Source organism: Mesorhizobium sp. M0174 (assembly GCF_040322275.1).
Classification (GTDB): Bacteria; Pseudomonadota; Alphaproteobacteria; order Rhizobiales; family Rhizobiaceae; genus Mesorhizobium.
This window is the reverse complement of sequence record NZ_JAMYTB010000026.1, coordinates 1-57,496: the sequence shown is the minus strand read 5'-3', so window position 1 is coordinate 57,496 and position 57,496 is coordinate 1. Positions and strand designations below refer to the sequence as shown.

Annotated in this window: 44 protein-coding genes and 12 pseudogenes; 22 read left to right on the top strand and 34 right to left on the bottom strand. The window is 58.4% G+C overall.

The window, feature by feature from the left end:
• Positions 1 to 407 (bottom strand): transposase (locus tag NKJ13_RS28200; protein ID WP_352778968.1); only part of this gene is annotated, 407 nt, incomplete at its 3' end.
• A 96-nt stretch (positions 408 to 503) separates the two neighbouring features.
• Between NKJ13_RS28200 and NKJ13_RS28195 the strand changes: the two genes are divergently transcribed.
• Positions 504 to 770, top strand: a complete 267-nt coding sequence (locus NKJ13_RS28195; RefSeq protein WP_352778966.1) for a DNA -binding domain-containing protein — start codon at positions 504 to 506, stop codon at positions 768 to 770.
• Positions 771 to 1,003: 233 nt separating this feature from the next.
• Here the strand turns inward: NKJ13_RS28195 and NKJ13_RS28190 are convergent, their stop codons facing one another.
• The 4 genes from NKJ13_RS28190 to NKJ13_RS28175 all read right to left on the bottom strand — a co-directional run bounded on the left by NKJ13_RS28190 (position 1,004) and on the right by NKJ13_RS28175 (position 6,000).
• Positions 1,004 to 1,729: an autoinducer binding domain-containing protein gene (locus tag NKJ13_RS28190; RefSeq protein WP_502901948.1), complete on the bottom strand. Its 726-nt coding sequence runs from the start codon at positions 1,727 to 1,729 to the stop codon at positions 1,004 to 1,006.
• 547 nt (positions 1,730 to 2,276) lie between these two features.
• Entirely contained in the window at positions 2,277 to 3,332 is a 1,056-nt protein-coding gene (locus NKJ13_RS28185) for a GlxA family transcriptional regulator (RefSeq protein ID WP_352778961.1), read from the bottom strand.
• On the bottom strand, positions 3,332 to 4,441 hold the full coding sequence (locus NKJ13_RS28180) for a mandelate racemase/muconate lactonizing enzyme family protein (RefSeq protein WP_352778959.1): 1,110 nt from the start codon (positions 4,439 to 4,441) through the stop codon (positions 3,332 to 3,334). The genes NKJ13_RS28185 and NKJ13_RS28180 overlap by 1 nt, the downstream gene beginning before the upstream one ends.
• Positions 4,442 to 4,446: 5 nt before the next feature.
• Positions 4,447 to 6,000: a trimethylamine methyltransferase family protein gene (locus NKJ13_RS28175; protein ID WP_352778975.1), complete on the bottom strand. Its 1,554-nt coding sequence runs from the start codon at positions 5,998 to 6,000 to the stop codon at positions 4,447 to 4,449.
• Between the two features lie 859 nt (positions 6,001 to 6,859).
• Here NKJ13_RS28175 and NKJ13_RS28170 point away from each other — a divergent pair.
• The 4 genes from NKJ13_RS28170 to NKJ13_RS28155 all read left to right on the top strand — a co-directional run bounded on the left by NKJ13_RS28170 (position 6,860) and on the right by NKJ13_RS28155 (position 9,724).
• Positions 6,860 to 7,453, top strand: coding sequence for a nucleotidyl cyclase domain-containing protein (locus NKJ13_RS28170; RefSeq protein ID WP_352778957.1), 594 nt, complete (start codon positions 6,860 to 6,862; stop codon positions 7,451 to 7,453).
• A gap of 231 nt (positions 7,454 to 7,684) precedes the next feature.
• The gene (locus NKJ13_RS28165) at positions 7,685 to 8,323 is read left to right on the top strand and encodes a nucleotidyl cyclase domain-containing protein (protein WP_352778955.1); all 639 of its coding nucleotides are present in this window, start codon (positions 7,685 to 7,687) and stop codon (positions 8,321 to 8,323) included.
• A gap of 40 nt (positions 8,324 to 8,363) precedes the next feature.
• Complete coding sequence (locus tag NKJ13_RS28160; RefSeq protein WP_352778952.1) at positions 8,364 to 9,122, top strand: E2 domain-containing protein; 759 nt, start codon at positions 8,364 to 8,366, stop codon at positions 9,120 to 9,122.
• Positions 9,123 to 9,139: 17 nt separating this feature from the next.
• A complete protein-coding gene (locus tag NKJ13_RS28155) occupies positions 9,140 to 9,724 on the top strand; it encodes a Pycsar system effector family protein (RefSeq protein WP_352778950.1) in 585 nt (194 codons plus the stop codon).
• Between the two features lie 220 nt (positions 9,725 to 9,944).
• Here the strand turns inward: NKJ13_RS28155 and NKJ13_RS28150 are convergent, their stop codons facing one another.
• Positions 9,945 to 10,145 carry a helix-turn-helix domain-containing protein gene (locus NKJ13_RS28150; protein ID WP_352778947.1) on the bottom strand — a complete coding sequence of 67 codons (201 nt, stop codon included), beginning with the start codon at positions 10,143 to 10,145 and terminating at the stop codon, positions 9,945 to 9,947.
• Between the two features lie 709 nt (positions 10,146 to 10,854).
• Here NKJ13_RS28150 and NKJ13_RS28145 point away from each other — a divergent pair.
• Entirely contained in the window at positions 10,855 to 11,766 is a 912-nt protein-coding gene (locus NKJ13_RS28145; protein ID WP_352691317.1) for a LysR substrate-binding domain-containing protein, read from the top strand.
• On the opposite strand, the gene NKJ13_RS28140 is transcribed toward NKJ13_RS28145, so the two are convergent.
• The 8 genes and pseudogenes from NKJ13_RS28140 to NKJ13_RS28105 form a co-directional block, all read right to left on the bottom strand.
• On the bottom strand, positions 11,763 to 13,085 hold the full coding sequence (locus tag NKJ13_RS28140; RefSeq protein WP_352778945.1) for an NAD(P)/FAD-dependent oxidoreductase: 1,323 nt from the start codon (positions 13,083 to 13,085) through the stop codon (positions 11,763 to 11,765). The two genes, NKJ13_RS28145 and NKJ13_RS28140, sit on opposite strands and share 4 nt — an antisense overlap.
• A gap of 13 nt (positions 13,086 to 13,098) precedes the next feature.
• A complete protein-coding gene (locus NKJ13_RS28135) occupies positions 13,099 to 14,625 on the bottom strand; it encodes an aldehyde dehydrogenase (RefSeq protein WP_352778942.1) in 1,527 nt (508 codons plus the stop codon).
• Positions 14,603 to 15,547, bottom strand: a complete 945-nt coding sequence (locus NKJ13_RS28130) for a dihydrodipicolinate synthase family protein (protein ID WP_352691320.1) — start codon at positions 15,545 to 15,547, stop codon at positions 14,603 to 14,605. Before NKJ13_RS28130 ends, NKJ13_RS28135 begins: the two co-directional genes overlap by 23 nt.
• Before the next feature lie 749 nt (positions 15,548 to 16,296).
• Positions 16,297 to 16,629: a LysR family transcriptional regulator gene (locus NKJ13_RS28125; RefSeq protein WP_352691322.1), complete on the bottom strand. Its 333-nt coding sequence runs from the start codon at positions 16,627 to 16,629 to the stop codon at positions 16,297 to 16,299.
• A gap of 234 nt (positions 16,630 to 16,863) precedes the next feature.
• On the bottom strand, positions 16,864 to 17,859 hold the full coding sequence (locus NKJ13_RS28120) for an isopenicillin N synthase family dioxygenase (RefSeq protein ID WP_352691325.1): 996 nt from the start codon (positions 17,857 to 17,859) through the stop codon (positions 16,864 to 16,866).
• 233 nt (positions 17,860 to 18,092) lie between these two features.
• Positions 18,093 to 18,800: a class I SAM-dependent DNA methyltransferase gene (locus NKJ13_RS28115; protein ID WP_352778940.1), complete on the bottom strand. Its 708-nt coding sequence runs from the start codon at positions 18,798 to 18,800 to the stop codon at positions 18,093 to 18,095.
• Between the two features lie 1,139 nt (positions 18,801 to 19,939).
• Positions 19,940 to 20,731, bottom strand: coding sequence for an SDR family NAD(P)-dependent oxidoreductase (locus NKJ13_RS28110; protein WP_352778938.1), 792 nt, complete (start codon positions 20,729 to 20,731; stop codon positions 19,940 to 19,942).
• A 1,019-nt stretch (positions 20,732 to 21,750) separates the two neighbouring features.
• Positions 21,751 to 22,015: pseudogene (locus NKJ13_RS28105) on the bottom strand (transposase); the annotation flags it as partial.
• Between the two features lie 77 nt (positions 22,016 to 22,092).
• On the opposite strand from NKJ13_RS28105, the pseudogene NKJ13_RS28100 reads away from it, so the two are divergent.
• Positions 22,093 to 22,297, top strand: a pseudogene (locus NKJ13_RS28100) (transposase); the annotation flags it as partial.
• Positions 22,298 to 22,466: 169 nt separating this feature from the next.
• Here the strand turns inward: NKJ13_RS28100 and NKJ13_RS28095 are convergent.
• On the bottom strand, positions 22,467 to 23,081 hold the full coding sequence (locus tag NKJ13_RS28095) for a 4'-phosphopantetheinyl transferase family protein (RefSeq protein ID WP_352778936.1): 615 nt from the start codon (positions 23,079 to 23,081) through the stop codon (positions 22,467 to 22,469).
• Positions 23,082 to 24,031: 950 nt separating this feature from the next.
• A pseudogene (locus NKJ13_RS31670) lies at positions 24,032 to 24,235 on the bottom strand (IS66 family transposase); the annotation flags it as partial.
• Positions 24,236 to 25,121: 886 nt separating this feature from the next.
• On the opposite strand from NKJ13_RS31670, the gene NKJ13_RS28085 reads away from it, so the two are divergent.
• From NKJ13_RS28085 to NKJ13_RS28070, 4 genes are all read left to right on the top strand, one after another.
• Positions 25,122 to 25,922, top strand: coding sequence for a CmcI family methyltransferase (locus NKJ13_RS28085; protein WP_352778934.1), 801 nt, complete (start codon positions 25,122 to 25,124; stop codon positions 25,920 to 25,922).
• A 727-nt stretch (positions 25,923 to 26,649) separates the two neighbouring features.
• Positions 26,650 to 28,239 carry an ABC transporter substrate-binding protein gene (locus tag NKJ13_RS28080; protein WP_352778932.1) on the top strand — a complete coding sequence of 530 codons (1,590 nt, stop codon included), beginning with the start codon at positions 26,650 to 26,652 and terminating at the stop codon, positions 28,237 to 28,239.
• 18 nt (positions 28,240 to 28,257) lie between these two features.
• On the top strand, positions 28,258 to 29,214 hold the full coding sequence (locus NKJ13_RS28075; RefSeq protein ID WP_352691337.1) for an ABC transporter permease: 957 nt from the start codon (positions 28,258 to 28,260) through the stop codon (positions 29,212 to 29,214).
• Positions 29,215 to 29,249: 35 nt separating this feature from the next.
• A complete protein-coding gene (locus tag NKJ13_RS28070) occupies positions 29,250 to 30,101 on the top strand; it encodes an ABC transporter permease (protein ID WP_352778930.1) in 852 nt (283 codons plus the stop codon).
• Between the two features lie 63 nt (positions 30,102 to 30,164).
• Here NKJ13_RS28070 and tnpC read toward each other — a convergent pair.
• Positions 30,165 to 31,095, bottom strand: a pseudogene (tnpC, locus tag NKJ13_RS28065) (IS66 family transposase); the annotation flags it as partial.
• A gap of 64 nt (positions 31,096 to 31,159) precedes the next feature.
• On the opposite strand from tnpC, the pseudogene NKJ13_RS28060 reads away from it, so the two are divergent.
• The 3 genes and pseudogenes from NKJ13_RS28060 to NKJ13_RS28050 form a co-directional block, all read left to right on the top strand.
• Positions 31,160 to 31,596 (top strand): annotated as a pseudogene (locus NKJ13_RS28060) (IS110 family transposase); the annotation flags it as partial.
• Between the two features lie 59 nt (positions 31,597 to 31,655).
• Positions 31,656 to 32,858, top strand: coding sequence for an IS256 family transposase (locus tag NKJ13_RS28055; RefSeq protein WP_352778928.1), 1,203 nt, complete (start codon positions 31,656 to 31,658; stop codon positions 32,856 to 32,858).
• A 38-nt stretch (positions 32,859 to 32,896) separates the two neighbouring features.
• A pseudogene (locus tag NKJ13_RS28050) lies at positions 32,897 to 33,634 on the top strand (IS110 family RNA-guided transposase); the annotation flags it as partial.
• Positions 33,635 to 33,918: 284 nt separating this feature from the next.
• Here NKJ13_RS28050 and NKJ13_RS28045 read toward each other — a convergent pair.
• The 3 genes and pseudogenes from NKJ13_RS28045 to NKJ13_RS28035 form a co-directional block, all read right to left on the bottom strand.
• Positions 33,919 to 34,359, bottom strand: a pseudogene (locus NKJ13_RS28045) (IS66 family transposase zinc-finger binding domain-containing protein); the annotation flags it as partial.
• Between the two features lie 178 nt (positions 34,360 to 34,537).
• On the bottom strand, positions 34,538 to 34,756 hold the full coding sequence (gene tnpB, locus NKJ13_RS28040; protein ID WP_502901947.1) for an IS66 family insertion sequence element accessory protein TnpB: 219 nt from the start codon (positions 34,754 to 34,756) through the stop codon (positions 34,538 to 34,540).
• Positions 34,753 to 35,133 (bottom strand): transposase, encoded by a 381-nt coding sequence (locus NKJ13_RS28035; RefSeq protein ID WP_245274633.1) that lies wholly within the window; start codon positions 35,131 to 35,133, stop codon positions 34,753 to 34,755. The genes tnpB and NKJ13_RS28035 overlap by 4 nt, the downstream gene beginning before the upstream one ends.
• Before the next feature lie 112 nt (positions 35,134 to 35,245).
• Here NKJ13_RS28035 and NKJ13_RS28030 point away from each other — a divergent pair.
• A pseudogene (locus NKJ13_RS28030) lies at positions 35,246 to 35,545 on the top strand (IS66 family transposase); the annotation flags it as partial.
• Positions 35,527 to 36,170, top strand: a pseudogene (locus tag NKJ13_RS28025) (transposase); the annotation flags it as partial. The pseudogenes NKJ13_RS28030 and NKJ13_RS28025, both read left to right, overlap by 19 nt.
• Before the next feature lie 511 nt (positions 36,171 to 36,681).
• Here NKJ13_RS28025 and NKJ13_RS28020 read toward each other — a convergent pair.
• The 4 genes from NKJ13_RS28020 to NKJ13_RS28005 all read right to left on the bottom strand — a co-directional run bounded on the left by NKJ13_RS28020 (position 36,682) and on the right by NKJ13_RS28005 (position 41,208).
• The gene (locus tag NKJ13_RS28020) at positions 36,682 to 38,172 is read right to left on the bottom strand and encodes a carnitine 3-dehydrogenase (protein WP_352778927.1); all 1,491 of its coding nucleotides are present in this window, start codon (positions 38,170 to 38,172) and stop codon (positions 36,682 to 36,684) included.
• Positions 38,173 to 38,257: 85 nt separating this feature from the next.
• Positions 38,258 to 39,157: a 3-dehydrocarnitine:acetyl-CoA trimethylamine transferase BcoG gene (gene bcoG / locus NKJ13_RS28015; RefSeq protein WP_352778925.1), complete on the bottom strand. Its 900-nt coding sequence runs from the start codon at positions 39,155 to 39,157 to the stop codon at positions 38,258 to 38,260.
• 126 nt (positions 39,158 to 39,283) lie between these two features.
• On the bottom strand, positions 39,284 to 40,060 hold the full coding sequence (locus NKJ13_RS28010; protein ID WP_352778923.1) for an SDR family oxidoreductase: 777 nt from the start codon (positions 40,058 to 40,060) through the stop codon (positions 39,284 to 39,286).
• A gap of 428 nt (positions 40,061 to 40,488) precedes the next feature.
• The gene (locus NKJ13_RS28005) at positions 40,489 to 41,208 is read right to left on the bottom strand and encodes a TetR family transcriptional regulator (protein ID WP_352778921.1); all 720 of its coding nucleotides are present in this window, start codon (positions 41,206 to 41,208) and stop codon (positions 40,489 to 40,491) included.
• A 411-nt stretch (positions 41,209 to 41,619) separates the two neighbouring features.
• Between NKJ13_RS28005 and NKJ13_RS28000 the strand changes: the two genes are divergently transcribed.
• Complete coding sequence (locus NKJ13_RS28000) at positions 41,620 to 42,615, top strand: ABC transporter permease (protein ID WP_352778918.1); 996 nt, start codon at positions 41,620 to 41,622, stop codon at positions 42,613 to 42,615.
• 148 nt (positions 42,616 to 42,763) lie between these two features.
• Positions 42,764 to 43,792, top strand: coding sequence for a quaternary amine ABC transporter ATP-binding protein (locus NKJ13_RS27995; RefSeq protein WP_352778916.1), 1,029 nt, complete (start codon positions 42,764 to 42,766; stop codon positions 43,790 to 43,792).
• 97 nt (positions 43,793 to 43,889) lie between these two features.
• On the opposite strand, the gene NKJ13_RS27990 is transcribed toward NKJ13_RS27995, so the two are convergent.
• On the bottom strand, positions 43,890 to 44,795 hold the full coding sequence (locus NKJ13_RS27990; protein ID WP_352778971.1) for an amidohydrolase family protein: 906 nt from the start codon (positions 44,793 to 44,795) through the stop codon (positions 43,890 to 43,892).
• A 577-nt stretch (positions 44,796 to 45,372) separates the two neighbouring features.
• On the opposite strand from NKJ13_RS27990, the gene NKJ13_RS27985 reads away from it, so the two are divergent.
• Positions 45,373 to 45,570, top strand: a complete 198-nt coding sequence (locus NKJ13_RS27985) for a hypothetical protein (protein WP_352778914.1) — start codon at positions 45,373 to 45,375, stop codon at positions 45,568 to 45,570.
• A complete protein-coding gene (locus tag NKJ13_RS27980) occupies positions 45,560 to 47,632 on the top strand; it encodes a recombinase family protein (protein ID WP_352778912.1) in 2,073 nt (690 codons plus the stop codon). The genes NKJ13_RS27985 and NKJ13_RS27980 overlap by 11 nt, the downstream gene beginning before the upstream one ends.
• Positions 47,633 to 47,655: 23 nt before the next feature.
• Here NKJ13_RS27980 and NKJ13_RS27975 read toward each other — a convergent pair.
• Positions 47,656 to 47,772, bottom strand: a pseudogene (locus NKJ13_RS27975) (integrase core domain-containing protein); the annotation flags it as partial.
• Between the two features lie 245 nt (positions 47,773 to 48,017).
• Here NKJ13_RS27975 and NKJ13_RS27970 point away from each other — a divergent pair.
• On the top strand, positions 48,018 to 49,241 hold the full coding sequence (locus NKJ13_RS27970) for an IS110 family RNA-guided transposase (RefSeq protein WP_352778910.1): 1,224 nt from the start codon (positions 48,018 to 48,020) through the stop codon (positions 49,239 to 49,241).
• A 13-nt stretch (positions 49,242 to 49,254) separates the two neighbouring features.
• Here the strand turns inward: NKJ13_RS27970 and NKJ13_RS27965 are convergent.
• The 8 genes and pseudogenes from NKJ13_RS27965 to NKJ13_RS27930 all read right to left on the bottom strand — a co-directional run.
• Positions 49,255 to 50,168: pseudogene (locus NKJ13_RS27965) on the bottom strand (IS3 family transposase); the annotation flags it as partial.
• A 47-nt stretch (positions 50,169 to 50,215) separates the two neighbouring features.
• Positions 50,216 to 50,551: a hypothetical protein gene (locus NKJ13_RS27960; protein ID WP_352778908.1), complete on the bottom strand. Its 336-nt coding sequence runs from the start codon at positions 50,549 to 50,551 to the stop codon at positions 50,216 to 50,218.
• A 128-nt stretch (positions 50,552 to 50,679) separates the two neighbouring features.
• Positions 50,680 to 51,690, bottom strand: a complete 1,011-nt coding sequence (gene proX, locus NKJ13_RS27955; RefSeq protein WP_352778906.1) for a glycine betaine/L-proline ABC transporter substrate-binding protein ProX — start codon at positions 51,688 to 51,690, stop codon at positions 50,680 to 50,682.
• Positions 51,691 to 51,986: 296 nt separating this feature from the next.
• Positions 51,987 to 53,228 (bottom strand): NAD(P)/FAD-dependent oxidoreductase, encoded by a 1,242-nt coding sequence (locus NKJ13_RS27950; RefSeq protein ID WP_352778904.1) that lies wholly within the window; start codon positions 53,226 to 53,228, stop codon positions 51,987 to 51,989.
• A 55-nt stretch (positions 53,229 to 53,283) separates the two neighbouring features.
• Complete coding sequence (locus NKJ13_RS27945) at positions 53,284 to 53,607, bottom strand: 2Fe-2S iron-sulfur cluster-binding protein (protein WP_352778902.1); 324 nt, start codon at positions 53,605 to 53,607, stop codon at positions 53,284 to 53,286.
• Between the two features lie 110 nt (positions 53,608 to 53,717).
• Entirely contained in the window at positions 53,718 to 54,731 is a 1,014-nt protein-coding gene (locus NKJ13_RS27940) for a sterol desaturase family protein (protein WP_352778899.1), read from the bottom strand.
• 1 nt (position 54,732) lies between these two features.
• The gene (locus NKJ13_RS27935) at positions 54,733 to 55,584 is read right to left on the bottom strand and encodes a 3-methyl-2-oxobutanoate hydroxymethyltransferase (protein WP_352778897.1); all 852 of its coding nucleotides are present in this window, start codon (positions 55,582 to 55,584) and stop codon (positions 54,733 to 54,735) included.
• Positions 55,585 to 55,844: 260 nt separating this feature from the next.
• Entirely contained in the window at positions 55,845 to 56,786 is a 942-nt protein-coding gene (locus tag NKJ13_RS27930; protein WP_352778895.1) for a LysR substrate-binding domain-containing protein, read from the bottom strand.
• A gap of 251 nt (positions 56,787 to 57,037) precedes the next feature.
• On the opposite strand from NKJ13_RS27930, the pseudogene NKJ13_RS27925 reads away from it, so the two are divergent.
• A pseudogene (locus NKJ13_RS27925) lies at positions 57,038 to 57,384 on the top strand (ISNCY family transposase); the annotation flags it as partial.
• Between the last annotated feature and the right edge of the window lie 112 nt (positions 57,385 to 57,496).

Sequence of the window (57,496 nt, the reverse complement as noted above, 5' to 3'; positions counted from 1 at the left end):
AGCGCTGTCGGATCGACGGTCCCGTCGATCCGCAATCGCGCGCCGTTCGGAAAGGCCACGACGATCCTGCCGGCCGGATTCGGGCAATCGGCGACGGGACGCTCGACCTCGGGCAGATCGTTCACTTCGATCCGCGCGAAAGTTGCCACCGCCCGATCGGCCTCGAGCTCGCCGCCGGCCATCTGCTTGCACCAGGCATAGAGCTGTGACGGAGCTACACCGAACGCCTCCGCGACCTCGGTCACCGACGACCCCGCCGCGCTCGCCAGATCGACCAACGCGCGCTTCTCCGTGCAACCCCACAGCCTTCGTTGCCGCACGCGCCCGGGCACCGTTGTAAGATCTTCGGCCGCCGCGGCGCCGCTTAACTCGGCGACCATATCGCCCGTTGCATGTTCCAATGTCATGGCGCGAAAACTCCATGTTCATCGGCCTCTTGCAAGGTGCCTTGGCGCACCGCTTACGGGCTTCGCGGAGGCCGTTTTCCGGAGATATAACCAGCGATGTTACAGCCTAAATCGAGCACGCCAATTGCCGACGAAGTGCACTGGTCGGACAGCCTCACGGCATACGATAAAGCGCATTTCACGACTTATATGCGGCTCCTAGACGCCTCCGCCGATGATGCGAGCGAAGAAGAGATGGCCCACCTCATCCTCGGCATCGATCCAGCACGCGAACCGGAGCGCGCCAGGAAGGCTCTTCGTAGTCATCTCGACCGTGCGAACTGGATGGTCACAACTGGCTACAAGGTATTATTCGCCGGCTGAACAATCCCGCTGTGCGCTCCGTTTCGCCTTTCAAGCAAGGAAACGCTCCTTGAAAACGCGGTCTCGCAGAGGGTGTATTGCATGTAGTTCGTTGGCAAAGTCACCGTACCAATCGGGTGCAATAAGTTGCATCATGATGGCGTCTGGGAAGGAATGGCCCTGCATTGGAGGCGAATGGCCACCCGAAACAGCCTGTGCTCATGCTCAGGACTACCAACGACGAATTCAGTTTCTCAGAGAATTGAAGATCGCGAGGAGACCAGCAGGGCTACGGCCTGATCCTTAGTGTGCACGCCGAGCTTCTTCTTCGCATTCTCGAGGTGGAAAGCGACGGTGCGCGGTTTGATGCCCAAGATGCAGCCCATAGCCCAGGCAGACTTTCCGCGCGCCGCCCATTGCAGACATTCATATTCACGAGGTGTCAACGAAACGCCGTCCACTGTTCGGTTGCCGGACAGCTTTCGACGAGCATAAATGTGAAAAAATGTCGCCATGAGTTGGAGCGCCTGTTCATGTCGCTCAGCAACGCGCAGGAATGCGGAATTGGGCTTATCAGCGGCAAACGTCATCGCTGCAACACAGCCTCTACGATCGATAATCGGGATCGTCAAACCGCAGCGGATGCTAAACTGGGCCGCCTCATCAAATAGCTTCTGTTGAGCCGGCGACATCTCAACGCCACGCAAATCCGATCCCCATGGAAACGGGCAGCCGCCACACCGCGCACGCATGATGACGGGATCGACTTTCTGATACTGGTTTTGGAGATAGTGCGCGGTCCAGGGAGGCGGATAATTCGAGATCAGCTTGGGCTCGCCACAAGATTGCAATGGCAACGCCAGATAGGCAAAGGTGAGTAGATCAAGTGCTGTGGCCGCCCCGGCCATGGCATCCCGGAAATCTGTTTCATCGACACTCTCCGACAGCTTTTCCACAAATGTCTCGAAGAGAAGCGGCATCTTCTTCGTCATTGTCCTGACTCGATCCCTCCATCCGTCTACTGCGCGCCACCCAGATCTGGAGACTCCGCCAACCCGGCCGCACAACTGCGGCCGGGTTTTGCGGGGAGTGGCGGGGCTGACCGTCGTTACAGAATGCGACGGAGCTTGCATGATCTTCGCACCGGTCGTCCCCAACCGCAGCTGCGCTGGACTGTTTGAACGACCATCACCGAGAAGCTACAGCATCTTCCCAACGCAATAGTGCAATCAGAGAGCTTCTTGGGGCGAAATGAAATCCTCGCCGCCCCCGCATCATGCAATGGTGAGAAGTCATTCTGCGCCACCATGATCGGGGCCGTATCAAAGCCGTCATTAATCCAATGGTTGCCGCGTGAACGTCGGTCGACACGGAAGAGCACAACGGATAGGCGCATCTCGCCGCTTTGAGCGCTATGATCCGGACGTATTGTTGCGCCGCTTTCTGATCGTTGGTGGGCAGATCGACTCCAAACATTTAGCATGGCTAGAGGTGCCGCTGTTCTCCGCTAATTCAAATACCAATCTATCATCTTAAGCCGGGCCCAACCCAAGCCGGCACTATCGCTCGACACTGCTGCGGCGACATTCGATTGAAGGCTCTGAAGCACTTTGCGAAGTGCGAAGCAGACGTAAACCCGCAGGCCATGGCAATGTCGATGATGGGCATCCGTGTGCCTTCGATCAGGCGCTTCGCATGGTCTGTGCGAATCCGGAGATAGTGACGCACTGGCGGAAGTCCGATATGGGAAGCGAACATGCGTTCCAGCTGGCGCCGCGATACTCCGGCCCGTCGCGCGACCTCCTCCATTGTCAGCGGGAACTCCACATTTTCTTCCATGATCCGCATTGCCATCAGGAGCTTGTCGCTCACACCGGCAAAGGCTAGACCCGACGGCCCGGTCTGGCGGTTTGATCCTGAGCGCTGACCTTGGACAGTCGCGTGGCGGCAGACCTCCTGTGCAATATACCCGCCGGCATGGCTGCCGATCAGATCGATCGCCAGGTCGAAAGCTGCCAGTTCTCCCGCGCAGGTTGAATACTGGCCGTCCTTGACAAACAAGGAATCGCTTATGCGGGGCTGGTTGAACACTTCGGCGAAAGCAGCGAGCCGCGACCAGTGTATCGTGCAGCGTGTGCCTGCCAGAAGACCCGTCCGAGCAAGCAGCCATGTCGCTGTCCCAACCGCAGTTATCGGCAGCCCGCGACGCGCCATCGTTCGCAGAAATCCGTTGAGTTCAGGCGTCAGTTGCTGTTCTACCAGCTCGCCCGTCACGATAGCGAGCTGGTTCGGTCTGCGATCGCCCGCACCGGAAACCAGCTCGTCTATCGCGACATCAACGGCAACCGAAAGGCCGTTGGCGCCCTCGATTGGCCGAGGGTCAAGCCCCGCGATTCGCCACCGGAACAGTGGCAGCCTCGATACCGTGTTGGCGATGCGAAAAGGTTCGATATAGGCGTGAAGCGCCAGGTGCGAGAACCCGGGTAACAAAAGAACCACCAAGTCAAACGGTCGATCGGCCGCCGCCGAAATATTCGGCGTGGCCAACGACGTCATTGCGATGATGTTGGCCGGCGCGTTCACTAGGATCCGTACGTGACTACCGGCTCACCGAAGATGCCGGGTTCCGGTTTGACACCGAGGCCTGGCAGCTGGGGTACGGCGATGTGACCATTTTCGATGACGATGGGATTCTTCGCGTCGAAATGTCCTTCGATATATTCCTGCGCGATCCAGGCGCCCTCGAAACGGCGCGGCTCAACAGTGGAAGCTAAATGCACGCAAGCCGCCGCGATTATGTCGCCACCCCATGCGTCATCACAGCTGTGCGGTAACGAGCGGATGGCGCAAAGATCACGCATCGTCGCCATTTTGGTGAGGCCGCCAAGACGGGTGACCTTGAAGCCGAAGCCATCTGCGATGCCGAGGGAGATCGCCCGGAGCACTGCATTCTGATCTTCGGTGTTCTCATCCAGATAGATCGGATGCGTGACCCTGCCCTTTAGAGTGGCGACCTCATCCATAGTGTTGCAGGGCTGTTCGAAAACAAAGGGGATCGCCTGGCAAAGCCGATCGAGATGGATCGCTGCAGCGACAGTGAGGCCCCTGTTGCCATCCACTGCGATACGCGCATTATGGCCGACCACCTCCCAAACCTTGTGAACCGTGGCGACATCCTTTTCGAGATTTCGGCCCGAGATTTTGACCTGCAGGCGTGGATAACCTGACTTCACCTTGTCGTTGGCAATCCTGGCCGTTTCGTCCGGTGAGCCAACAATCAGCGAGTAGTAGGACGGGACGCGATCGGTCAGGGCGCCGCCCAACAGCGTTGAAACCGGCACTCCCAGCCGTTGCCCAAGGAGATCGAGAAATGCTATGTCGAACGCTGCCTTGGCATAGTCATGCCCGCTCAAGCGCTCGTCCATGCGTTTGGCGAGAAGCCGGATCGAGGCAATCTCAGCGCCGATAAGACCCGGCGCGATTTCGGCAATCGCCGCGCGTGCGCCGAGTGCATGATGCGGCTGATAAACCGGCCCTACCGGGCAGGTTTCGCCCCAGCCAGTCAACCCGTCATTTGTCACAACCTCGACAAGGGTGCTGTCAAGCGCGTCGACGTCGGTGCTTGCCATTCGATAGGTGCCGCCTTTAACAGGCAGCTTGGTACTATAGACGTTGATCCGGTCAATGCGCATGATGCTCAGTATTCCTCGTTGAGTGCGTCGACGGCGGGGATTTCCCTTGAGCGACGATCGATATAAGCGCGCAATTCCTCGTCCTTCGCGACATCGAGCTTAGGTTCTTGATATTCGGCCAGAAGGAGGCGCGCATGATCGAGGGCACGTTGCTTGATATCCTTGGAGCCATCAGCGTACCACTGCTCGATCGAGTTATTGTCGAAGAGTTTCGGAATAAAGAAGGCCTTCTCGAAGTTCGCCTGTGTATGCGGATGGCCAAAGTAATGGCCGCCTGGGCCGACGTCGCGGACCGCGGCCAGGGCTTCATCAAAATCGTCCCACTGGATGCCTTGCGTCATGCGATAGCCCATGGCGCAGACTTCGGCGTCGACAACGAACTTTGCGATCGAGCAGTGCATGCCGGCTTCATTCCAGCCAGCCGAATGCCAGATGTAGTTTGCGCCGGACATCAGCACGGCCATCATCGTCATCGCACTTTCATAGCCAGCTTGCGCATCGAAGATCTTGGCTCCACCGAGCAGGTTCGAAGTGCGCCAGGGCACGTTATAGCGACGAGCCATCTGGCCGATCATGAAATTCATGAGCGATATCTCTGGCGTTCCCGCCATCGGCGCTCCCGATTGCATCGACACGGTCGACAGGTAATGCCCATAAATGGCAGGGCAGCCCTTGCGCGCCACCTGCGTGTAGGCGAGTGCCGAAAGCGCCTCCGCATTGAGCTGCGCCACTGCCGCCGCGGTGGAGGCTGGCGTGTTCGCGCCGCCGAGAACGAAGGGCGAGCACAAGACGGGCTGGTTGCGCCGGCAGAAAGCACGCATGCCGCCCAGCATGACCTGGTCCCATACCAGCGGCGAATTGCCATTGCAGTTTCCGGTAGTCACTGCGTGCTTCTCGAGGAAGCCCTCGCCGAAAAGGATCTCGCACATGTCGAGCACGTCCTCGGCATTTTTGGGCGAGGTGGTCATGCCCATGAAAATCTTGTCGGAGTGCTTCATTGACGAATAGGTGATGTGCAGGTGCCGATGCGCGACAACAATGTCCATTGGCTCGACGATGTGGTGCGCCGATGAATGCAACGCTGGCATCATGTGAGCCAGCTTATGGAAGGTCCCAAGGTCCGCGATCGTCGGGCCACGCCTGACGTCATCAAGGTCGCGCATGTACGGCGCGCCGGTCATCGGCACGAAGATGGATTTGTCGCCTCCGAGCTCGACATTCTTCGCTGGATCTCGCGCGAAGTACTGGACGTTGGGGGGAATGGTCTTGATCAGCTCCATGACCAGGCCGCGATCGAGATGAACGCGGTCATCCGCGCGAACGTCCGCTCCGGCTCTCTTCCAGTCCTCAATCGCGATCGGATCGCGAAACACCACGCCCACTTCTTCCAGGATGGCGAGAGAAGCCTCATGAACGCGTTCAACCTGCTCGACATCCATCGGCTCTATCACAGGCAGGCCCCGCTTCAGCGTCGGCAACATGTCGACCTTTGGCGCCGTGCGGATCGTCCGCCGCGCTTCCCGCCCTCCTCTACGAGAAAGTTGTAGTTGAGCAGTCATGCCGGCCTCCAAGAAAAACGATGCAGCCTGTGTGGGCCGGCCGGAACTATTGCCGGAGTCTGAAGGTTTGACCTACTGCAAAACTCTCACGCGTCTGTTGACTAAAGCGCCGCGGCAGACGGGCACGTCCATCAGGTTACTCGCGTCGGAGTTCAGTTTCGTGGCTAACAGTAGCGGCCGCCGACAGCACTTACTCGGCTTTATTCCAGAGCCACTAGATGGAAGAAACCAGCCAAGGCAGCGGCGCAGGTACAATCGACGAGACGCCACCGAAATAAAGTCAATCGGGAGGCTACTTTTTTGCGCAGACGAGCTTCCGCGGCTCCGTGCTAGCAGATTTTTGCTTGGTATTGGTGGGGGACCCAAAGTTGTGACTCTAGGAGCCAACTTGGGAGCTGAATTTCGCAGCATGGGATGGAAGGAATGAGATTTGCGGGATCTGCGACAGCCGCCGTAGCAGATTCGTCGCGAACTCCTGAGAAGGCCCACGCCCCGAATATCGGTGCGCGCATAGTTTGGTATGATTTGCAGCTAAACCGCCTCGAAAGACACAACAGTACCCCTCAACACGTTGTCCGGCGTTCCGAGGGGTGGATATCCGACTCTTTAGGCGAAGGACCGACCGGAAGAATCCCCATCAGAACAAACAAAAAAACGGGGAATGACCGCAATGAGGCATCTCGCCCGAGGCACGACTCCACGACGGCTCGCATTTCATGACGGAGTCGTCGGACAGAACTTGATCGAAATCGTTGGTGCACCAAGCGCCCGGAAAGACATGGAGACGAAGTTGTCGAATAACTGAAAATATCAACGCGCCAAGAACGCCATCGATGCCCGTTTCAAAGACGTCGAAACGGTGACGGTTGTCGACTACACCCGTGACACGTCATTGACGTCCATACCGACGAACAAAGCCTACCGAATGGATGCGGTTCACCTCTATGTGGACATCTTGAACCTCCGTGACATGCTCGAAAGCACCGACGTGGAGGGCGAGACCTGTCACAAGAGGACGCTCCGCTTTCTCAATCTTCACTACAGGGCCGTACGCAGAATCTTAGCGGCGTCGGATGCCCTGCGTGTCGATTTTCACAACCAGCGCCTCCACGCGGTTGTCGCCAAGCCCTACGGCGAAGATTCGGAAGGCGATCGCGTGAACCGAGCGGTGGCGATTGCACGATTGATCAGCGACGTCCTGCAGGAAACGGGCGACGACGATGAGAACATTCCCGCAGCACAGGTTCGCATCGGCATAGACAGCGGCCGCGCGCTGGTCGTCAACAACGGTCGCGGCGGCAATCGGGAACCACTATTCCTTGGCCGCCCTGCCAATATGGCTGCAAAGATCGCGTCGAACGAACCGACGTCGGAATCTCTCTCAGCTATGAGGCACGATCTGCAATCGGCCTTGAAGAGCTCGATGCCGAGGACATCCCGCTTACGCCATTGACCGAGGAAGAGATCGCCGAGTGCCAGGATGCAGCGCAGCTCGGCTTGAGCACGGACACGCTGGTGTCCGAATGGCGCGCTGACAACAAGAACAATCCGATCGGCTCCTTTGTTTTCGCGCGAGTCACGCCACCCCTGAGAGATCTCGACATCTCGCTACTGACGCCGGGCAACTCAAGGCGCATGGAGACGATTTCGGTCTACGCTGACGTCGACAATTTCACGGGTCTACGTGGATGCCCATATCGACGACGATCCGGAAGACGTTGTTCGCTGTCTCCATGTCATCCGCTCAGAGCTTGATCGAGTTCTTTCTTGCGACTTCTCGGGACGTCGTATCAGGTTCATCGGTGACTGCATCCATGGCCATTTGATGGAGGGAACCGCCTTTCAGACCTACACCGAGGACACGGTATCGACTGGAACACTCTGCGCCGGCGCCCTCAGGAGCAGCTTCGACCTGGCGCTTGAGCGGCTGCGCGCAAATGACGTGGATACGGACGATCTGGGACTGGCGATTGGTTTTGAGTTTGGACCAACTGCCATCACCCGACTTGGCATGCAGGGCAATCGTGTTCGCTGCTCCACTGGACGAGCAGTTTTGGGATCAGAGGACGAACAGAAACGCTGCACTGGCGAGCAGACGGCAATCGGCCAAACCGCATATGACGGAGGCCCGGCATCGGTGCGCACGCTCTTCGGAACGTCGAGGCGAAAGTCCGGCCTCACCTATGATGTGGTGCTCGAAGCGCTCGTTGCCGATGAAAACAAGGTGGCCAAAGCCATCCACGGTGCCGCTTACGCGGTGGTGAGTCCTTCAATAGCCAGAGCTGCCGAAGCGCCATTTCGACCTTACTTGGAGAAGCGCTAACTCCATGTCGGCCGTGCGGCTTCTGACTGAGACTGCAACCTTGAACCATGCCGTCCTCATGCGCGAGAACGGCGACAGCGCAATCTTTGCTGTCCAGCCCGCGCTTGCTTCCGGTGCCCCAGCGACTAAATTTCTTATTGAGATCACGCGGGTCGGCGAGACAGTCAAAGCTCGCGAGGTGAAGCCAGACCGCCTTCCGTCATTCTGCCCGGAACGTCACATAAACTTCGATGGAAGCTTCTGCCTTTTTTGGGCGGAGCTCGAGCGTCACACCATCGACAATCATGAGGCGGCGGCGGGATGGTGGGGGAAGTTGCTCATTTTTCTCCTTAGGCAGGGCACTGCGGCGGTGCTCCGCTCATGGCCAGGAAAGGCCGATGCTAGAGCCCATGGGCCAGAGGCAGCGAGATTTCAAGCGGTCGCAGAATTCAATGCGTCCAATCTCGGCAAAGCATTCATATCCTCTCTCCGAGAGGAGCGTTTTTCGACCGTGGAGAAGCGAGTAAACAACGAGCGTCGGGTCCGACTGCTCCTGAACGGGAAGAGGATACTGTCGGTAGTTCGAAACGATCGTCGCGTCATGACGCTTCGGCAAAGATGCAAACGCGGCGATGGGAACCGGCCGATTTCCGCCTGCTCGGACCACGCAGATGTCCTTGCCGATTTCGCGCTGGCGTTAGATGGCTGGCGTGAGGCGGAGCAGTCGTTCTTCTACAGTTTCAAAAACACAACGCTGAAATTGCTGCGGGACAATGGACAACTGCCCTCTCGCCGACTTTCTGGCCGTGCAGTTGGATGAGGCAGCATAGGATTTCAATGGCCAAGAACGACCAGCAAGATACTTACGAGAAACTGCTTTCGGCCAATCACGGCCGGATGCTGGACCTTGTAAAATTTGCAGAAACGAAGAACGCGGCTCTGCTTACGTTTTGCTCGGTTTGGATGGGATCGATCATCACGATGCTCCGATCTCCGGACGAACCAGCCATGGGCTACCGCGCAGCGTTCCTCGTCGTTCTTCCGCTCTTGGCGGTGGCGGCAGTCATATCGTTGACTTCATTCCTGCCAAAATTCCTACATCACTTTCATCGGGCCGCGGATGGCTCGACGAACCTCCTCTATTTCGGCGACATCGCAAAACTGGAAGCCGGGGAATTCGGTGAAGCCGCCAAGAAGCGATATTTTCCGGAGGAAGGGCAATCCGCAACCGATGACTATCTAGACGACATGGCTCTCCAGGTTGCGGTACAGGCCCGCATCGCAAATCGTAAATTTAAGACTTTCAACGCAGCCGGCCGACTCGTCCTTGCTTTATGTGTCTGTATGGCAACGCCACCGGTTGTCTGGGCTCTTCAAACAACATGGGCAACCGTTCAGCGTTGGGTTATTGCAAGTCGCTAGGCGGTTGTCGACGTCAGAATGTGCGGTCAGGTTCGCTGGAAAGCTCGGTATGGCCAAGGACGACGCAGGATCGGCTAACATCGCAACCGCCTGTAAGGAGTTTTTGACCAGATCGCAAAACCCGAACGCCGTACACTGCGCAGGCATGGTCGACGGCTGCGGGCACCAGTGGCAAGTCGCGGCATAAACCTCAAACGCCAGTGTCTTTCCGACGCTGCCTTCAGCCGACAACCAGACGTACTGGTTTGCCTACGCGGGCCAGCATGCTCACCAAGGCATCCATCGTGAATTTGCTGGTCTTCCTGTTCACGACATCGGAGTTGCGCGGTCTGGTCACATGAAAAATCTTGGCAGCCTCCTCCTGTTTCAAGTGGTTCTCCTTGATACAAACAGCCAGCTCTCCCATGAGCTGCTCCTTCAAGAGAGGAGCTCCTCGATATGCTTTCTGGACTCCCCGTGATAAAGCTTGGCTTCATTTTCCGAAAAGCCCAGTTCCGCGACAGATTAGCTCCCGGCTTCGTAACATGCCTGATTTCGGTGGCAATTTCACTCATTTGCTCAAACCTCTTCCGAATGACTGCCTTGTGGCGTGCAGAAGCAATCTCCTTGTCGCGTTTTGACGTGGCCTCCGTTTCTTCTAGAAGCAGTGAAGGACATCGATCGCTCGACGTCGCCGGCAACCACACGCCCCCCCGCAACGAACTCTCTGGAGATCGCTTGCCCGGTATCTCCCCCCGCGCCTGTTATCACCGCAGTCTTCGTCTTCTCAACGCCAGTCACAGGCTAGCCATCTTTAAAGGGATAGTTCGGTTCATAGTCTCTGAAAGGCTGCTGAAGACCAGTGGGGCAGCCCTGCAAAAGTCTCACCCCCTTGTTTAGTTGCCAAGCGCAGACAATTCCCCGGGCATGTTCCGCTGCAGCCGCGTCGGACATGGATTTGGCAGAGTCGCAGATCGCGAAGCATGGTTCATACAAATCTCCTATGTTCCGCCGCAAATGGGTGGGGATCGCAGCCATAGTCGGTCGAAACGCAGGCTATCGCGTCGCCTTGTAAATGGGTGTCCCAACATATTCAGCCGGCTTGCTCTATTTGTCGCGCGGCGCGATTATCGAAGTGTTTGGAGCTTGAGATGGTTCGCCGCTATTATGACCTGCCGTCCCTGACTGCTTTAGCTGTTTTCGAGGCGTCTGCCCGGCACCTGTCATTCAAATTGGCTGCTGCGGAACTGAACGTCACTCCTGGCGCCGTCAGCCGACAGATAAAAGCGATCGAGGACGAACTGGGGGTTCCGCTGTTTACCCGATTGGGAACCGGTGTGGCGCTGACAAGCGCCGGCGAAGATCTTTATGGCGTGTTGGCCAGCGGTTTTTCGCGGGCCGCAGACATCGTCCGAAATGTGAAACGCGGCGACCGTTCCAAGAACGTCACGCTGGCGTGCACGGACGCCTTCGCGTCGACGTGGCTGATCCCACGGATGCCGGACTTCTGGACACGGTACCAGGATATTGCCGTTGACCACCTTATCTCGGACAATCCTCGCGATTACCGCCGAGCCGAGGTCGAATTGCGCATTCGGTACGGGTTCGGATCGTGGTCGAATGAAGATGCTGAGCTCCTTTTCGATGAAACAATCTACCCGGTATGCGGGCCGGGATTTGCAAGCAAGCATCGCGATGCAACGGCTGAGTCGTTGGCCGACCTCCCGTTGCTGCATGTTGACTGGGTGGATCCCGACTGGGCTGGCTGGGACGAGGTCTTACGGCGCGCAGGGGTGTCGCATGGGCCGACCCGCGGTCGGCGCTTCGGCAAGTTCTTTGTGGCGCTTCAGGCTGCTCAAGCCGATCAAGGGGTGGCTGTTGGCTGGCACCGCCTTGTCAAGGCGCAGATTGACGAAGGGAAACTCGTCAGACTGACCGATCTCGAGCTCCCAGCCCCTGGCAGCTACTATCTCACCTGGTATCAAAATCGCACGCTTTCCCCTGCCGCCCAGAGCCTCCGTAGCTGGATCCGGGAAGCGGCCGCGCAAGAACGAGAAAGCTAGAGCTCTCTGCCGGCGCGCTTCTGCATCGCCCACAGCTTCAGCGGCGCGCCGATCGACATCAGCGGTTCTGGATAAAGCCGAGCCGGGGCTGGCTCTTTCAGGGCATCTGCAACCATTGGCTCGTTACTGCCAACGGCAAGATCGGCAGCCAGCATTCCGTAGAGGGTGCCTTGCACCGTTCCGAGACCATTGCAGCATCCAGCTACGAACACCCTCTCATCGACTTCGCCGAATGCAGGAGCGGAGTTGAGGGAAAGGCAAAGGTGGCCTCCCCATCGAAACTCCATAGGTATTTCACCCAGCATCGGGAAGCGCGCCTGGAATGATCGCTCGTGCACGGCGCCGATCCGACGGATCCTCTTCTCACTGGTGGACATGTCCGGATTATGGGTGAAGGTGTTGCGGACGACGATCCGATCGCTGATCCTGCGGATGGTTGACCCCATCGGGTCGGCCGGGATCAAGCCCCAATGCGGCTCACCTCCCAGCGCTGTCTGTTCGCTCTTGGAAAGCGGCGTCGTCATGCTGGCGTAAGTGAACACATGCAGCAGGCGTTTCTTGAAGAAGCCAAAGCTTTCGAGATGACCGTTAACGGTGAGGATCAACCGTGGCGCGGTGATCTCGCCCTCGGCCGTCTTGGCAGTGTGCAGTTTGCCTGTTTGCAGAGAAGTCACCGGTGAATTCTCGAATAGCTGCACACGCCTCGACAAACCTTCGGCGAGTCCACGAATGAAGCCGGCCGGCTGTGCCATTACCGTTCCAGGCGTAAACGTACCGCCGACGAAGAACTCGGTTCCGGTGATTTCCTTCAACTGCAGCGCGTCGAGCCGCTCGAATGGCTCGCCTAGCCCCGTCAGGTGTTTTTCGAATTCGCGCAGGACGGCAACACCGTGATCGGTTGCGGCTCCGTGGTACTTGCCGGCCCGAACGAAGTATTTCTGCAACGCATATTCGTCCGCGGCCGAAGCCGAAAATTCGATCGCGGCGCGGTTCATGCGGATGCGCTTGCGGTCGCGGTCCTGACTTCCGCCGTAATGCTCCCCACCGAGCTCGTGCGGCAGATCGATCATGAAGCCGGAGTTGCGTCCGGCAGCACCCCAGCCGACGCGCTGAGCATCGATCACCACTATGCGCTCGTTCGGCACCAGTTGTGAGAGGCGCCGCGCGGCCGCCAAGCCAGCAAACCCAGCTCCTACAATGAGCCAGTCCGCCTTGTGACGGCCGCGCAGCACCTCAGGTGCCTTGGGAGGCGGCAGAATACCGTACCAGCCGGGCATGGATGTGTCCGCAGGGGTGCGGGCAGCCTCATAATCGCTCATCGATGCGACCAGGCTAGTCTACCGAACGCGAGACCTTAGGATCGGAGATGTCCGCCCAGATGGTCTTGAGTTCAGTATATTGGTCGTGGGCATGCAAAGACTTGTCTCGTCCCCCGAAGCCCGAAAGCTTGAAGCCGCCGAAGGGTGTCGAGACGTCTCCTTCGCCGTAGCAATTGATGGTCACCGTCCCTGCGCGAATATCCCTTGCGATGCGATGCGCCTTGCCGAGATTGGCGGTAAAGATCGATGCTGCAAGCCCGTATTGCGTGTCGTTGGCGACTCGAAGCGCCTCGTCAGCGTTGGCGACTTTGATTACCGACAGCACTGGACCGAAAATTTCCTCTCGCGCAATCGCCATTTCGGGCGTGACATCGTCGAATACGGTAGGCTCGATGAAATAGCCTTTGCCGTACTTGTGTGCGTTGCCGCCCGTGACGATCCTGGCGCCTTCCTCCCGCCCCTTCTTGATGTAGCCCATGATGCGGTCGAACTGCTCCTTCGACACAATGGCGCCGAGCCGATTGCCCGGATCCAGTGGCTCGCCCAAAGGCCATTCCTTTAGCTTGTGGAGGACGGTTTCCACCAAGCGATCCTTGATCTTCTCGTGTACGATCAGGCGGGAATTGGACGAGCAGTTCTCGCCCATGTTCCAGAAAACAGCTTGGGTGACGTGCTGTGCAACAACGTCGAGGTTCTCGGCGTCTTCCAGCACGATGCATGGGTTCTTTCCGCCGCATTCGAGCACGACGCGCTTGAGATTGGACTTGGCGGAATATTCCAAGAATTTCCGGCCGACGTCAGTTGACCCGGTGAAGGCGACCATGTCGATATCGGGATGCACGCCGAGTGCCTTGCCGGTCACTTCGCCCGGACCGGTGACGATTTGCAGGACGCCTGACGGCAGCCCGGCCTCATGCGCCAGTTCGGCGATCCGCAACGTCGACATGTTGGTCTGCTCGGCCGGCTTGACAATGACGGAGTTCCCCGTCGCAAGTGCCGGACCGATCTTCCAGGCCAGCATGAGGATCGGGAAATTCCAGGGCAGAACGCAGGCGACCACGCCCAGCGGCTGGCGCACGATCATCGACACGACATCGTCGCCCGAAGGTGACGTCTGGCCGTAGAGCTTATCGGTGGCTTCCGCATGCCATTCCAGGCAATGCAGAGCCTCGGGGATGTCTATGGTTTCGACGTCGAAGATCGGCTTGCCGCTTTCGAGCGTCTCAAGTACTGCAAGCTCATGGGCGTTTCGCTTCATCAGTTTCACGAGCCGCCGCAGGACGCGCTTGCGCTCGCTCGGATGCGCACGCGACCAGGCGCCCGATTCAAACGCCAGTCGCGCCTTCTCGACAGCGAGATCGACATCGGCCTGGCCGCAGGAAGCGATCTTGGCGATGACCTGCCCTGTCGCGGGATTGATGGTCTCGAAAGTATCCCCAGATTGTGCAGCCCGCGCCTTGCCATCTATTACTGCGCTGGTCGGCAGTGGCAGGCTGTCCGCTAAGTTCTGGTACTCATCACGCGTTAATAGCGATGACATTCTCGGAAGCCCTCTTCTGGGATTTTACAGTGATTGATGCGATGACTGCCTTAAGAGTGCGGATCGTCGACTCGAGTTCCCGCTTCTGTTCGTCGCCGAGTGCCCGCATCGGCAGGCGCACGGGCCCAGCCGGCAATCCAGCCAATTCGCACCCGAACTTGATGCTCTGGACGAATTTGCCGCCCTGTTCGAGAAGCCTCATCAGAGGCAGAAGCGCCGACATGATCTGCCGGCCCTTGGTGAAGTCCTTCTCGATCACGCAGGCTTCGTATAGCGCGAGGTGCTCTGTCGGCAGGCAGTTGCCGGCGCCGCAGACCCATCCTTTTGCGCCCCAGGCGAAGAATTCAAGCGCCTGATCATCCATGCCGCAGAACAGATCGATGTGCGGGTAGTCACGAGCCAAGGCGTGCAGCTGGTTCATGCTGCCGCTGGATTCCTTGATGGCACAGAAATTGGAGCTGCGACCGACCCGGTCCAGGAACTCGACGTCCATCATCGTGCCGGTGCGTCCGGGATAGTTGTAGAGCATCGCCGGTAGATTGGCGGCCTTGTCGATCGCAAGTGCATGATTGGCAAGTTCGAGCTGCGTGGGAACAGCGTAGTACGGCGAGCCGATCAGGATGCCGTCGTACTTGAGGTCCTTTGCAATTAGCGCGTATTCAATGCAGTCGTCGGTGCGAATGGCGCCGACGCCGGCGATTAGGGGCATCTTCCCCTTCACCACGTTCCTGGCAAGCTTAAGAAGGCTGACACGCTCGTCGCGTGACTGGGCGTAGTACTCTCCTGTCGTGCCACCGACAATGATACCGTGGACGCCAGTCGAGACTAGGTGCTCGACCATGACGCAGAAACCGTCACGGTCGATCGACCCGTCCGCGTGAAAGGGCGTTGTGACGGGCGGAATAACGCCTTTGAACGACATCTGCCTCGCTCCAGTTTGGGGCTACAGGTCAGTGTTATATGCAAGCTGAGGAGTGGGAGCAGCCGAAATAAAATCATCTGGCAGGCAACTTTTTTGCGGTTCTGGCCGTATCGAGCCTGCCTATGAGAACCGGCGTGTCGGGCTACTAACTGTTCGCTCATCGGGCAAAGGCGTTCAAAGGCACACGCCGGGCGCGAGCTCTACCTTCAGGCGTTCCGCTCTTCGGTCTAAATCTTCCGAACCACTCGCTCACCCGCTCCGCCCCCGCGACAGGCGCCGGCTGTCGTTCCACGTCAGTTGGTATCCTCCCGATGGCGTCCAGTTCGAGGTCGGTGATCTTGTTGAGCTTGCCCTCTTGGACAATGTTCGCGCGGGTTGCCAGCCCACGGCAACGCCCTGATCAGCCGGAGGGCTTGCAAAGCCACGAAAAACTTGCTCGCCCCGTGCGTAATCCCCGCACGCCGCAGGACTCGTCTCATCCGGCCCAGTCGGTTCAATCCATCCGACGTTCACGAGCAGCAGTTGGGGCAAGCACTTGGGGGTTGCTCGTTGTGCTCCTGGGCGAAGCCGGGACCGCAGACTGGGTAGATGATGCGCCCAACAACAGTTCCGCTGTCTCGTCAGGCCATGAGCCGCACCCATAGAGGATGCGCAGCTCGACTTGTGCGCCCGCAATAGTCGCGGAATGTCGGAAATTACATAGTCAACTTTGATACAGCATGCAGTGCAATACGCCGGCATTCGCGGCGTCAACCACATCGACGCGAGCGCATCGCTGTAGGCATCGTGACGTTCCCGGAACGATCGCGTCTGATGGTCCTGACGACATCGGACGCCTTGGAAAAGCTGCTTGCCAGCACGCTGTAGATGTCTTTGCCAGAGCTGGTAAGCATCACGGCGGTTCCTCGCCTCACAAACAGCGGAACACCAAGTTCGTCCTCAATGGCTTTGATCTGCCGCCTGATTTCTCCCGATGTCACGCCCAGCTCGGAAGCCGCAAGCTTGAATGAGAGATGGCGTGCCGAGGCCTCGAACGCCGTGAGGGCTGTTAGTGACGGGAGATCGTAATATCGAGGAACCATGGAAGAAACCAATCAGATCGGGACTCGCGAACCAAACAAGGGTATCCGCTCGTCCTCTTGCCCATAAAGGACCGCCGCCATTTTGACTAATTACGTCAGCCTCTTAACGGAGTGCGACCGTCTGCCGTGGCCCCAGCAAATTGCGTACCAATTGGCGCACCGTTTCAGCTGCACCACTTCCCCTTCTGCCCGCCCCTGGCGCCCGTCATGTGAGTAATTGCAGCTCCGCTCTCATTACGCTTTGGCCAAGTGAGCGTAACTAGCCGCGAAACGCGCGAATTTGTGCTCGCCGCACGTCACCGGGTTGTAGCGAAGCGGGTTGCTGTCCGTGACGCATGAGGGCAATGGTTCGATGATCGCGTCGAAATCAGCGTCAATAAAGAAGGGATTTGAGTATCGCTCGTGTCCCGAGGTATTCACCACGCGGTGCATGTTCGCCAGGTAGACAGCATTGGTGAGCCGCTGAATCAGATCGCCAATGTTGATTACGAATGTGCCGTGGATCGGAATGCCCTCGACCCAATCGCCATCTCGGTTCATGACCTGAAGACCACCCACGTCGTCCTGCGCCAGGATGGTCAGATTGCCGTAGTCCGTGTGGGCGCCAATACCTATGATCTCTTCGCCAATGTAGCCACTCTGCGGCGGATAATGAAGCAGGCGCTGAATGCTGATCGGGTTGCGCATGAAGGTTTCGAAATAGCTTTCCGACTGGTCTAGACTGAGCGCGATTCCCTTCAAGAGTATTTTAGCGAGGTCCACCATTTTTTGATGGTATCCGTATGTCAATTTCTGGAACTCGGGCAAACTTGAGGGCCACTGGTTGGGGCCAAAAAACGGACCTTCCAGCGTCGAACGTTCAGGTCCGATGTCAAAGCACTCCTTCAGGTCTTTCGTCTTGCCCGGATCGGTGTTCTCCCCGAACGGCTCAATGTATCCGCGGAGCGCCACATCGGATTTGCTAACGTGCAATGTCATCTTCTGCGACGTGGGCAGATCAAAGAACCGACGGCTCACATCGAACACCGAATCCACAAAATCCTGCGGAATACCGTGGTTCTTCACATACATGAACCCAGTGTTCGACAACGCCCAACGTATCTCCTTCGCCACCCTGTGCTTGTTGCTGCCATCGAGAAGCGGCGCGATGTCAACGACCGGCAGCTTGTCAAAGCTTTCGCGTTTCGCGCGCAGCTTGTCGTCCAGTTTACCTACGAGACCTTTGCGCATTAATCACCTTTGTTTGACGATGGAGCCGAAACAACGAATTGGACATTTTTGACTAGCAGCATGAAGAATTGCCGGGAAGGTTGGTATCTGGCGCGATGCGTTCTTCCGTGGTGCCATGCTCAACAATGTAGAAGACACCGAACTCCTGGCAGGGGATCCGTAGGCGATCGCGGCTCTTCGTGTCTCTTTGAATAGGCTGCAAGTCATCGCCAGCGAGTTTTGCGATGGCGTCATCATGGCCGCTGCTCCGTTGGTGCACTGGCCTTCATGGGCACCTGGAAAACCCAGTAGTGCGCGTCCTCCTCCGCTACGTATCTGCCGTCGTTTAGACGCTGTGCCGGTATAAGGATGCCCGCATTTTGTAGACTCCGCACCTCATCTTCAAAGGATGTGGTCTCCGCATAGCTCTTCCGGGTGCTTACGATGACGAATCCGTTCGGGCGCGTGACGCGGGCCAGTTCGCGCAGTGCATCTGGTCGGACATGCCCGAGTGTGAAGACGCCGCAGCAGACCGTGATGTCATAGCTCGCGCTGGAGTAGTCGGAGAGCGGCCCGTTAAGGTCGACATCGCCTCGGACATTGCGGTAGACGCAAGTTTGCTGGGCCTTTTCGGCCATCTCCACGGAGAGATCGAACCCGTCGATCAACCGGAACCCGAGGCGTTCCAGTTCCACGCCCACGAGGCCTGTTCCGCAGCCAGCGTCCATGATTGCGATGGCTGCTCGGTGCCCAGCCAAATAGGCCGTCTGCATGGCGCCCGCGAGTTCCGCCACGATCATCGGCCCGCAGTATCCATCGCGGCCCACATCCGAATCGTAGGAACTGGCCCATCCGCGATAGAAGTGGGCCAAGCGACCGGCGTCGCTGTCGAGAGCGTGGGAATCCTTAATGCGCTTTCGGGCGGCTTGCTCCAGTGCCGTCTGCCGATCGAGGGTGTTCATGATAGTTCCTCCGTGTATGAGTGATCCGAATGCCGTAAAGTTGTCATTGGAAGCGCAATGGCCGGCTCAACCCAAGACCTGTTCGTTCCGTACGCTGAGCCGGGCGTGCGCGCGCTTCAAGCGAAATGCACGCCACCTGCTGCCGCCGGACGGGCGATCTCAAGCGTGCTCAGTTTGATGTGTCGACTTGAGCACTGTCCGGCGCAGTCCGGCCAAGGCGCCCCTGTGCGCCTACTAATTTGTCGAAGACATTGCGTGGCAGCGGCAGGTAGGTGACAACAAATGCCGTACTCGCGGGTCGCATCTCGATGCGTCTTGTAACCGGGTGTTCTTTTCCGGCAAGTCGTTCGCGGCCGCGGGATTGATGTTTTGTTTACCTGATAGCCGGCGTCCAAGAGCTTGGCTGCCGGCTGGCACAACCCTGCCGGCACCAATAAATCCGATCCAGTGTGGAAACAAGCGGCGCCCACCGCGCTTCGTTCAGCCTCGACAGTACACATTGGACTTCCTTCGCAAGCCAATCGGTGAAATTTATAACCAGGCTCCACAGAAGGAATATCATCGAAGTTGTGTATCAGCCAGCCCAGTTAAAGATAAGAATACATTTCACAGTTTTTAAGGTCAGTTTACTGTATTTTATGTTCCATCACACTATTGTCATACTTGTCCAACGAAAGAGGTGGTATCTTCCCGCGAGCTGACATGAACCTATTCGACAGCCAGAGAGGTCGAAATCCACTTCGACTGATCCGACACCTCCTGACCGGTGCTAGCGCCGGAGACCAGGCTCAAGCTCGCCCCCATCGCATAATCTTCTCTTCCTGCATATTGCCGGCCAAGCCAGGGTGTCGGGCGCCGACCGGCTCAAGGCGAGGAGGTTGCGCGCCCCAAGCGTACATCGCTTGATGCCAGCGCCAAAGCGACCCGTTTCGGGTCAATCTCACTATTCCATCGAGATTGCATCGAGGCTCTGAAGCCCCCATCCCGTGCCCTGCTGCCGGCGCACCGGCAGCCTTTGTAGGTCCGAATGGCGACGCATTTATCAGCGCGAAAGATGCCAGTTGGACTGTCGCCCCGGCAAAAGTCCGCTCTCGCAGATCATCGAGCGCACAGTCAGCGCGCGCATGCCGGTCCTAAGTTTAGCTGCAAGGCTTCGGCAGCAGTCCAAGATGGCTGCCGGCATCGACAATAATGTTCTGCCCGGTAATGTTTGACGCTTCCGTTAGGAAGAACAGCGCAGCCTCGGACGTCTGCTCCGGTGTTCCTGCCTGGCGTAGAGGTGTTCTCTGTTCCTCGTCTTCTTTCAGCTTGTTGTATTCAACTTCGCCCAGGCCATTCAGCATCCAACGGGTCTGGATTAGGCCGGGGGAAATGGCATTCACCCGAACGGCAGGGCTGAGCCAGCGTGCCAGCACCAGAGTAAGAGTATTTAGGGCGCCCTTAGACAGCATATACGGCAGTGAGCTGCCGTTGCCGATAAGGGTGCCATTGGTGGACACATTCACGATCGCGCCGCGTTTTTTGCTTTCCTCCCATTGTTTTCTCATCGCCGGAAACACAGCACGGCACATCATGAAAGCGCCTATGGTGTTCACGCGAAATATGCGGTCGAAATCCTCCGGCGTGACGTCTTCAAGGTCGCCGGCTTTTTGGAACCTTGTGGTGGCAGCGTTATTGAGAAGGCCGTCGATGCGCCCCCACTCGCTCAGGGTCTCGGCGGCCAGTTTGCGGCAATCGGCATCCTGCGCCACGTCGGCCTGCACAACGATAGCTTCAACACCGTGCGCTTTGACTTTGGCATAAGTCTCGTCGGCCTCCTTCTTGCTTCGACTATAGTTGACCGTGACGTTCCAGCCACGCGCTGCGAGGCCGATGGCACAAGTCGCTCCCAGGCCCGTAGCCGATCCTGTCACAATTGCTACTTTAGCCACGGTGTTTTCCTATGCTTCAGACATTTTGACGGAGTCAGGCGACGCGCAAACAGCGGCCTCGCACCAAGTTAATTTGGGATTTTAAGTCGCAGGCGGTAGGACGGCTCCTTCCTGAGCTTAATGGACGCGCGAGGCGCACGGTTGAAAGTACTCCGGCGGCTACGCGGGTGGTGGCGATCGAAAACCGGCCGAGTAACCTGTTAGCTCTAGCATTATCGGTCATGGCGCTCCTCGATGAGTTGACGTTGCTCAGCTCCTGCGATTATGTCATTCGCGAATTGTCAGCCGAATTTTATGGGAGCAATATAGCGATTTTTTCGTACTTTTCTGACAACAATATTGTGAAACATTCACGACCAGTTTGAATTCTCTCGCCGACAATTGTGAAGCTTGTTTAACAGTTCATTCTTGGTCAATCTTTCTCTGTGGCGCGGTGATCAGAGGCATAACAGACAACTCGGAGATTTTCGAGACAGGGTTTGCGGGTTTCGGTCGCGCGCGTCCGAGGAGAGCCGCCTTGCGGGCGAACGGAGGTGTAGCTGACTGTCCGTATGGATATCGCTACTGACTGCCGCCAAGTCACCCGTCTCGAGATGGTTGACACTGGCCGCCGGCCGCTGGTCGGAGGGGGGAAGCTGCGGATCGTCTAGGAGAGCTATTCAGCTCCGCGGCAGGCATCCGCGACAGCGCGGCGTCACCGGATTTCCACCCCACTGCTGTTTGTCTGGCGCAAGGCGGAAGCCGGGAGCCTCTACGAACGCAGGGATGCTGCATTGGCCTGACGCTTTTGGCTCGATTGCAAGGCTCGGGAACAGCGATGACGAAACAGTGGATCAGCATGCCGTAAGCCCTGTGCAAAAAGCGGGCTTCGTGCGCGAACCATTTATTGGGAACGGCGTGCACGGATCTCATCATGGCCTGGCTGCAACAGCAGTCCACTCGAGAGAGGCCGGATACATTTATGCAACTGGAATCGTCATCGGCGATGTCGCGAACCCTTGCACGGAAGGGGCGGACCATACATTCTTTCCCACAAGATCCTTCAACGCGGCATTGTCGAGCATGGCGTCGGCCAGAAGCCGCTTCAGCCGCGTGTTCTCGTCCTCCACAGGCTTCAGTCGCCGAGCCTCGGAGACATCCATCCCGCCGAAGCGGGCCTTCCAGTTGTAAATCGAGGCGTCGCTGACCCCGTGCTTGCGGCACAGATCGGCAACCGATACCCCGGCCTCAATGTTCCTTCAAAATTCTGATGATCTGCTCTTCAGAGAAGCGGCTACGTTTCATGTCCTGGTCCTCTCGATTGGCCAAAACGAACTTCAAACCGGATCAGATCAGAGGGGCAAGATCATGCTATCTCGACCTTCGTCGTCGAGATCATCCGTCGATCCGACGACCAGAAGCGCTTCGAAGTCTTGCCCCGCCGCCGGGTCGTCGAGCGGACATTCGGCTGGATGACCCGATGGCGCCGCGTCGTGCGCGACTACGAGCAGCGCATCGACGTCTCTCACGCCATGATTCTTGTCGCAGTGGCCGGCAATCTCACCCGCTGAAAACACCCATCCGTGATTTTCCAAACGGACTCTAGGGCAAAGACCAGATACCGGGGCGAGTTTCTCCGCTTCTTTTACGCGGCGATCGGGAGCGAGCGCCTGAAAAGGGTATGCGCGGCCCGCTGAAGAAGCGCATGATTTCCGATGGATACGGCAGCGGCGGCATTTACTAACATGACACCAACCTATCTTCGATCAGGTCTTTTTAGATAAGCCAAGCCGATCACATTTTTGGAACGGTGTATTTGAATGGAAAAAGTACAATTTGCCTTCGGTACGTAAGCGACGGTGGAGTCGATGTCAATCTCGACGTCCTGAAACTCAAGGGTTTCGTTGCAAAGTGGGAAAAACGCCTTATAGACGGCCTCCTTAAGAACGAACAGATCTCGTCGCCGGAGCAAACGCGAGTCGTACATTCTTTTCTCTCTAGAAGTTGCAATCAAATCAATTAAGCCGCTGGGAAGAGGTTCATTCGGCTCAACATCGATACCCAGTGCTCCGATGGCTTTCGTCTCTGCAATAGCGGCGGCTGCTACTGTATCGTGATGGGCCAAAGAGCCAACAATGCCGACCGGCCAGATCGGAACACCAGATTGCGTCTTTAAGATAGACATGGGTGGAAATCCTAGTGTCCCTAGGAGGGTTCGGGCGATAATTCTTGCCGCACCACTTTGGCGACGAACTTTGAGAACAGCGCGTCCCATTGCAGCAACTTCAGAAGCGAACAAGGCGGCCTCGTCGACGTGTTCTATCGGACGAATGCCAACTAGGATCTGTTGATCAACCCTTATAATATCCACCTATTTGGCCCCTCCTTTGAGGTTTCCGGACGGGAGTCTTACGCAATATAGCTAGTGGTCGAGTCCCGACAACAGGGTCCCAGAGGACGGAGGATGTTCTTGGGCGCACGATCACCAAGAACCGGGTTGGCCGGCCGTGGACTAAGTGCGTGCTTTTGCGACGAGGGTGGTGGCGGCGCGGCTGTGGGGTAGCCTGGAAACTTGCCGAAGAAGGCCACCGAGTGAACATTCTAACGCCAGATCCGGTGGTCCCTCAGGAACGGCAGCACGGCTGCCTATTTTCCGCTGCGGCGCATACTGCGTCGGCTTCGTCGGCTGGGCGTCGCATTGCCGTGCAGAACCCGAAGCTGCCAGGTTGCTCAGCATACCAGGCGTCGGCGCGATCACCGTCAGTGCGATATTTAGCTGGAGTGCGGGATATCCGCGGTTTCCGATCAGGCCGACTTCGCGGCATGGCTCGACCTTGTGCCACGTCAGAACTCGAGCGGTGGCAAGAACGGTTGGGACGCATCACGACGTTGGGCGATCGCACTATCCGCCGGCACCTCTTCATTGGCGCCATCCCAACGATACGTTGGTCGCGCAGCAGGCCGAACTTCGCTCAAAGTTGGCTAGGCGCATTATTGCGCGCAAGCCGATCAGGCTCGGTGTGTCGCAGTGGCCAAAAAATGGCGAGGACCATCTGGGCAGTGATGACGCGAGAGGAGACATAACGCAGGGCATAAGTATCGGCCGGCAGGATCAGCGGGTCCTGGCGGTCGTGGTGCATCGGCGCTGAATGGGAAGATGACGCGCAGTGATAGACGAGATCGGGGCACCCAGTTAAACCCTGTAGGCGCCCTAAGCGCGTCAATTTGTTATGGACCCGATCCGCGGATCTCACCTGGGCCGGCGGCCAAACGTGCCGCCTCCTAGGGAGGCCGGACACATGGAAGCCGCCAAGTTTTCGCGCATCGCTCCAACAAGACCCTTACATGTTGCCGGTACTTGGCGCCGCCGTGGAAGCCGGCGAAGAGCGCGTTCTTGCGAATTGAGCGTTCGACCGTGTTGGAGTCGATCTCGATGCGGCCATCGTCCAGGAAGCGGGTCAGGGCGCGAGGGTGTAGGGTTGCCTCGGCGAGTTTGTCTTCTCTGGCTGGTAGGGCGAGCTTCTCGCAGCCAAGTTCGGGGCGGCAAAATGAAGCGCTCGTCAGCCGGCTGGACCATGACCGCGGGGGGGGCAGCAGCCCCCTTCGAACCAGACAGCTTCAAACCCCCAGCGCGTTCACAAGTCCAGACACAGTCGCGGGGAAAAAAGACGCCGCGCCGCCACATGTCCGCCGCTCAGCGTCAAATCAGAGGCTCATGAATAAGGCGGTAGCATTGATCTCAGCTACTCCAGGCTGGCGCGCCAGGTCGAAGGCTGTATCGCGGAGCCATCTTGGTCGACAGACCGGTCTCGTCGATTGTAAAAGGGTTTAAACTTTATCTGACAGGCGGTGTCCTAGGCTGAAGCTTTGAGCCGATCCCGGCGCAGAGTGGTCAGGGTTCGCAGCGCCAAACCCGTTAGCAATAAAGCTCTTGCCATGCAGAGGTTCATCGGTAGAACTCGCCCCGATACTATCCAGTCGCCGCCTGACACAGGCTCAGGCAGAAGTCGCAGCAGCCGAAGCGGAGCAGGGTCACCTTGGTGCATTTGATGAGCCACGCCCTTCTCGCCTAGAGTCCCGGCCCGCGGTGCGGCCGCATGCGTCCACACCACGCTTGAAGAGCGAAGAATGCCAGACCCTTTCCGCTCGCCCATAGCATCTACGCGGCGGAACAGCACATACCTGCGCGTCTCTAGCCGCGCTAAGCGTGAAGCGTGTCCAAGACCTGCCAGTGGCGGAGCGAATCTTGATGTAGGGGTTCGTCCATGATGTCCCGGACCCGACAAGCGCGCGGACATTCCAGCAGGCATGCGGGCGGCTTTTCGCTCTCGTCAAAAGCGCGCAACCTCATTCTGGAAGTGGCACGCCGATTGCATCGATAAGGAGGCAGATGCAACATGGAGATAGACTCATGAAACTCGCTTCCGGGTACAAGGCTTTTTGGGATGCCGCCCACGAGAACTACCCCGATCAGATGAAGCCCGACGGACTTCTTGATCAGGGGTGGCGAGAGTTCATTCCTGACTGGCTGGGAATGTTTGACACCATTAGCAACGTGCTGAACACTGATGATTCTGGGCGCTTTGCAAGGCCATCCGATAGAACATGGATGTCGTCTATCTTCCCATGGATTGCTGACAAGCGCTCCACAAAAATCGGAGCCTTGGCAAAGACTTATAAAGGACTTATACTTATAAAGACTCCTTTCGATCTTGCTCTGTATCCGCGGCTAATTTGGGAACTTCAGCCGAGGACAATCATAGAACTGGGTTCATATCAGGGTGGCAGCGGACTGTGGTTTGCTGATAATATGTCGGTGCTGTGTGATAACGCCGGTGAAGTACACTCCTTTGATTTGTACACCAAGTGCGTCCATGAGAATGCGACAAAGCATCCACTGCTTACTTTTCACCAAATCGACCTTTCTGATGCTACCAACTTCGATGAAAATTTGTTGGCGCGGCTTCCTCATCCTTGGCTTGTGATCGACGACGCTCACGTGCAAATATTTTCTATATTTTCTTACTTAAACACGTTCATGACACATGGTGACTACTACGTGATTGAAGACAATCCAGTGCAAGTAAACAAGGAGATTATCGACGGATTCCAGTTGATAGAGGAGTCAGGTTTTCTAATTGATACCTACTATACCGACGCGTTCGGAATTAATGTCACTTGTGCTCCAAATGCATGGCTTAGAAAGTCGTAACCGTGGCTCTGATATACAGCTCCGTTGGGCTCGTAACGTAGGCAACGCCAGATTGACGGAGCTGCGAGCCGGTCGATGGTGTGATCACTGGGAAGGACAGACCGTGCGACATCCGAAATAAAATCACTCGGCAGGCTACTTTTTTTCGCGGCTATGGCTCCGGGCAGCCATGCTAATCCGGCTCATCACTAACGTCGGAGATAGACGAGCGTGCGTGGAACTGTGAAACCGTTTGCTTCTCGCAGCCCGCCACTGATGCACTGGGCCGGCGGTGTCCCTGGCACCTTCTTTCCAGCGAAAGACCCAGCGGCCCTAGGCCGAGGCCGCAGAACCCCTTTGCAGGGCATATTGATATCGGCAGCCCTCAGCCTGCATCAGTTGTTGAAGAGGCCTGATGGTGAGGCTTCAGGGCCAAATCCAACGATCCATCTCATGCCAGGATTTCCTTGGTAACCCCACCCATAACAAAGCGCTGAGACCAAAGCGCGAGTTTTGGATGGGCACGCGGACGTTGAATAAATGTCATGCGGCAGGTGACAATTTCTCGCGACTGTCGAGCCAGAAGGCCGTGTTATCCCCGCGTGGCAGCCTTTCTTGGGGTGGAAACTCGCATGCCTGCAGCGACCGAATGACCGTTGGCGACGAGAGGAACGTTAGTGAGCCATCATGACCTCCCGATGTCTCGCCGGTTGCATAAACTATAACAATAGCAATGAGGAGAACAGCAATGAACAATTGGGACGAACGTTTGAAGCCTGATGCGGGTGTCAGCAGAAGGACTTTACTGAAGACGGCAGCGGGCGCCGGCGCCCTTGCCCTGGCATCGTCAAGCGGCATCTATGGCGCTGTCGCTCAAGCGTCACAACCGAAGAAGGGTGGCCATTTCAAGATTGGGATCGGCGCCGGTGCGACGTCCGACTCCCTTGACCCGGGATCATTTGCCAACCAGTTCATCGAGTTATACGGCAAAACCATTCACGGTTATCTCACGAGCATCGACGCAGACGGTAAGCTCAATGGTGAACTCGCCGAGTCCTGGGATGTGTCAAAGGACGCGAAGACCTACACCTTTAAGCTGCGCAGCGGGGTCGAATTTCACAATGGAAAGACCTTGAGAGCCGAGGACGTCGTCGCCTCGATCAACCACCATCGTGGTGCAGATTCCAAATCCGGAGCGAAGACCATTGTCGATCCCATCGACGATGTCCGTGCAGACGGAAAAGGAACTGTGGTCTTTACTTTAAAGAGCGGCTACGCCGACTTTCCGTATCTTCTTGAAGATTTCCATCTGGCCATCGTACCTGCCAAAGACGGCAAGGCGGACCTTTCGGGGGTTGGTGCCGGGGGTTACGCAGTTGTTAAGATTGACTTCGGCGTCAAGGGTTCCGGGAAACGGTTCGCCAATTACTGGAAAACGGATGCGGCCTGGTTTGATTCGTTCGAGGCCCTTGCCATCCAGGACGTCACAGCTCGCACGAATGCGCTGACCACCGGTCAGATCCACGCCATGGACAGGACCGACCTGAAAACCGTCCACCTCTTGGAGCGGAATGAAAATCTGGAGATCTTATCCATCGCCGGAACTCAATTCTACTGCACGCCTACGGATTGCGCCGTGGCACCGCTGAGCAATCCAGATGTTCGCTTGGCACTGAAATATGCCATTGACCGCCAGCAACTGCTGGACACCTTGCTGCATGGCCACGGCAAGCTCGGCAACGATCACCCGATCGGGACCACAAATCGGTTCTACGCCAAAGATTTGGAACAACGGCAGTTCGATCCGGACAAGGCTCGGTTCCATCTCAAAAAGGCTGGCCTTTCGGAACTGAACATCGATCTGTCGGCTGCTGACGCAGCGTTTGCCGGAGCGGTGGATACAGCGGAGATTTACCAGCAGAATGCGGCCAAGGCCGGCATCAACATCAAAGTCGTTCGCGAGCCAAACGATAGCTATTGGGATTCGGTTTGGCTGAAGAAGCCATTTTACATGAGCTACTGGCTCGGCCGTCCTACCGCGGACTGGATGTTCTCCCAAGGCTATGCCGCCGATGCGGCCTGGAACCAGGGTCATTGGAAAAATGCTCGCTTCAACGAACTGCTGCTGGCTGCCCGGTCCGAACTCGATGACGCCAAGCGCTTGACGATGTACACGGAAATGCAGAGCATTGTCAGAGATGACGGCGGCGAAGTCATCCCGGTTTTTGCAAACAACGTCAGTGCTTTGTCTCGTAAAATCGGCCATAACAAGATCGCGTCCAATTGGGATCTGGACGGATTCCGCTGTATTGAGCGCTGGTGGTTCGCTGAAGCCTGAGCTTGTTGAAAGCTAGTTATGAACTCTATCGCCAAGATCGTTGGTCAGCGCGTTGCACTCGGCGCGTTGACCCTGTGGATTGTTTCCCTTATGATTTTCGCGGGGATACAGTTCCTACCGGGCGATATCGCAACGCAAATGCTGGGGCAGTCGGCGACACCGGAAACGGTGGCTGCTTTCAGGAAGAGCCTTGGTCTCAACGTCCCCGTCTATCTTCGGTATTTCGACTGGCTCGGTGGAATACTCCAAGGGAACTTTGGAACGGCACTCTCCAATGGACGGGACATCGGGGAACTGATTGCCCCTCGCCTTTTCAATACAATGTTTCTGGCGGTGAGCGCAGCGGTGATTTCCGTGCCGCTCGCACTGCTTGGCGGCATCGTGGCAGCGCTGCATCGCAACACATTTCTCGACCGTGCCCTCAATGTCGTCGTATTGGCCTCGATCTCCTTCCCTGAGTTCTTTGTGGCGTATATCCTGATCCTACTCCTCGCCGTCCACGCAGGAATTCTGCCGAGCTTGTCCGATGTCGATTTAAGCACCACCCTTCTGATGCGGCTGAATGCCGTCGCGCTGCCCGCATTCACGCTGGCCATAGTCGTGCTGGCTCACATGATGCGGATGACCCGTACATCCATCATCAACCTCCTCGGCAATCAGTACATTGAAACGGCCCGGCTCAAAGGGATGTCTGAGTGGCGCGTCATGGTCAGGCATGCGCTGCCAAACGCCTTGGCGCCCATAGCAACCGTGGTCGTGCTCAACCTTGCCTATCTCATCACCGGTGTTGTCGTAGTGGAGGTTGTGTTCGTCTATCCGGGGCTGGGCCAGCTGATCGTAGATTCGGTGCAAAAGCGTGACATTCCCGTCGTTCAGGCATGCAGCCTGATTTTTGCGGCCACCTACGTGCTTCTGAACCTGACCGCAGACATCCTCTCTATAGTGATGAACCCGCGGCTGATGCACCCCAAATGACCTTTCAGCCATGACAGGCTATAGCGAGTGACGACATGACAGCTGTGCAGCCCGGAGCGTTGAAAAAAGGGGCTAGCGTATTCGCATCGGCGCCGCTGAGTGCGCAATTCGGTATGGTCGTGATCGTGCTTTACCTCGTTGCGGCCGTGTTCGCGCCACAACTTGCCCCGTATGGCGAGGCCCAGATCGTCGGCGATCAGTTCGAGCCGTGGAGTTCCAGTTTTTGGCTTGGAACGGACAATCTTGGGCGAGACATGTTCACGAGGCTCATTTTCGGGGCGCGAAACACCATCGGCATCGCCCTGCTGACGACTTCTCTGGCTTTTTCGATTGGAACTTCGGCCGGGCTCGCGGCAGCCAATTTCGGTGGGTGGACAGATCAGGTACTCTCGAGGATCGTGGACATCCTGATGTCCATTCCGCAGCTCATATTCGCGCTGCTGCTGCTTTCCATTTTCGGAACATCGACGACATCACTTATCCTGATTATTGCGGCGCTTGATTCCACGCGCGTATTCCGGCTCTGCAGGGCGGTCGCGATCAACGCGGCGGTCTCGGATTATGTCGAGGCTGCCAGGCTCCGCGGAGAGGGGGCCCTGTGGATTATGGGACGCGAGATCCTGCCCAACATCCTTCCCACCTTGATTGCTGAATTTGGTCTCCGATTTTGCTTTGTGTTTCTTTTGATCAGCGGTCTCTCCTTTCTGGGCCTAGGCATCCAGCCGCCTACCTCAGACTGGGGTTCGATGGTCAGGGACAGTGCAACCCTCATCGCCTACGCTGACACCACGCCCTTACTCCCTGCCGGGGCGATCGCGCTGCTGGCCGTATCCGTGAATTTGGTCGTGGACTGGTTCCTGCATACCGCTAGCGGACTGAAAGACTGAGGTCCCTGCAAGCTCGGGTCAATCGGTTGAGCGGCGTCGTTCGAGGTTGTCCAATAGTGCGGAGGCGCCGCCGTCCGAGCCAGCAAAGAGCGCGTTCTTGCGGTTGAGCGCGATCGGACGGATTGAGCGCTCGACGGTGTTGCTGTCGATCTCGATGCGGCCGTCGTCAAGGAAGCGTGTCAGGCCTTGCCAGCGCGAGAGCGTGTAGCGGATCGCCTCGGCGAGCTTTGTCTTCTGGCTGATCAGGCCGAGCTTCTCGCGCAGCCAGGGTTCAAGATCGGCGACAATGGCACGGCTATTTTCCTGACGTACCGCACGGCGTTCATCGGCCGATCGGCCGCGGATATCGTCCTCTATTCTGTAGAGCTCGGCGATCCGTCTCAGCGCCTCGCCGGCGATCGGCGCCGGTCCGGACACGGCCAATTCATAGAACCGCCGGCGAACGTGCGCCCAGCAGAAGGCGAGCGTCACGCTGCTCTTGTCGGCCAGCACACGATAGCCGCCATAGCCGTCGACCTGCAGGATTCCAGTGAAGCCTGCGAGATGAGCGATCGGACGCTCGGCCTTCCGGTCGGGTGCGTACACATAGGCTGTCGATGCCCGGCGGGTCGGCTCCCTGCCACGGCCGATCGTCACGCGCATAGGCCCAGAGGTGCCCGGTCTTTGTCTTGCCGCGGCCGGGATCGAGCACCGGCGCGGTCGTCTCGTCGGCGAAGAGCTTCGGCGAAGCCTTCAATTTGCCAAGCAGCCGCTCATGCACCGGACGCAGGTGCCAGGCGGCACGGCCGACCCAGTCGGCGAGCGTAGAGCGATCGAGATTGATGCCCTGCCGGGCGTAGATCTGGGCCTGACGATAGAGCGGCAAGTGATTGGCATATTTGGAGACCAGCACCTGGGCGACCGTCGCCTCGGTCGGAAGCCCGCCCTCGATCAGCCGGGCGGGCGCCGGAGCCTGAACGACAACGTCCTCGCAGGCGCGGCAGATCCCATGGGGAGTGGATCGTGGCCCGCACTCTGGCAGAGTGGGCCATCGCAACTCGCTCTTTGGAGGCCCGTTCATGCATCTTTCGACCGCCGATCAATCCGAGCTACAAGCCGCTGTCCGCGTGGATCTTGGCGCAATCTTCGTCTCGCTGGAGCTGTCCAGATCGACCTGGCTAGTCACCTCGATTGTACCGGGCAGCGAGAAGATGTCGCGCCACATGGTCGCCGGCGGTGACAGTGCCGGGCTGCTCGTCTGCCTCACCGGGCTGCGCAGCAAGGCCGAGGCGCGCACGGGCACGCTTTATCCGTTGGTAGTGATCCAGGAGGCGGGCTGGACGGCTTCTGGATCGACCGGGTGCTGAACCGCGAGGACTGGATCGAAAGTCACATCGTCGATGCGGCATCGATCGCGGTGTCGCGCCGCCACCGTCGTGCCAAGACGGATCGGCTTGATGACGAGGCGCTGATCCGCGCCCTGCTGGCCGTCAAGCGGGGTGAGCCGCGCGTCTGCTGGGACTGTCGGGAATTCTGTGCGCGAGGCCATGATGATGGAAAGGAGAGAATCATCGCATGGCTATTGAGAAGGAACTTCTGGACCAACTGCTTGCCGGCCGCGATCCGAATGAGGTGTTTGCCAACGACGGATTGCTCGACGACCTGAAGAAGGCGCTTTCGGAACGGATTCTGAACGCTGAACTCGACGAGCACCTTGAGGACGAACGCACCGACGGCAGCGTCAATCGCCGCAACGGCCATTCGCGGAAGTCGGTGCTGACGGGCACGTCGAAGATGACGCTGTCGATCCCGCGCGACCGGGCCGGGACCTTCGATCCGAAGCTGATCGCCAAATACCAGCGCCGTTTTCCCGATTTCGATGACAAGATCATCTCCATGTACGCGCGCGGCATGACAGTGCGCGAGATCCGCGGCCATCTGGAGGAGCTCTACGGCATCGACGTGTCGCCGGACCTGATCTCGGCGGTTACCGATGCGGTCCTGGAGGAAGTGGCCGAGTGGCAGAACCGGCCGCTGGACGCGGTATATCCGCTCGTCTTCTTCGATGCCATACGGGTCAAGATCAGGGACGAGGGCTTCGTCAGGAACAAGGCCGTCTACATCGCGCTCGGCATCCTGCCGGACGGCACGAAGGAGATTCTCGGCATCTGGATCGAGCAGACCGAGGGCGCCAAGTTCTGGCTGCGCGTCATGAACGAGTTGAAGAGCCGTGGCGTCGCCGACGTCCTGATCGCCGTCGTCGACGGCCTCAAGGGCTTCCCCGAGGCGATCAACGCCGTCTTTCCCCAGACTGTCGTCCAGACCTGCATCGTGCACCTGATCCGTCATTCCCTGGAGTTCGTGTCCTGGAAGGACCGCAAGTCCGTCGTGCCGGCGCTGCGCGCGATCTACCGGGCCAAGGACGCCGAAGCCGGCATGAAGGCCCTTGAGGACTTCGAAGCCAGCTACTGGGGGCAGCGGTATCCGGCGATCACCCAAAGCTGGCGGCGCAATTGGCAGCACGTCGTCCCATTCTTTGCCTATCCCGAAAGCGTGCGGCGGATCATCTACACCACGAACGCCATAGAGGCGCTGAACTCCAAGCTGCGCCGCGCCGTCCGCACCCGGGGACACTTCCCCAGTGACGATGCGGCCATGAAGCTGCTATATTTGGTGCTGAACCACGCGGCCGAGGAATGGAAACGACCGCCGCGCGAATGGTTCGAGGCCAAGACCCAGTTCGCCGTCGTCTTCGGCGAAAGGTTCGTCAGCCAATGACGAAACCGGCCTCGCGCACAGAATTCCTGACAGTTCCCGTCTGCTCGATGGTCCGGGTGCCGACGCCCGAGAATGAGGATCGCCGCCGGACCAACCGCGAGCGCAAGGTGCTGGTCGCCGAACGGGTCGAGCACGTCAACCGCATCAAAGGCCTGCTCTTCAGCCAGGGCATCCGCGACTACGAGCCTTTGGGCCGCGACCGGCGCGATCGCCTGGAAGAACTGCGGACCGGCGATGGCCGCGCCCTTCCGGCCCGCATGAAGGCCCAGATCGGCCGCGAACTTGACCGTCTCGAATTGCTGCTCGGCCAGATCAAGGCGGTGGAGGCCGAGCGCGACGCGCTGCTCGCCGCGACGGCGGTGGACGCCTCGACGCCAGCGGCGATGTTGCTCAAGCTGAAGGGCATCGGGCCGGAATTCGCGACGATCCTCCACGCCGAAGGGCTGTTCCGGCATTTCAACAACCGCAGGCAGGTGGCCGCCTACGCGGGACTGGCACCTTCCCCATGGAAGAGCGGCACGATCGATCACGAACAAGGCGTGTCGAAGGCAGGCAATCCGCGGCTGCGAACGACGATGGTCGAGCTTGCCTGGCTGTGGCTGCGCCATCAGCCGGCCTCGGGCCTGGCCCGCTGGTTCAGCGAACGGGTGGCGCGCAACGGCGGCCGCCTCAAGAAGGCGATGATCGTCGCGTTCGCCCGCAAGCTGCTGGTGGCGCTGTGGAAATACGCGACCGCCGGCGTCATCATCGAGGGAGCGCTCATGAAAACCGCATGACCGCTTCCATCACCCTTTTCCTCCATTCCGCAAAGGCCTGATCAGCCTTTCGGATCCAGGTGGGCGAACCGAAAATATGCATGGTCTCAACAGCCGATCGGCAGAATGGTTTCGTCTTCCTGAGCCTGCGCCCGCCGCAAGCGGGATATTGGTGCTGCCGCCGGGAGCGGCGACCGCATGTGAGGTGGATGAGGCCCGGCGACCGGGCCGGTCACGTGATCGGGCTCAGACCTTGGACCGTGCGAAGGAGGAAAATCACACTTGACCATGTAATCCCCATGTGAGGCATATTTGGGCCGGCGCACGACGATCACACGCAGCTGCGCCGGCACGATGTCGAGCCGCTCGCTCACGTCCTCGCCGATGCGATGCAGACCATTGCGGCAGCACGGGCAGGCTTGATCCTCGATGTCGACGACCATCTCCACGCGTGGCAGATGGGGTGGCAGCGCGCCCCGGTTCGCTCGGCGCTTTGCGACACGCGCCTGACGTTCGCCAAGAGCGGTCTGTGCCTGCTCTTCCTAACCGGCCGCCTCGATCTGTTCGGCTTCCTCAAGCCCCAGCAGAAGCTGGTCTTCGGGCAGCGTCTCGGCACGCCGGCCGAAGCGGTGGCGCTGCAATTCCTTGATGATTTGGATCAGCCGGGCGTTCTCGACGTCGCGCGCCAGGATCATCGCCTTCAGCGCGTCCGGATCGTCGGGAAGCTGGTCAGCAGTCATCGCCATGACGGGATCAGACCATATTCGCCGACAGCCCGCGACAGCGGAATCCAGGCTGATTCACTTCGTCGCGGGTCAGCCGGCCTGGGCTGGAACGCGGGTCCGGCGCGCCTCGTGGACGCGCCGCCAGTCGAGCCCTTCGAGTAGCGCCGAGAGCTGCGCGGCCGTCAGCCGCATCATGCCATCATGCACTTTCGGCCAGCGGAACGGCATAAAGACACACGCCGCTGCCGTCCCACCAGACGATCTTGATTCTGTCCGCTCTTTTGGCGCGGAATACATAAAGTGCGCCATTGAATGGATCCGAGCCGGCATCGCGCACCAGTGCCAAAAGGCCGTCGGGACCTTTTCTAAAATCGACGGGATGACTGGCGACCAACACCTTCACGCCAGCCGGGATCATGCCTGGCGAACCGCCCGGATAATCCGCACCAGCTGCTCCTCATTGATATCGGCACCGGCGCGAATGACCACGCCACCCAGCTCGATCTCCACCGACGCAGACGCTGTCGGCGTGACCTCGACAAAGCCGAGCCGCTCCGCATCCCTGTGTGGCGTGACCGCACCGCTCTTGATCGCCTTGCTCCGCCAGCCGAACAGCTGGGCCGGCGCCATCCCCGCTTGTCTGGCAATGGCCGATACATTCGCGCCCGGCTTCAGTGTCGCCTCGATCAGCCGCGACTTCGCTTCCGCCGACCAGCGCCGGCGCGGACGCTGCGGGCTTGCCTCCAGTCGGTTGGCAACCGCTTCAAGAACATGGAAACTTCTATCATCAGGCATAGGCGCAGACATAGAAATTGACACTGCAAGCTCCTCGGCTCCTTGCTTCAGTGTCAGTATGTCTCGCTCATCACCTCAAGCCGCGCCAGATGGGGTCAGCTTGGCGCTTACAAAGGAGCTGCCGAAGCTGTCGGGAAAATCGAAGCCCGCCGAGGCGATCCGCTATGCGCTCGGCCGGCGTGCCGCGCTGGAGCGCTTCCTCACCGACGGCCGCATCGAAATCGACTCCAACACCGTCGAGCGCGCCATTAGGCCACAGACAATTACCCGAAAGAACAGCGTCTTCGCTGGCAGCGACGGCGGCGGACGGACATGGGCCACCATCGCCGCGCTGCTGACCACCGCCAAGATGAACCAGGTCGATCCGCACGCCTGGCTCACCCAGACCCTCGAGCGCATCGCCAATGGCTGACCAAACAGCGCTATCGAGGCGCTCATGCCTTGGAACTACCACCGCTGAACGGCATCAGCTACCCGCTTACGCAGCAGATCGTGTTCCAGGAGAAGATCGACGCGATCGAGGACGCGGCTCAGCGACTACACCGCCTGGATGAGCAGTTGCGCGCCGTCGTGCCAACTTGGTCCATGGCGCGAGTCGTTGAGGCCTATCCGGCCGTGCGCGGCGCCTCGTTCCTGGTCGCAGTGATATTTGCGGCCGAGATTGGGGATGTGCGCAGCTTCGATACGCCGCCGCAGTTGATGGCCTTTCTCGGCCTTGTCCCGGGGGAGCGCTCGACGGTGACACGGTTCGCCGGTCGAGCCTTACGCTCGCCGGCAATCGACGCGCCCGCCGCGCCCTGGTCGAAGCGGCATGGACTTACCGCTATCCTGCCAGGGTCAGTGAGACCCTGAGGGTGCGGCTCGAGGGGCTGCCCAAGGCCGTCCGCGATATTGCCTGGAAGGGGCAGCTCCGGCTCTGCGCCCGCTATCGTCGCCTCAGCGCCGCCGGCAAGAAGCCGCCGGTGGTCGTGGCTGCGATCGCACGCGAGATGGCCGCCTTCTTGTGGGCCATCGGCCGGGAGGTCGCGCCGTCATAGCCGGTCTCGACCCAACCCGCTGCACAGTGTTGGGGTGGGGCCACGGTGGGGAACTCCCGTCGCTAGTTATGTGGCCAAGCCGATGCGCCCGACGCCCGCCCTCTAGACCGAGGACAGCCCCGAGACGAAGATACGGAAGGCCGCTACCCAACCCGCGGATGAGAGTCTGATCAACCGTCGTCTCTGAGCTCCACCCCCAGCCCTGTGCAGCTTCAGCCGGTCCGACTGCTTCGCAAACCTGCCAAGCAGGCGAGCTTTCTTGCCTTCAACCTTGACAGGGAACATGAGAGCTAGCTGGGCCATTGCCGGTAGCCTCAATAGGCCGAAGATTCGTCTCCCATCGAGGCGATCAACGTCACCTCGGCACATTGGGGCCCGGAGGACCTTATGCGGAGATCGCCTTTGGTGCAGCTGCGCCGCGTAGCAGGCCTACACGCAACCGCGTGGATGACAAAGAAGGCTGACCGTTTTTCCTGCTGCAGAGCGAAGGCCGGACTTTGCTGAGGCCGGTCTATCGCTTGCCGGCCCCTACAGAGCGCCCTGCCCCGTCAGGCGCGGGGAGATTGGCGTGAGCGTCGAGCAATTGTTGGAGGGTGGCCATGATCTCCGGCAAAGGCGCCACCGAACGCCCTTCGCTCGACGAAACATGCAGCATCAAGCTCTCATAAGTCGACAGCAGTCGATCATCCGAGGCTCTATGCAAGGACATGAAGGCATGGACCTTCTTCCCGTCCGAAGGAAGGAGTTGCGCTTCGACGTAGAGCGCGTCACCAAGCTTCGCCTCGCCAAGGAGCCGAACATGGCTCTCCACGGTGTAGTAGCTATGCCCGGCCTGCACATAGTCAGCGTCGGCGCCGATCAGCAGCAGAAGCGCGTCGCAAGCGTCGGCGAAGCACTGTGTATATCGGTATTCCGTCATGTGGCCATTATAGTCGATCCAGGCAGCCGGGACTCTCAATTCGAGCAGCTTTAACGGCTGCTGGCTAGGACTGACCTCGGGTTTTGGCGCGGTTTTCCGAAGATGGAATTCGAAATCTGCCAGAAGCTTGCCAGCCCCCCAGCCCCGCCCCTCGTCGCCGGCCTTGAGCGCATGCATGATCCCGACCAGGTTCTGGTCCCGGATGCGCTCGAGCTCCCGTATCCCGCGCTGCCCTGATTGAGCGTCCGACTGAGCCGCGATCTTTTCAACCAGTTCATCGTCGAGGTCCACCACGTTGGTCAACTTGGTCCAGGGCCACGTAAGGCTGGGGCCGTACTTGGAAAGGAAGTCGCGCATGCCCGCTTCGCCGCCGGCGATGCGATACGTCTCAAAGAGCCCCATCTGCGCCCAGCGAAGCCCAAACGAGTAGCGAATGACGTTATCGAGGGTCTCGGTATCACAGATGCCGTCCTTGATCAGCCAAAGGGCTTCCCGCCAGAAAGCCTCTAAAAGGCGGTCGCCCACGAACGCGTCAATCTCCTTGTTAATAATCAGGCCCGTCATGCCGACGGTCGCAAGCTTGGCCTTTGCGTCCTCTAGCGCTGATCTCGATGTTTTCTTCCCACCAACGAGTTCGGCGAGGGGCAGCAGATAGACAGGATTATAGGGATGAGCGACGAACATTCGCTCAGGGTGCTTCATGTCGCGCTGCAGCTCAGTAGGCATGAGGCCGGAAGTCGACGAACCAATCAGAGCCTCGGGATCAGCGGCAGCGTCGATCTGATTGAGGACTTTGCGCTTGATTTCAATGCTCTCCGGCACACTCTCCTGAATCCACTGCGCACCGTGCACGGCCTCTTCGAGCGACTTGCTGAAACTCAAGGTGCCTTTGGTGGGCAAAGGCGCTTGAGTAAGCATATCGTAGGCTCGCTCGGCATTTGCCATGACCTCGGACATGAGCCGTTCGGCGTCCGGATGCGGATCAAAAATCCTCGTGTCGATACCCGCCAGGACAAAGCGCGCGGCCCAAGCCCCGCCTATAACGCCACCACCGATGCATGCCGCCTTACTGATCTTAACCATGTGCTCTCGCGCTTCCTAAAATCCGGTCTGAGTGAGGGGTTCCCAGGACAGCAGGTTATAGCCTTCTGTCCTGCAGCAACGCTGATTATCGTTTCGTCAGCTTAAGCTTGCGACGAACCTCATCTGGGCCAATGACCTTGCCGCCCATATTCTCGACGATGTTGACAGCCCTCTCGACCAGTTGACCGTTGGTGGCTAATTGGCCTTTGGCAATATACAGATTGTCTTCAAGGCCGACACGGATGTTGCCACCGGCCAGTACAGCCGCTGCGGGATATGCCATTGCATCACGGCCGATCCCGAAGGCGGAAAATGTCCAGGTCGGAGGGACGGCGCTCACCATTGCCATGAATGTTGTCAGGTCATTAGGGGCGCCCCACGGAACCCCCATGCACAGCTGAACCAACACAGGATCTTCGATGTGGCCCTCCTCGACGAGTTTCTTGGCGAACCACAGGTGGCCTGTGTCGAAGACCTCAATCTCTGGCCTGACGCCGAAGTCGGTCATCATTTTGGCCATCGCGCGCAGTGTTCCCGGCGTATTGGCCATTATGTAGTCTTGCAGGTTGAAGTTCATCGAGCCGCAGTCGAGTGTACAGATCTCGGGCGCACACTCCGCAATCGGGGCGAATCTCTCGGATGCGCCAATAACGTCGGCCGAGGCTGCCAGTGGCAACGGCTCCTCGACACTGCCGAAAACAATTTCACCGCCCATTCCTGCAGTGATGTTAAGAACGATGTCGATCTCAGCCTGCCGGATGCGGTCCGTCACCTCTTTGTAAAGTTCATTCTTGCGGGATGGCGCCCCGGTTTCGGGGTCACGGACGTGAATGTGGGCCACTGCAGCCCCTGCCTTGGCCGCTTCGACAGCTGCGGCCGCAATCTCTTTGGGAGACCGGGGCACGTGACGGGACGTTGAGGCGGTGTCTCCTGAGCCCGTCACGGCACAGGTGATGAAAACTTCTCGGTTCATAGCAAGGGGCATCAGATTGTCCTCTTCGTAGGAGCGATTGGCGGTGGCAACCCCCTGCGTTTTTCAACAAAGGTGGTGGCGGCATGCTTTGTGACAATGCGCAACAGGCGGCTCGGCGCGCTGTCGAGTGAATCAGAGTCAGTATTCGGTGGCGATGGTCTGACCATCGATTGCGAGAGACTGGCCCGAGATGATGCGACCCTGGGGACTGCAAAGGTATATCATCATATCCGCAATATCATGCATACTCACCAATCTCCGCATGGACTGCTGCGCGAGCATGGTCTTGTTGATCTGTTCCATTGATATTCCGCGCGATGCAGACGCCATCTGATTCACACGTTCCAGTCTGGGTGAATCAACGTTGCCGGGGCAGATCGCATTGACATTGATATTGTGCGGACCAAGTTCCATCGCCATGACCTCGGTCAGTCCGATAATACCATACTTGGCAGTGCAATAAGGTGTGCGGAGAGAATAAGGGAGAAAGCCAGCGGTCGAAGACATATTAACGACGGTCCCGCCTCCCGCTTGCTTGAGGCGCGGCACCGCAGCCCGCGCACAGTAGAATGCGCCGTCGACATTCACTGCGAGGGTCGCTCTCCATTCTTCATCCGTTACATCTTCGACCGGCTTCGACGGACCAGAAGTCCCGGCGTTATTGATCAGAACGTCCAATCCGCCTAGGCGGCGATCGATTTCCTCGAACAGCTTCGCCACCGCTTTTGAATCAGACACATCAGCTTTGATAGCTATAACGTTCGCCTTTTCCTCGGCGCTCCGAATTGCCTCATCGTCTACGTCACAAACGAGTACTTTGGCACCCTCCGCAACGAAATGCTCCGCCACCGTTTTCCCGATCCCGTTAGCGCCGGCCGTAATAAGAACCCGCTTATCCTTCAACGCCAGATCCATGCTGCTCTCTCCCGATCATGTGAGAAATTCTTGTCCCGCCAAGCTCCTCCCGGACAGACGAGATTCTCTTATATAGAATGACCATTATATATTACATATGATGCCGTCAAGGCCGCCGGCCTGCGAACAGAAATTCTCTGAGGCGTTTGCGGCCCGCCCAGGAGCGTCTGGCATGGCCTGCAGGAAGACGCGTCAATTCAAGACAAGTCTTGATAAAGAAACCTCTCCAACATCCGCTTTCCATCGCCGTGAAGTGCGCCGCGATCACGCATGGAAGCGGCAGGTTTTAAAGGCCGTGTGTAATGCGCATTAGAACCATCGCGGGGGTCAGCACCCAGGTCCGTTTACCCAATGCGCAGTCACCATTGATTAAGCTCAGTTCTCTCAGTGGCTCAATTGGCAAGCATACATCAGATCATATTATGATCTTAGGTGGTAAACTCATCGAAATGTCTTCTCCTTTTACTCTGATCCTTGCGGTTGAGCATCGCGGCTTGCTCCGCCCAGCCGCGAATTAATCGCAAATGTAACTTCATCTGTGACCTTTGTACTGAGCTCGTCCAGACGGCTCGATTTGTGACGCCGCCCGCTCCTAGGCCGAAAATGAAAATAATAATCGATCGAAGCACCGTCTCGAAGATCTCGGGAGACCAGTGCTCACTCTCCGGCCAGGCCGCGCGGATGACGCGGTCGTAGATCTTGCGACCCTCGAGATGGAGCGTATGATTGAGTTTCCGATATTCCGCATCAGCAGCAATTACGCCCCAGAAATTCACCCAGATCGCACTATCGTCAGCGTGAACTTTTGACGCTGGGATTGAAACGTCAAGAAGCGTTGCAAGATCCCTTTCCCCTTTCTTCAGAAGGCGAGCGATCTTTCGTTCTATGTTGAGAAATGGCACGCGCAAGGCAGCAGCAATGATGTCTGCTTTGCCCTCAAAGTAGTGGGTGATCATGCCTGTCGTGACGCCTGCGGCATTGGCAATATCGATCATTGTGACGGCGGAAATACCCTTTGCCGCTATGGCTTTACCCGCCGCCTTGGCGATGCGGAGCCGCGTTTCCTCAACGTCGATTTTTTTTGGCATGGTCTTGTAACTATCTCCAGGTTGGGCCGGCGCAAGCAAAGCGGTGCCTGTCGCCGTCATACGGGGGGGATTCCTACTCCTAACAAGCCTTGATTGAACCGTGGTCGCTTTCTTTGACCGCGTTTCGTATCATGGCAGCTATATAACCCGCATGATCTGCGAGAAGAAACCTGCGCCGCCGATTTGACCTCTTAGCTGTTCCGATCCCGCCGGGGGGGGGTAGGTTAGCTGGCGCTTATCGATAGTTGATACTAATGTAAGAAAATGCCCGCGTTCACGCGCCCGATCGCGTTGGTGTCAACCGGGCCAGGGATCTGCTAGACAGCCTGGCAAAGCCTTGTCAGTAGGGGGATTGCTTGAATCGACCCGAAATAATGTCACGCGGCAGGCTACTTTTTTACACGGCGCCGCCTTCAGTCGTCGTGCTAAGCCTACAGGTAAACTGGCTCGAAAATCCAATGGGGAACAAGGATGAGCGGATGTAGTGTGTTAAATCCGTTTGCATGCGGCACCCTGCCGCTGGCGCAGTGGGTCAGCGAAGCGTTGCGATGGCTGGTCGACAACTACCGCCCGGTTTTCCAACTGGTGAAGGCCCCTTTCGATACCGTTCTTCAGTCGGTGGTATCTTTCATGACGTCCGCGCCGCCTTTGGTGGTGGTCGCTGTGATTGTCCTCGTAGCATGGCAGCTGGCGAGCTGGCGCCTTGCTGCCGTTTTAGGTGCGATCCTGTTCTTCATAGGTTTCATCGGCGTTTGGGTGGAATCCATGATTACCCTTTCGATCGTCTTGACAGCGTTGATTTTTGCGTTGGCCATAGGCATCCCGGTCGGCATCCTGGCCACCCGTTTCGGCTGGCTCTATGCCGTTCTTCGGCCAGTCCTCGACGGAATGCAGACCATACCGGCATTCGTGTACCTTGTGCCCATCGTTATGCTCTTCGGCATCGGAAACGTTCCAGGCGTGATCGTAACGGTCATTTTCGCGGTCGCGCCAGTGATCCGGCTGACTTATCTGGGTATCGTTCAGGTTCCAGAAGAAGTGATCGAGGCCATGAGGGCCTTCGGCGCCAACGACCGCCAGTTGCTCCTGAAGGCCCAACTGCCGCTGGCGCTCCCAACAATCATGGCGGGCGTCAATCAGACACTCATGATGTCGTTGTCGATGGTCGTCGTCGCGTCAATGATCGCCGTCGGGGGGCTCGGCCAAATGGTGTTACGGGGCATTGGCCGCCTTGATGTCGGGTTGGCCACCACCGGTGGTCTTGGCATCGTGGCGCTTGCGATCGTGCTCGACAGGCTCACGCAGGCGCTGGCTAAGCCCCGCCGGCGGCCTGGTGAGATCTGGGACCACGGACCTGTTGCGGCGTTGAAACGCATCTTGGCGCTATTAAAATCGTCGTCAGTTCAGGTCTCGGTCGAAAACGCAAAGCCCCATCAGCTTGATGCTCGCGCTGAGGGTACGAATTGAAGGCCTCGGGAAAATTCTGCCACCGGCTGGATGGCCCCAGTCACAGACACTCGGGAACAGGTGGACTTGCGCGAAATGAGCGAGGTGTTTGGTACATTGCCTCCCGCAGCCGGCCGTTCGACCGTGGTACCGATAGATTTGGTGATTAATGAATAAGCCAGTGATTCAGTGCTCCGGCGTATGGAAGATCTTCGGGGACTGCGCTCCTGCAGCCTATCGGGCGATTCAGGATGAAGGCCTTTCAAAGTCCGAGATCCTAAAAAGATTCGGCTGCGTAACTGCCGTCGCCGATGTCTCGTTTTGTGTGGATCAAGGCAAAATCTTTTGCATTATGGGACTCTCGGGCTCAGGCAAGTCGACCCTGGTCCGGCATATCAACCGGTTGGTGGAACCCACTGCTGGCGAGATTATCGTCGCAGGCCGCAACATCAACGCCTTGAACACCAGAGACCTTCGGGCGCTCCGGTCTGAGAGCGTAGGAATGGTCTTCCAGAACATGGCTTTGCTGCCCCATAGAAACGTGGAAGACAACGTCGCGCTAAGCTTGGAACTGCGCGGTAAGAAGCGCTCCGAACGGGCTGCCAAGGCGCGGGAGAAGCTTAAGCTCGTCGGCCTCGAGGAATGGGCCCATCGCTACCCTGAGGAACTATCCGGTGGCATGAAGCAACGCGTGGGATTAGCCAGGGCCATGGCCGCCGACCCTGAGATCCTGCTGATGGACGAGCCGTTTTCAGCACTGGATCCACTGATCCGGCGCCAGTTACAGGCGCAATTCATGGAACTCTCGAGGCTGGTCAAAAAAACCACCATTTTCATCACCCACGACCTCGATGAGGCGATCCGGCTGGGCGATCGTATTGCAATTATGAGGGACGGTCGGTTTGTCCAGGTCGGCACGCCCGAAGAAATCGTGACCGAGCCCACCGATGAATATGTAGCTGATTTTGTGAAGGGCATATCCAGGTTGGACCTGGTGACAGCTCGCAAGATCATGAAACCGATCGACAGCTCGCTGGCCCCGCCCGCTTACAGTCACGCTACCGCAAGGGCCGACGCGACTATTGGCACCCTCATCGGAATGGCAGCCGAACACGACGGGGACATTACTGTGCTCGACGACAAAACGCCCGTCGGTACAATTTCCCGTAAGGATTTGCTGCTCGGGATTAAGGGATGAAGGTTCAACAGGGCTCCGCGATGCGTTTCAGCCGCTTTGCAAGGCTACGGCTGCCCCTGCATCGCACCGCCAAACAATTCCCGCGCGTTTCCATTCATCAGGCATGCTGCCAGCTCGGGAATATCCGAACGGCCGACCCAGTTTCGCTGGACAAGGTTCGAGAGGGTCTCAGCGATGCCTTGGCGCGCGATAACGCTATGACCGACGACATTTTCCACGATGTGATGTAGTCGCCCCCAAAGGTCAGCACCTTGTTGGCCGGCACAGCAACCAAGAATTCCGTTAAGAATCGCACGCTCGCTACGGGATTGACGATCCAGGCCCAGCACAGATCCACATAGGCATTGCTATACTGTTTGCACAGAGCGATAATTTCGTCCTGGTAGGGGTAGCCTATGTGCATCAAAACGAAACGGACCTCGGGGTAATCCTGCAGAAGGCTGCAAAGGTCCGCCGCGTTCTCCTTTACCCGTGCAAGAGGCATCGAGTCCCTGGTGGCAAAGTAACCGGTATGCAGCTTGACGGGGAGACCGTATTCACCCGCTTTTTTGACGCAGTAGTGAAAGAGGTAATCCTGTAGGACCTTTTCCCCATGGGGTCCGATAAATGGCCGCTCGGCGTGGTGTGCTTTGAAGAAATCCGCGGCAGAGCGTTTAGAGACATGTTCGAAATTCAATCGCCGCGAATAGGCTCCTTGGTATTTGACAGCAATCGCCTGTTTACCGTAGCGCTCGAAGAAATGGTCGATCGCGCCTAGCCAGTCCTCGAAGGTCTTTACGGTCAGGCCGGTCCCGCTCTCGACCTTCGCAAAGTCGGCGGCACTGCACCGGCTAAGCTCCAGAATGCTGATATCCTGCCTAAGCAGTGTCGGAGTTTCACTTTCCATGAATATCCGCTCAAGTGAATTCACATGACACTCGGTCAGCCTGCTCACGTTCTTCAGCACGTACTCATAGTAGCCAGGCTTTTTGAGGTCGTAGTACCTGCTGGCGAGCTCTTCCACGTGCTTCAATGAGAATGACCCTTGACCTTGCCCCCAGTTTCTATCCAGTTTTGAGTTCGTTTCCGGCGTGGGTTGTGCCCTGCTGGGCGGGTGAAGCGACGGGCGCTGGCGCGGAGCCTTTGGCATCGCGCAGCGCGAGCGACCGTCGCAGATTGAAGGTGGTGGCGAACTCGGCCGGTGTCTGCCAGGCGATTTGGGAATGCGGCCGGGCGGTGTTGTACAACACGACGAGAGAACGCCCACGGGACCGAGGAACGCAAGTTTCTTTATCCATGGCATCCCTGGGCCGGGCGTTGTGTTCACGTTCATGAGGTGATCGAGAAGGCTGACCGGGAGGTTTTCCGCTGCAGTCTCTCTGGCCACGCCTCCGATCGGTGGCTGGAGGTTCCGGCCTGGATGTTTGATCGCGCGGTCTGCACCGCGTGGCGCATTGCCGCTGCCCCACATGTCGATCCCAGAACGCTTGGCGTCTTGGTGACACTGCTGCAGGACGCGACGGCCAATTCCCACACCCCATCGCAATTGGAGGTTTCGGGCGCAGCATCGGATCCTCACGACGCGAATCGGGGAGAGGTCCATGCCGCGCCAGCCCACGACATATCAGTTCGATCTGTTCTCCAACCCGCACGATGCGGAGACCGCGCAGACGCCACCATGGCAGGCGCTGCCGGAAGAGACGCGCCTGACGCTGACAAAGCTGATGGTGCGCCTGATCCTCGACCACGTCGACGGCGAGCGCGCCGTTCCACGGGAGGAGGCACGCCATGATGCATGAGAAGATCCGGCCCCACCATCTGGAGCGAAAGGCGATCCTTTATGTGCGGCAGTCCTCGGCCCATCAGGTTCTGCACAATCGTGAGAGCAGCGCCCTGCAGTATGCGATGCGCGATCGCCTGGTCGCGCTCGGCTGGTCTTGCATCGAGACGGTCGATGACGATCTCGGCCGCTCTGCTGCTGGCGGTGTCGCGCGAGCGGGCTTCGATCGGATGGTCGCAGCAGTCTGTCTCGGCAAGGTTGGGGCGGTTGCGGCGCGGGAGGTATCGCGCTTCGCCCGCAACAGCCGCGACTGGCAGCAGCTCATCGAGATGTGCCGCGTCGTCGATACCGTGCTGATCGACCAGGAGACGGTCTACGCACCGCGCCAGGGCAATGACCGGCTGCTGCTGGGATTGAAGGGCAGTCTCAACGAGTATGAGCTCGATCTTCTGCGTCAGCGCTCCTTGTCGGCCCGCTATGAGAAGGCCCGGCGCGGTGAACTCGTCGTCGCTTCCCCGGTCGGCTTCGTGAAGGTCGGCGACCGGCTGGAGAAGGATCCCGACCGTCGCATGCAGGAGGCCATCACCCTTGTGTTTGACAAGGTGGCGGAACTCGGCAGTGCCCGCCAGGCCCTGCTCTGGTTCCTCGAACATGGGCTGGATTTGCCTGCCAAGCGCAACAATGGCGATGTGGTCTGGCGCAGGCCAAGCTATGCGACCATCCACCGAATGATCGAGAACCCGATCTACGGCGGCGCCTACGCCTATGGTAAGACTCGTGCTGCGTCGGGATATGATGCAACAGCCATTCGTTCGCGCAGCCGCCGTAAGGCGCGTGATGAATGGCTGGCGCTGATCCCGGGTGCACACGAAGGCTACGTCAGCTGGGAAAGGGCGGAAGCGATCCGCAAGATGGTGAGCGACAACGTGCCCACGAGCCGGCATCACGGGGCGCCCAAGCATGGCGACGCTCTGCTCGCCGGCCTTGTCCGCTGCCGGCGCTGCGGCCGCAAGCTGACGGTCCGCTACACGGGAACCAAGCACAACATTCCGCGCTATTCCTGCTGGCGTGGTCTGCTTGACAATGGCGAGCCGCGTTGCATCGCCTTCGGTGGACTACGCGTCGACGACGCCATCGAGGAAGCTCTTCTGCGGGTTGTCGAGCCGGCAGCGATAGCCGCGGCCGTCGAGGCCGAAGCGCAAGCGGCCAGTCGCCGCGATCAGGTCCGCGATGCTCTGATGCGCGATCGCGAGGCGGCACGCTACAACGCCGATCGGGCGTTCCGGCAATACGACGCCATCGATCCGCAGAACCGGCTGGTCGCGGCGGAACTGGAGTTGCGATGGAACCGGGCGCTTACGCGTGTCGGCGAGATCGAGAGCAGGATTGCCGCGCATGATGCCTCGACATCGGAGCCATCACTTCTGTCGCCAATACACGTCACCGCGCTCGCCGCCGATCTCAAGGCTGTATGGGCGGCGCCGACGACGGATGCAAGGCTCAAGAAGCGCATCGTTCGCACCGTCATCCGGGAGGTGGTCGCCGATATCGATGACGAAGCGTCAGAGATCGTTCTTCTGATCCATTGGGTTGGCGGCGTCCATACTGAACTGCGCCTGCCGAAGCGGCGCCGTGGACAGCGCAACAGCACGTCCGGCGATATCATCGCGGCCGTCCGCCAACTGGTGCTCATCGCCAATGATGATCTGATTGCTGGCATCCTCAACCGCAATGGACTGGTGACCGGCCACGGCAATCGATGGACACGCGAACGGGTCACCGCGCACAGGTCGCATCATAAGATCCCTGTCTTCCGGCCAGCGGCGGACGGCAAAGAGCCATGGCTTAACCTGAACAAGGCGGCGCGCCTTCTCGGCGTTGCACCGAAGACCCTCAGGCTCGCCGCCGAGGCGGGCGAGATCGAAGGCGTTCATCCTCTGCCGGATGGTCCATGGGTCTTCAGCCGATCAACGCTTGGCGAACCTGCGGCACAGCGCATCGTTCATCGCGCGCGGCAAAACCCAAAATACCCCACGGGATCGCATCCAGATCAGCAAAACCTATTCACTTCAACGACATAGACAGATGGGTGTTATGAAACAGGATTGTAGTCGGCGCGCCACAGGGCGATGGCGACGCGTGCCTGAGCCAGCGAAGTAAACAGCGTCTCATTGAGCAGTTCATCGCGTAGTCGGCCGTTGAAGCTCTCGATGAAGCCATTATCCGGCATGATGTTCTTGGTGCCATCGTTTGTTCGGTACGTCAGGTTCGTTAAGCTTGGCGCATCCGGGCCACGGGGCACCGGGAGCACGCAAGTGCGGGCAGGCCGTCGTATGCAGATGAACTGCGAGTTCGAGCACATTATCTGGCCGCCCCTACGACTCGCCCGGATGCGCTGCGAGCGCGGATCCGTATTTGTCGTGTTGCCCGCTCGCTCCCTGTTCGTGACCAACGATGGAGGGAACCGTGCGTATTATCGGCATGGACATACACCGCGTAGCCGCCGAGGTCGTGTCGTTGCTTGATGGCAAGATCGTCAAGCTCGGCCGCGTTCAAATGCTGCGCAATAAGCTCGAGGAGTTCGCCAGGAAGGAACTCACCCACGATGATCATGTGGTGATCGAGGCTACGGGCAATGCTGCTGCCGTCGCTGAAGTGCTGTCGCCCTACGTCGATCGGATCGTGATCGCCAATCCCAAGCAGGTGCACATGATCGCGCACGCGAAGGTGAAGACTGACACGATCGACGCCACTGTCCTTGCGAAGCTCTACGCCTCGGGCTTTCTGCCGGAGGTCTGGGTTCCGGATCCGGGGACCCTTGCCCTCCGAAGACAGGTCACCAGGCGGACACAGCTGGTTCGCCAGCGTTCGCGGCTGAAGAACCTGATCCAGTCAATCCTCCACGCCCACCTGATCCCGCCGTGTCCGCATGGGAACCTCATCGGGATCAGCGGGCGCAAATGGCTGACGAGGCAAATATTGCCTGCGGATGAGCGCGCCGCCATCCAGCGCCACCTCGGCTTGATTAACCAGATCAACGAGGCGTTGACGGTGGTCGAGGCGGATATCGCCGTACATGCCCTCCCGGATCCGACAATCCGCCGCCTGATGACGTTACCCGGCCTCGACGTCACCGTGGCTGCGAGCGTTGCCGCGGCAATCGGCGACATACGGCGCTTCAGCGATCCACAGAAGCTCGTTGCCTATCTTGGCCTCAATCCGAGCGTGCGGCAGTCCGGTGAGGGGCCAGCCTATCACGGGCGCATCACGAAGCAGGGCCGCGGCCATGCGCGGGGGATGCTGGTCGAGGCGGCATGGGCGGCTGTGCGATCGCCAGGACCTCTTCGCGCCTTCCACAAGCGGATCGCCTCGCGCCGCGGGAAGCACATCGCGGCCGTCGCCACTGCGCGCAAGCTTGCAATGATCATCTGGCACATGCTGAGCAAGGATACCGACTACATCTGGGCCCGGCCGGCCTTGCTCGCCCGCAAGTTCAGATCGGTCGAGCTGCGTGCCGGCCTTCCGACCAGCCATGCCAGACGCGGCACCGCCTTCGACTACAACATCCCGGCCAAGCGCGCCGAAGAACGATCCCGCGTCGAGAAGGCGGAAGCTGCCTATGCAGCAGCGACTTCCCGATGGCGAACGAGGCCGGAAAGGCAGAAGGCTGTGGAAAAAGCCGCCGAATGAGAAGAACGGGCTATTCTACAACATCCGTCTGCATCGGCTTGCCGGGCGCAATGTAATGCCATTCGACGCGGTTCTGATCCGCCCAGGAGAGGATGGCGTTCGAGGTGAACTCGCTGCCATTGTCGCTGACGATCATTCTCGGCCGGCCGCGCTCGGTGATGAGCCGGTCCAATTCGCGGGCAACCCGCGTGCCCGAGAGAGACGTATCAATGATGAGTGCCAGGCACTCTCTCGTGCAGTCGTCGACGACGGCCAGGATGCGGAAGCGGCGCCCGTCTGTGAGCTGGTCGGATACGAAGTCGAGCGACCAGCGCTCGTCGGGCCTCAGCGGCACCACCATCGGCGCCCTGGTCCCGATCGCCCGTTTGCGGCCGCCACGGCGGCGAACGGCGAGCTTCTCCTCCCGATATAGCCGGAACAGCTTCTTGTGGTTCACGACCAGGCCCTCCCGCCTCAGCATCACGAGAAGACGCCGGTAGCCGAACCGGCGACGCTCCTGCGCGATCGCCTTCATCCGCTCGCGAACCTCGCGGTCGTCCGGCCTGCTGGTCTCGTAGCGAACCGTCATGCGGCAACAGCCGATGGCTTTACACGCCCGCCGTTCGCTCATCCCGAAGCCTTCCTTCAGGCGAGCGACAGCTTTCCGCTTGGCCGCGGGCGTCACCATTTCTTTCCCACAAGATCCTTCAACGCGGCATTGTCGAGCATGGCGTCGGCCAGAAGCCGCTTCAGCCGCGTGTTCTCGTCCTCCAGAGTCTTCAGTCGCCGAGCCTCGGAGACATCCATCCCGCCGAAGCGGGCCTTCCAGTTGTAAATCGAGGCGTCGCCGACCCCGTGCTTGCGGCACAGATCGGCAACCGATACCCCGGCCTCATGTTCCTTCAAAATTCCGATGATCTGCTCTTCAGAGAAGCGGCTACGTTTCATGTCCTGGTCCTCTCGATGGGCCAGAACGAACTTCAAACCGGATTAGATCAGAGGGGCAAGGTCAACTCGATCCCGTAGAGTTTGCGCAATGTATGGGAGAAAGCCTGGGCGTAGCCCGTGTGTTTCATGCGCTCCCAGAACGGGTGCACGAGCTTGAACTTGTCGATCGACGGCGTCTCAGGATCGTAAAAGCGCAGCTCGTCAGCGATGCTCATCCCCGCGCAGTGAAGGTCATCCTGGATGTATTCCCTGAAAAGAAGGGCCCAATCATCGCAAGGGAAGAGCCAGCCGGTGGACCCCTTCGTCCGTCGTGACTCCTCTACGAGATGCTCGTGAGTGTCAGCCAGATCCGTTTCAGCGACTATCTTTGCGATCCAGTCCATCTCTGTCCTTCGCTCATCGTCTCGCCGATGGATCAGGCTGATCCTAAAAGTATTTGCCGGCAGAATTCGTTAGAATCCCGCCGGCAGACGTCTGGCAATAGGGAGTTACCCGAAAGGGCGATGCCTGATTATTTAGCAGCCTTGGCTTCCGCAATCCATGCGTTCCATTGCGACTTGTGTTTCGCCTTCCAGTCCTCGGCGTGAGCAAGTACCTGCGCGGCCGAAGTCTCTCCTTCGTGCTCGAGCAAATTCTCGGCATTTACGTCCTCAATCGGGACTGCCACCAACTCGAACCACTTGCGTGCAGCGGGATTTTTTTTCAGGAAATCAGTGTTAGCGATCACGTGCTGGGTGTTGACCGGAAATCCGGTATTGCCGATGCCAGGCACGTCGGTGACGGCACCAACCTGGTCGTCCGGCAGCGCCGTTGACGTCACCGTCAGCCATGCCACTTCCTGGCCGGGCCGCAAGACCGCGCTCAGCCAATTCGGCGTCCAGGCATAGTATAACGTAGGCTTACCTGCCTTGATCCGCTCGATCGCATCGGCAATGATCGTTTCATAGCTGCCCTGCAAGTGATGCACAGTGTCTCGCAGACCGTAAGCGTCCAGCTGGTGTTCAATAACCCGTTCGCAGCCCCAACCGGGATCGCAGCCATAAAGGTCGGCCTTTCCATCACCGTCGATATCGAACAGTTTGGCAATAGCCGGGTCTTTGAGCTGGTTGATCGTCTTGATGTTGTTGGCGTCGGCAGTCTTCTTGTCAATCAGGTAGCCCTGAATGGAGTTGGTCACCAGTGTGCCCACCGGCTGCAGCTTCGCCTCGCCGCCTGCCTGTTCATAGAATGATTTATGGAGAGGATTCCAATAGGCGGGGTAGTAGGTCGCGTCACCGTTGGCAACCGAGACGAACGCCGCCTGCATCTGCATGGAGGCCGAATCCCGCACATCATATCCGAGGTCCTTGAGCCCCAGGCTCACCAGGTCCCCCTGAAACCATTCGTTGACGTAGTTCTGATCGGCAGGTTGAACGGTAACCCCCGTACCAGGCAATTCATCTGCGACAGCCGCCGTCAAAGCTGTGACACTAAACATCAATATTAGAGCGTTCTGAAGCCTCACCCTGCCATTCAATCGCATCCGTGTTCTCCCTTGTGTTTATCGCTAGCCTAAAAGATCCGAAGCCAAGTGATCTGCTAGGCATTGATTGGAACTCCCGTGCACATCATTTGAGCGCAAGGAGCCAGCCGTTGAAACTGCAAAATACTCATGTGTCAGTTGAGGTGGTAAAGCACCGATTCGATGGTGATCCGCAGCGCCGACGACTGAGCTGTGATTGCTAAGCTCATCAAAAAGCGGCGATAATGGCCCAACTTGGGGCAGTAGCGGGCAGACCCCTTGAAATGGCGAATGGCTGGCGCGATTGTCGCGCAGGATCATAAGATGGCAGATGGTCTCAAAACTGCCACGGCCCGTGAAAGGAACGTCTTAACGTCTATCGAGGCGTCCACGACGTATTCCGGCGCAATTGTTTGTCGGGACTCTAGGATTCTTTTTCCAATCATATAAGCCCGTGCGTCATTGATCGCATCGACCGCCAGAAGCTGCTCTCCCCGATAGTACCAGATAGACCGCGATCTATCTTCGCCCCTTCGCTTTACAACTTGATCATAGCCGGCGTTCAAACCCGCAATCTGCAGCTTGACATCATACTGATCCGACCAGAACCAGGGTTTTGCCTCATATGCCTGCGACGCCCCGAGAATGTTTCTGGCCACTACCTCTCCATGATCGATTGCGTGCCCTGCGCTCTCAAGGCGGATCCGCCCCCCCTCATGCGGGAAAGATGCGCACTCGCCCGCTGCCCAAATGCTCTCGTCTGAAGTACGCCCCTGAGAGTCGGTTCGGATGCCGTTTTCGACCACGAGATCAGCATCCTGTGCAAGCCGCGTTCTCGGCATGACGCCAATCCCTACGATGGCGAAGTCTACGGCAAGCTCTGTGCCGTCCGACAGTACCGCGCCGGAAACGCGATCCGAGCCCACGAGGCGATCGAGGCCTATATTTTCCCGAATGTCGACGCCGTTGGACCGATGGAGCTCGCGAAAGAAGTTGGAAGTCTCCGAGGCCGCGACGCGCTGTAGAATTCGCGGGGCCATTTCAATCAGCGTGACGTTAAGCCCGAGTTTCGCACCGACTGCGGCGGCCTCAAGTCCGATATACCCCCCGCCGACAATCAGCAGATTCCGGCTAGGACGAAATTCGGCCGCCATTGCGTCGACATCTGCGACGTTCCGGACCGTATATACTCCACTCAACAAGCCTCCCTTGTGCTCCGGCAAACGCCTCGCACTGGAGCCGGTCGCAATCGCAAGATGCTCATAGTGGAAGATGTCCCCGCCCGCACACACCGTACTGGCCGCGCGATCGATGATGGTAACACACCTACCGAGCAACAGGTTTATGCCATGGTCCCTCCAGAAGGACGGCGCACGAAGAGACAACCGCACTAGATCCATTTCGCCCAGTAGATAGCCTTTCGACAAAGGTGGGCGTTGGTAGGGCGCGACTGGTTCTTCCCCGATCAGTGTTATGGAGCCTGAATAGCCGAGCCTGCGCGCTTCCGCTGCAAGTGACGCTCCTGCTTGACCAGCGCCAATGATGACAATGCCAGGCATATCAACTTCCCTTTGGCCTAAGTCAGGTAAGCCGGTCCTTGCCCAGAACCCAACTTCAGGCCTGTCGTTCCGGCAAATGCAGGATTAGGCCGTCAAGCGCCTCGTTGACTTTGATCTGGCAGGTCAGCCGCGAGCGGCTGAGGTCCGCCCCGTACGCAAATTCCAACATGTCCTCCTCCATCGGTTGCTTGGCAGGAAGCTTCGCCACCCAGTTCGGCTCGACATAAGCGTGACAGGTGGCGCAAGAGCATCCGCCACCGCAATCGGCCTCGATACCTGGGATGCCATTGTCCCGAGCTCCCTCCATAACCGTCGCCCCTTGGGGCACATCCACCACATGGGCTTGGCCGTTATGTTCAACATAGGTGATTTTGACCATCCGTGGCCTCCTTCAGGTCTATGCGGCGAATTGGGCCGCGGACGGCATCTGTTGTGACAGCTCCTAATGCATGCAGATGCGGCCATGCCGAGCGTCGCGCCGTCGACAACCTACTTCTTGCGCATCTCTTTCATGCGCACGCGAGTTCGCGCCGTGGCTTCTTCCGAACCGTCGTGAAACGTGCCGAACCATTTATCGCAAGGCACTTCCGGTTCGCCGTAGTTGCACTCAAAGTAACGGTGGTGCAGCTGGTGAAAGAAGTCGCCTACCTTGAGACCTACGTCCCTGTCTTCTCCTATGGTGACGGACTCGTATCCGGCATGGGAGCTGACCGCCAAAAGCACTTTTTGCTGAAGCTGGAAAATGAAATGAATCGGATGTGAGGCGAGCACCACGTGGATCAAAACAGAACTTAGATATGCAATGTGCTCGAGCGGGTGCATCGACATGCCTGACCATGGACCAACATTCACATTCCGATGATGCAGTGAGTGCACGCAGTTGTAGACTGGCCTCCAGTGCAACAGGCGATGTACCCAGTAGAAATGGAACACGCCGTAGAATGGCAGAAAAACAAACCAAAGCACAAACAGGAGCGGATGGGTGGCTAAGTCTAACATCGGCATGTAGCCGTTTGCGTAGGCCCAAAGCCCAAGCACTTCGTAAGCTGTCCAGACCGTTACGCCGCTCGTGATGGACCAGAATACGTTATCTAGGAACTGGCTGCTGAACGTGAATAACGCATTCTTTTTGTGAAATGGGCGCGCATCATAACGAAGACGATCGCCCTGCATTTTGAATGTGTATAGATAAAGATGCATGCCGCCTGCCACGAGCGTTATCAAGATTAAGTTCCGAAGATAAACACCTGCGATCCAATCGAAGGCGAACGTGCGTGCAGTCTGCAACGAGGGCGACAGATAGAACCATGTCAGTATCGATACCCCGACCACAATCAGGCGGTCCGAGATTGGTAGCCAAGAGTTCCAAAGCAGCTTTAGTCCTTCCGCTGGCCCGCGCTTTAGATTGAAGAGTGAGCGGTCTTCCAAGGGAAGATTAGGTCGAAAGTTCCAGGTTGACTTGGCCGGGAGGGTCACCTCCGGTTTTGTCCCGTCATGTGCCATATCAATATCCTTTGCGCTCGGTGCCCAAACGAACACTTTTCCCAAGCTTATCCCGGAATGCCTCAAGCTCATGGGGTTTCATGGAGACCGACACATCCTTGTAGGGAAACGAGCCATCACGAACGGCGGCTTGGAACGCGGTTAGGGCCGCTATGCGTTCGTGTTCAACCTGCTCCTGCAGACGCCGCACATCTCCGTACGCGTAGGCGTGCCGCGGTGGGTTTTCCGTTTCTCCGCAGATATCCTCCGAAAACAGGAAGGTGACGTCTCCGCCAGATCCCGATCCGATAGAGAACGTGACCAGGCTGGTTTGCTTGTTGATCTCTTCGAGGACTTGCTGAGGAACGAGCTCGACTTCTACGGCGAATGCGCCCGCCTTTTCCATAGCGCGGAACCTGTCGGCGAGCTTCAAAGCCTCGTCCGCGGTCGCGCCATAGGCTCGCAACCCGCCGATCCAGGTGCTGTAGGGCGGGACAAGCCCAACGTGCCCCATGACCGGGAGATCAAGGTCAGCCAGCATCTTGATCGTGTCCAGACTGCGGGTGGTATAAAGTGCGTCTGCACCCTGATCCATTGCCCGCATGGCGCCTTCGAGCACGTCACTCTCAGTCGGGTGGTCGACGAGCATGAGTGCCGCTGTGACGAATGTATTGGGTGCGGCATCGCGCACCTCCTTCATCCTTTGAACGCGGGTGATGATCGTATCGATGCCGGCGGCGGCGGCTCGTGCGGCTTGTTCGCCATTCATCGCCGTCACCTCAGTTAACTGCTGCTTGCCTTTGTTGGCGCGCAAGTCTGCGACGGTCCAGTTGCGTTGGGCAGCACGGTGACCGAACGTGAAAATGTTGCGCAATCTAATGACCTTCATGTGGCCGGGTCGACTATCCAGATTGAGGAATATTGCCGCTGCCGACTTTCTTCAAATGAAATATGGCGTCCTCTTGCATTCCCTCAGAGAATGCAAGAGGGACCGGTCAAATAGCTAGCAGTTTTGACGGCGATGACCACCGTCTGGACCACCGGATTGGCGCGACGTTTTTCCCTCACTGAGGGAGCGCATTTCCACTAGCCATAATTTAAGCTACTAGCGTAAAGTCCTAATGGGACTAGAAACTACGCAAAAGGCGAGGCAAGTGAAGGAAATCCTGAGATGGCACCGCCGTACCGGCGAGTCAGCCACTCCTCGAATAGCTCGATCTGAAAATCAGGTGTCCGGTCGGCGGGCCAAGCTAAATAGTATACGTCTTCGGTTACCAAGAACTGCGGGAGTGGGGTTACCAAGCGTCCCGAATCTAACATGTTGCCGAGCTGTCGAAGCCAGCCTAAAGCCACGCCTTGGCCTGCCAGACAAGCTTGTATCGTATTGTAGTAGTTATTGAACCCCATCGGTTGATGGTTTTTTGGGAGCTCCAACGCGAACTCCCGCAGCCATTGCCGCCAGCCCACCCAAGATGGATGCTGCGCTTGCATGTAAAGCAGCTCGCAATTCAAAAGACCACTCACGTCCCGCAACGGACCGTTCTTCTCTAGGAACTCTGGCGAGCAAACCGGGGTGAGAATATCAGGAAAGAGCGGACGGGTTGTGAGGCCGGGGAAATCTGGCTTCCCGAAGGTTAGAGCGAGATCAACCTGGCCTGTTGGCTCAATGCCCTGAGGGTCCCAGGTCACTAGGAATATCTCGCGCCCAGGAAAGCACTCCCGTAGCTCGGCCAGCCGGGGAAGAAGCATGAACGCCCCATTTGCCGTCGATGTCGACAGGACGATCTGTCTCGAATGCTCCTGAATTAAGTCTTCGAGGGCGTCGATGATTTGAGAGGTGGCAAGCGAGTAAGCCTTCAGGAGCCGACGACCTGCGGAGGTCAAGGATATCTGTTTGTGGGCTCGGGCGAAAAGTGGTTGCCCAAGCCGGTCCTCAAGTTCCATCATTTGTTTGCTGACCGCGCTTTGTGACAAGCCGACCTCTTCACCCGCGAGTGTGAAGCTCATATGTCGAGCGGCCGCTTCAAATGTAGGCAACAGCCGTTGAACATTTCGAAATAGCGCCTTGTTTCGCATTCCGACCCTCTCGCGGCCATCCGAGGTGCGCTTTAATATAACTTGCGATAAGATCATCCTACCCCCACAGACTTAGCTAGTGCCCGTCCACAAGCGGCAAGCTGCTGACTTGATTGGAAGAATCACGATATCTCCGCAGGTAAACCCCCGGCGGTTTCAGGTACACTTTAGATCAAGCCACTGATTCTAAAGACGAAAACCCGCAACGGCCGGAGCCAACAGTTCGTCAAGAACGCACCGTCCAGAGCAGTATACTCAGTCTTTTCGCCGGACACGAGATCGGCTGTGAACTGAAAGCGATGTCGCAACGGCTAGACGCCACCGCGACCTGCTCGAGTTAGTAGATGTGACTTGCGCCGGCATGGGGTCAAGGAACCGGCCGCTAGGGACTGCCGGCGGAGGCCGTGCTGCGCTGCGTTTTGCTCAAGCAGTATCGCCAACTGAGCTATATGGAGCTGGCCTTCCATCTGGAGGACTCCGCCTCGTTCCGCGCTTTGGCCGGCTGCGTGAGGCTGGAGGCCCGAAGAAGTCGGTTTTGCACAAGACGATCAGCGCGCTTCGGGCTGAGACCTGGAAAGAAACCAATCGGACGCTGCTTTTGACCCCTCCTATTGCCTCACCGAGGAATGTTACCGAACGCGATAGGGCCGACATGGGCCCTTTCTCCATCCGTCGCGGCGGAGGGAGATAGCGGCCAGCTCTTCATCCAA

What these genes read in the sequence shown, in the direction of transcription:
- NKJ13_RS28195 (WP_352778966.1), top strand. Translation starts at nt 504, where the DNA reads ATGTTACAGCCTAAATCGAGCACGCCAATTGCCGACGAAGTGCACTGG.
- NKJ13_RS28190 (WP_502901948.1), bottom strand. Translation starts at nt 1,729, where the DNA reads ATGCCGCTTCTCTTCGAGACATTTGTGGAAAAGCTGTCGGAGAGTGTC.
- NKJ13_RS28180 (WP_352778959.1), bottom strand. Translation starts at nt 4,441, where the DNA reads ATGCGCATTGACCGGATCAACGTCTATAGTACCAAGCTGCCTGTTAAA.
- NKJ13_RS28175 (WP_352778975.1), bottom strand. Translation starts at nt 6,000, where the DNA reads ATGACTGCTCAACTACAACTTTCTCGTAGAGGAGGGCGGGAAGCGCGG.
- NKJ13_RS28155 (WP_352778950.1), top strand. Translation starts at nt 9,140, where the DNA reads ATGGCCAAGAACGACCAGCAAGATACTTACGAGAAACTGCTTTCGGCC.
- NKJ13_RS28145 (WP_352691317.1), top strand. Translation starts at nt 10,855, where the DNA reads ATGGTTCGCCGCTATTATGACCTGCCGTCCCTGACTGCTTTAGCTGTT.
- NKJ13_RS28140 (WP_352778945.1), bottom strand. Translation starts at nt 13,085, where the DNA reads ATGAGCGATTATGAGGCTGCCCGCACCCCTGCGGACACATCCATGCCC.
- NKJ13_RS28135 (WP_352778942.1), bottom strand. Translation starts at nt 14,625, where the DNA reads ATGTCATCGCTATTAACGCGTGATGAGTACCAGAACTTAGCGGACAGC.
- NKJ13_RS28130 (WP_352691320.1), bottom strand. Translation starts at nt 15,547, where the DNA reads ATGTCGTTCAAAGGCGTTATTCCGCCCGTCACAACGCCCTTTCACGCG.
- NKJ13_RS28125 (WP_352691322.1), bottom strand. Translation starts at nt 16,629, where the DNA reads ATGGTTCCTCGATATTACGATCTCCCGTCACTAACAGCCCTCACGGCG.
- NKJ13_RS28120 (WP_352691325.1), bottom strand. Translation starts at nt 17,859, where the DNA reads ATGCGCAAAGGTCTCGTAGGTAAACTGGACGACAAGCTGCGCGCGAAA.
- NKJ13_RS28115 (WP_352778940.1), bottom strand. Translation starts at nt 18,800, where the DNA reads ATGAACACCCTCGATCGGCAGACGGCACTGGAGCAAGCCGCCCGAAAG.
- NKJ13_RS28085 (WP_352778934.1), top strand. Translation starts at nt 25,122, where the DNA reads ATGAAACTCGCTTCCGGGTACAAGGCTTTTTGGGATGCCGCCCACGAG.
- NKJ13_RS28080 (WP_352778932.1), top strand. Translation starts at nt 26,650, where the DNA reads ATGAACAATTGGGACGAACGTTTGAAGCCTGATGCGGGTGTCAGCAGA.
- NKJ13_RS28075 (WP_352691337.1), top strand. Translation starts at nt 28,258, where the DNA reads ATGAACTCTATCGCCAAGATCGTTGGTCAGCGCGTTGCACTCGGCGCG.
- NKJ13_RS28070 (WP_352778930.1), top strand. Translation starts at nt 29,250, where the DNA reads ATGACAGCTGTGCAGCCCGGAGCGTTGAAAAAAGGGGCTAGCGTATTC.
- NKJ13_RS28055 (WP_352778928.1), top strand. Translation starts at nt 31,656, where the DNA reads ATGGCTATTGAGAAGGAACTTCTGGACCAACTGCTTGCCGGCCGCGAT.
- tnpB (WP_502901947.1), bottom strand. Translation starts at nt 34,756, where the DNA reads ATGATCCCGGCTGGCGTGAAGGTGTTGGTCGCCAGTCATCCCGTCGAT.
- NKJ13_RS28035 (WP_245274633.1), bottom strand. Translation starts at nt 35,133, where the DNA reads ATGCCTGATGATAGAAGTTTCCATGTTCTTGAAGCGGTTGCCAACCGA.
- NKJ13_RS28020 (WP_352778927.1), bottom strand. Translation starts at nt 38,172, where the DNA reads ATGGTTAAGATCAGTAAGGCGGCATGCATCGGTGGTGGCGTTATAGGC.
- bcoG (WP_352778925.1), bottom strand. Translation starts at nt 39,157, where the DNA reads ATGCCCCTTGCTATGAACCGAGAAGTTTTCATCACCTGTGCCGTGACG.
- NKJ13_RS28010 (WP_352778923.1), bottom strand. Translation starts at nt 40,060, where the DNA reads ATGGATCTGGCGTTGAAGGATAAGCGGGTTCTTATTACGGCCGGCGCT.
- NKJ13_RS28005 (WP_352778921.1), bottom strand. Translation starts at nt 41,208, where the DNA reads ATGACGGCGACAGGCACCGCTTTGCTTGCGCCGGCCCAACCTGGAGAT.
- NKJ13_RS28000 (WP_352778918.1), top strand. Translation starts at nt 41,620, where the DNA reads ATGAGCGGATGTAGTGTGTTAAATCCGTTTGCATGCGGCACCCTGCCG.
- NKJ13_RS27995 (WP_352778916.1), top strand. Translation starts at nt 42,764, where the DNA reads ATGAATAAGCCAGTGATTCAGTGCTCCGGCGTATGGAAGATCTTCGGG.
- NKJ13_RS27985 (WP_352778914.1), top strand. Translation starts at nt 45,373, where the DNA reads ATGCCGCGCCAGCCCACGACATATCAGTTCGATCTGTTCTCCAACCCG.
- NKJ13_RS27980 (WP_352778912.1), top strand. Translation starts at nt 45,560, where the DNA reads ATGATGCATGAGAAGATCCGGCCCCACCATCTGGAGCGAAAGGCGATC.
- NKJ13_RS27960 (WP_352778908.1), bottom strand. Translation starts at nt 50,551, where the DNA reads ATGGACTGGATCGCAAAGATAGTCGCTGAAACGGATCTGGCTGACACT.
- proX (WP_352778906.1), bottom strand. Translation starts at nt 51,690, where the DNA reads ATGCGATTGAATGGCAGGGTGAGGCTTCAGAACGCTCTAATATTGATG.
- NKJ13_RS27950 (WP_352778904.1), bottom strand. Translation starts at nt 53,228, where the DNA reads ATGCCTGGCATTGTCATCATTGGCGCTGGTCAAGCAGGAGCGTCACTT.
- NKJ13_RS27945 (WP_352778902.1), bottom strand. Translation starts at nt 53,607, where the DNA reads ATGGTCAAAATCACCTATGTTGAACATAACGGCCAAGCCCATGTGGTG.
- NKJ13_RS27940 (WP_352778899.1), bottom strand. Translation starts at nt 54,731, where the DNA reads ATGGCACATGACGGGACAAAACCGGAGGTGACCCTCCCGGCCAAGTCA.
- NKJ13_RS27930 (WP_352778895.1), bottom strand. Translation starts at nt 56,786, where the DNA reads ATGCGAAACAAGGCGCTATTTCGAAATGTTCAACGGCTGTTGCCTACA.